This is a genomic window from Deinococcus sp. KSM4-11, assembly GCF_004801415.1.
Lineage (GTDB): Bacteria > Deinococcota > Deinococci > Deinococcales > Deinococcaceae > Deinococcus.
Genome location: NZ_SSNX01000001.1, coordinates 1,117,943 through 1,173,280 on the forward strand (window position 1 = coordinate 1,117,943; position 55,338 = coordinate 1,173,280).

General features: G+C 69.4%; 57 protein-coding genes and 1 riboswitch. Of the genes, 28 read left to right on the forward strand and 29 right to left on the reverse strand.

Annotation, left to right across the window (positions count from 1 at the left end; translation table 11 throughout):
* Window positions 1-12: 12 nt before the first annotated feature.
* From E7T09_RS21840 to E7T09_RS05610, 4 genes are all read left to right on the forward strand, one after another.
* Entirely contained in the window at window positions 13-447 is a 435-nt protein-coding gene (locus E7T09_RS21840; RefSeq protein WP_370293725.1) for a penicillin-binding protein, read from the forward strand.
* A 58-nt stretch (window positions 448-505) separates the two neighbouring features.
* Window positions 506-1,189 carry a cytochrome c biogenesis CcdA family protein gene (locus E7T09_RS05600; protein ID WP_136388102.1) on the forward strand — a complete coding sequence of 228 codons (684 nt, stop codon included), beginning with the start codon at window positions 506-508 and terminating at the stop codon, window positions 1,187-1,189.
* Window positions 1,190-1,254: 65 nt separating this feature from the next.
* Window positions 1,255-1,854, forward strand: coding sequence for a heme ABC exporter ATP-binding protein CcmA (gene ccmA, locus E7T09_RS05605; protein WP_136388498.1), 600 nt, complete (start codon window positions 1,255-1,257; stop codon window positions 1,852-1,854).
* On the forward strand, window positions 1,851-2,552 hold the full coding sequence (locus tag E7T09_RS05610) for a heme exporter protein CcmB (protein ID WP_136388103.1): 702 nt from the start codon (window positions 1,851-1,853) through the stop codon (window positions 2,550-2,552). Before ccmA ends, E7T09_RS05610 begins: the two co-directional genes overlap by 4 nt.
* 16 nt (window positions 2,553-2,568) lie before the next feature.
* Here E7T09_RS05610 and E7T09_RS05615 read toward each other — a convergent pair whose 3' ends face one another.
* Window positions 2,569-3,288: a hypothetical protein gene (locus E7T09_RS05615; RefSeq protein ID WP_136388104.1), complete on the reverse strand. Its 720-nt coding sequence runs from the start codon at window positions 3,286-3,288 to the stop codon at window positions 2,569-2,571.
* 186 nt (window positions 3,289-3,474) lie between these two features.
* On the opposite strand from E7T09_RS05615, the gene ccsA reads away from it, so the two are divergent.
* From ccsA to E7T09_RS05655, 9 genes are all read left to right on the forward strand, one after another.
* Window positions 3,475-4,185, forward strand: a complete 711-nt coding sequence (ccsA, locus tag E7T09_RS05620) for a cytochrome c biogenesis protein CcsA (protein ID WP_136388105.1) — start codon at window positions 3,475-3,477, stop codon at window positions 4,183-4,185.
* Window positions 4,178-4,300 carry a hypothetical protein gene (locus E7T09_RS22415; RefSeq protein WP_255578407.1) on the forward strand — a complete coding sequence of 41 codons (123 nt, stop codon included), beginning with the start codon at window positions 4,178-4,180 and terminating at the stop codon, window positions 4,298-4,300. Before ccsA ends, E7T09_RS22415 begins: the two co-directional genes overlap by 8 nt.
* A complete protein-coding gene (gene ccmE / locus E7T09_RS05625; protein ID WP_136388106.1) occupies window positions 4,297-4,767 on the forward strand; it encodes a cytochrome c maturation protein CcmE in 471 nt (156 codons plus the stop codon). Before E7T09_RS22415 ends, ccmE begins: the two co-directional genes overlap by 4 nt.
* A gap of 16 nt (window positions 4,768-4,783) precedes the next feature.
* On the forward strand, window positions 4,784-6,769 hold the full coding sequence (locus tag E7T09_RS05630) for a heme lyase CcmF/NrfE family subunit (protein WP_136388107.1): 1,986 nt from the start codon (window positions 4,784-4,786) through the stop codon (window positions 6,767-6,769).
* Between the two features lie 61 nt (window positions 6,770-6,830).
* Window positions 6,831-7,421 carry a TlpA family protein disulfide reductase gene (locus E7T09_RS05635; RefSeq protein ID WP_136388108.1) on the forward strand — a complete coding sequence of 197 codons (591 nt, stop codon included), beginning with the start codon at window positions 6,831-6,833 and terminating at the stop codon, window positions 7,419-7,421.
* Entirely contained in the window at window positions 7,421-7,900 is a 480-nt protein-coding gene (locus E7T09_RS05640; protein WP_136388109.1) for a cytochrome c-type biogenesis protein, read from the forward strand. Before E7T09_RS05635 ends, E7T09_RS05640 begins: the two co-directional genes overlap by 1 nt.
* Complete coding sequence (locus tag E7T09_RS05645) at window positions 7,900-8,934, forward strand: c-type cytochrome (RefSeq protein ID WP_240741625.1); 1,035 nt, start codon at window positions 7,900-7,902, stop codon at window positions 8,932-8,934. Before E7T09_RS05640 ends, E7T09_RS05645 begins: the two co-directional genes overlap by 1 nt.
* Complete coding sequence (locus E7T09_RS05650) at window positions 8,931-9,512, forward strand: ubiquinol-cytochrome c reductase iron-sulfur subunit (protein ID WP_240741626.1); 582 nt, start codon at window positions 8,931-8,933, stop codon at window positions 9,510-9,512. The genes E7T09_RS05645 and E7T09_RS05650 overlap by 4 nt, the downstream gene beginning before the upstream one ends.
* A 13-nt stretch (window positions 9,513-9,525) precedes the next feature.
* Window positions 9,526-10,020, forward strand: a complete 495-nt coding sequence (locus E7T09_RS05655) for an N-acetyltransferase (protein ID WP_240741627.1) — start codon at window positions 9,526-9,528, stop codon at window positions 10,018-10,020.
* 9 nt (window positions 10,021-10,029) lie between these two features.
* Here the strand turns inward: E7T09_RS05655 and E7T09_RS05660 are convergent, their stop codons facing one another.
* The gene (locus E7T09_RS05660; protein WP_136388110.1) at window positions 10,030-10,326 is read right to left on the reverse strand and encodes a hypothetical protein; all 297 of its coding nucleotides are present in this window, start codon (window positions 10,324-10,326) and stop codon (window positions 10,030-10,032) included.
* Window positions 10,327-10,472: 146 nt separating this feature from the next.
* On the opposite strand from E7T09_RS05660, the gene E7T09_RS05665 reads away from it, so the two are divergent.
* A complete protein-coding gene (locus E7T09_RS05665) occupies window positions 10,473-11,408 on the forward strand; it encodes a carbohydrate kinase (RefSeq protein ID WP_136388111.1) in 936 nt (311 codons plus the stop codon).
* A 134-nt stretch (window positions 11,409-11,542) separates the two neighbouring features.
* Here the strand turns inward: E7T09_RS05665 and E7T09_RS05670 are convergent, their stop codons facing one another.
* The 3 genes from E7T09_RS05670 to E7T09_RS05680 form a co-directional block, all read right to left on the reverse strand.
* Complete coding sequence (locus tag E7T09_RS05670) at window positions 11,543-12,898, reverse strand: HD-GYP domain-containing protein (RefSeq protein ID WP_240741628.1); 1,356 nt, start codon at window positions 12,896-12,898, stop codon at window positions 11,543-11,545.
* Between the two features lie 86 nt (window positions 12,899-12,984).
* Window positions 12,985-14,544, reverse strand: a complete 1,560-nt coding sequence (locus E7T09_RS05675) for an NFACT family protein (protein ID WP_136388113.1) — start codon at window positions 14,542-14,544, stop codon at window positions 12,985-12,987.
* A gap of 119 nt (window positions 14,545-14,663) precedes the next feature.
* On the reverse strand, window positions 14,664-17,321 hold the full coding sequence (locus tag E7T09_RS05680; RefSeq protein ID WP_136388114.1) for an outer membrane protein assembly factor: 2,658 nt from the start codon (window positions 17,319-17,321) through the stop codon (window positions 14,664-14,666).
* A 251-nt stretch (window positions 17,322-17,572) separates the two neighbouring features.
* Here E7T09_RS05680 and E7T09_RS05685 point away from each other — a divergent pair, with 251 nt between their 5' ends.
* From E7T09_RS05685 to E7T09_RS05695, 3 genes are read left to right on the forward strand one after another with little or no spacing between them, the layout of a single operon-like run.
* Entirely contained in the window at window positions 17,573-18,214 is a 642-nt protein-coding gene (locus E7T09_RS05685; protein WP_136388115.1) for a YggS family pyridoxal phosphate enzyme, read from the forward strand.
* Entirely contained in the window at window positions 18,211-19,074 is an 864-nt protein-coding gene (locus tag E7T09_RS05690; RefSeq protein WP_136388116.1) for a DivIVA domain-containing protein, read from the forward strand. The genes E7T09_RS05685 and E7T09_RS05690 overlap by 4 nt, the downstream gene beginning before the upstream one ends.
* Complete coding sequence (locus E7T09_RS05695; protein ID WP_240741629.1) at window positions 19,067-20,329, forward strand: cytochrome P450; 1,263 nt, start codon at window positions 19,067-19,069, stop codon at window positions 20,327-20,329. The genes E7T09_RS05690 and E7T09_RS05695 overlap by 8 nt, the downstream gene beginning before the upstream one ends.
* 91 nt (window positions 20,330-20,420) lie before the next feature.
* On the opposite strand, the gene E7T09_RS05700 is transcribed toward E7T09_RS05695, so the two are convergent.
* Window positions 20,421-21,140: a hypothetical protein gene (locus E7T09_RS05700; protein ID WP_136388117.1), complete on the reverse strand. Its 720-nt coding sequence runs from the start codon at window positions 21,138-21,140 to the stop codon at window positions 20,421-20,423.
* A gap of 105 nt (window positions 21,141-21,245) precedes the next feature.
* Window positions 21,246-21,449 (reverse strand): helix-turn-helix domain-containing protein, encoded by a 204-nt coding sequence (locus tag E7T09_RS05705; RefSeq protein ID WP_136388118.1) that lies wholly within the window; start codon window positions 21,447-21,449, stop codon window positions 21,246-21,248.
* A 314-nt stretch (window positions 21,450-21,763) separates the two neighbouring features.
* On the opposite strand from E7T09_RS05705, the gene E7T09_RS05710 reads away from it, so the two are divergent.
* Both E7T09_RS05710 and E7T09_RS05715 read left to right on the forward strand, forming a co-directional pair.
* A complete protein-coding gene (locus E7T09_RS05710; RefSeq protein ID WP_136388119.1) occupies window positions 21,764-22,540 on the forward strand; it encodes a DUF554 domain-containing protein in 777 nt (258 codons plus the stop codon).
* A 142-nt stretch (window positions 22,541-22,682) separates the two neighbouring features.
* On the forward strand, window positions 22,683-23,936 hold the full coding sequence (locus E7T09_RS05715; protein WP_240741630.1) for a DUF4384 domain-containing protein: 1,254 nt from the start codon (window positions 22,683-22,685) through the stop codon (window positions 23,934-23,936).
* Window positions 23,937-24,494: 558 nt separating this feature from the next.
* Here E7T09_RS05715 and nspC read toward each other — a convergent pair.
* The 6 genes from nspC to E7T09_RS05745 form a co-directional block, all read right to left on the reverse strand.
* Entirely contained in the window at window positions 24,495-25,718 is a 1,224-nt protein-coding gene (gene nspC, locus E7T09_RS05720) for a carboxynorspermidine decarboxylase (RefSeq protein WP_136388120.1), read from the reverse strand.
* Between the two features lie 66 nt (window positions 25,719-25,784).
* Window positions 25,785-27,575, reverse strand: coding sequence for a DUF4034 domain-containing protein (locus E7T09_RS05725; RefSeq protein WP_136388121.1), 1,791 nt, complete (start codon window positions 27,573-27,575; stop codon window positions 25,785-25,787).
* Window positions 27,576-27,630: 55 nt separating this feature from the next.
* Window positions 27,631-28,128, reverse strand: coding sequence for a PsbP-related protein (locus E7T09_RS05730; RefSeq protein ID WP_136388122.1), 498 nt, complete (start codon window positions 28,126-28,128; stop codon window positions 27,631-27,633).
* Between the two features lie 30 nt (window positions 28,129-28,158).
* On the reverse strand, window positions 28,159-28,887 hold the full coding sequence (locus E7T09_RS05735) for a 2-phosphosulfolactate phosphatase (protein ID WP_136388123.1): 729 nt from the start codon (window positions 28,885-28,887) through the stop codon (window positions 28,159-28,161).
* 7 nt (window positions 28,888-28,894) lie between these two features.
* Window positions 28,895-29,569, reverse strand: a complete 675-nt coding sequence (gene rpe, locus E7T09_RS05740; protein ID WP_240741631.1) for a ribulose-phosphate 3-epimerase — start codon at window positions 29,567-29,569, stop codon at window positions 28,895-28,897.
* Window positions 29,570-29,706: 137 nt separating this feature from the next.
* On the reverse strand, window positions 29,707-30,357 hold the full coding sequence (locus E7T09_RS05745) for a YbhB/YbcL family Raf kinase inhibitor-like protein (RefSeq protein WP_136388124.1): 651 nt from the start codon (window positions 30,355-30,357) through the stop codon (window positions 29,707-29,709).
* A gap of 216 nt (window positions 30,358-30,573) precedes the next feature.
* Between E7T09_RS05745 and scpA the strand changes: the two genes are divergently transcribed.
* The 4 genes from scpA to meaB are packed head-to-tail and all read left to right on the forward strand — an operon-like array spanning window position 30,574 to window position 34,604.
* Window positions 30,574-32,724 (forward strand): methylmalonyl-CoA mutase, encoded by a 2,151-nt coding sequence (scpA, locus tag E7T09_RS05750; RefSeq protein ID WP_136388125.1) that lies wholly within the window; start codon window positions 30,574-30,576, stop codon window positions 32,722-32,724.
* Entirely contained in the window at window positions 32,708-33,166 is a 459-nt protein-coding gene (locus E7T09_RS05755) for a hypothetical protein (RefSeq protein WP_136388126.1), read from the forward strand. Before scpA ends, E7T09_RS05755 begins: the two co-directional genes overlap by 17 nt.
* Before the next feature lie 33 nt (window positions 33,167-33,199).
* Window positions 33,200-33,625, forward strand: a complete 426-nt coding sequence (locus E7T09_RS05760; RefSeq protein WP_136388127.1) for a hypothetical protein — start codon at window positions 33,200-33,202, stop codon at window positions 33,623-33,625.
* 31 nt (window positions 33,626-33,656) lie between these two features.
* The gene (gene meaB, locus E7T09_RS05765; RefSeq protein WP_168734712.1) at window positions 33,657-34,604 is read left to right on the forward strand and encodes a methylmalonyl Co-A mutase-associated GTPase MeaB; all 948 of its coding nucleotides are present in this window, start codon (window positions 33,657-33,659) and stop codon (window positions 34,602-34,604) included.
* A gap of 23 nt (window positions 34,605-34,627) precedes the next feature.
* On the opposite strand, the gene E7T09_RS05770 is transcribed toward meaB, so the two are convergent.
* The gene (locus E7T09_RS05770) at window positions 34,628-35,041 is read right to left on the reverse strand and encodes a hotdog fold thioesterase (RefSeq protein ID WP_136388128.1); all 414 of its coding nucleotides are present in this window, start codon (window positions 35,039-35,041) and stop codon (window positions 34,628-34,630) included.
* The gene (locus E7T09_RS05775) at window positions 35,038-35,574 is read right to left on the reverse strand and encodes a PaaI family thioesterase (protein WP_240741632.1); all 537 of its coding nucleotides are present in this window, start codon (window positions 35,572-35,574) and stop codon (window positions 35,038-35,040) included. The genes E7T09_RS05770 and E7T09_RS05775 overlap by 4 nt, the downstream gene beginning before the upstream one ends.
* A 217-nt stretch (window positions 35,575-35,791) precedes the next feature.
* A riboswitch (cyclic di-GMP riboswitch) is annotated at window positions 35,792-35,875 on the forward strand.
* Between the two features lie 2 nt (window positions 35,876-35,877).
* Here E7T09_RS05775 and E7T09_RS05780 point away from each other — a divergent pair.
* Window positions 35,878-36,534, forward strand: coding sequence for a hypothetical protein (locus E7T09_RS05780; protein ID WP_136388129.1), 657 nt, complete (start codon window positions 35,878-35,880; stop codon window positions 36,532-36,534).
* 46 nt (window positions 36,535-36,580) lie between these two features.
* Here E7T09_RS05780 and E7T09_RS05785 read toward each other — a convergent pair whose 3' ends face one another.
* From E7T09_RS05785 to E7T09_RS05805, 5 genes are all read right to left on the reverse strand, one after another.
* Window positions 36,581-37,204 carry a DNA-3-methyladenine glycosylase gene (locus E7T09_RS05785; protein ID WP_136388130.1) on the reverse strand — a complete coding sequence of 208 codons (624 nt, stop codon included), beginning with the start codon at window positions 37,202-37,204 and terminating at the stop codon, window positions 36,581-36,583.
* Between the two features lie 94 nt (window positions 37,205-37,298).
* Complete coding sequence (locus E7T09_RS05790; RefSeq protein WP_136388131.1) at window positions 37,299-38,276, reverse strand: glycosyltransferase family A protein; 978 nt, start codon at window positions 38,274-38,276, stop codon at window positions 37,299-37,301.
* A gap of 94 nt (window positions 38,277-38,370) precedes the next feature.
* Window positions 38,371-39,318 carry an ATP-binding cassette domain-containing protein gene (locus E7T09_RS05795; RefSeq protein WP_136388132.1) on the reverse strand — a complete coding sequence of 316 codons (948 nt, stop codon included), beginning with the start codon at window positions 39,316-39,318 and terminating at the stop codon, window positions 38,371-38,373.
* A 20-nt stretch (window positions 39,319-39,338) separates the two neighbouring features.
* Window positions 39,339-40,169: an ABC transporter permease gene (locus E7T09_RS05800; protein WP_240741633.1), complete on the reverse strand. Its 831-nt coding sequence runs from the start codon at window positions 40,167-40,169 to the stop codon at window positions 39,339-39,341.
* Window positions 40,162-40,926, reverse strand: a complete 765-nt coding sequence (locus tag E7T09_RS05805; RefSeq protein WP_240741634.1) for an ABC-2 family transporter protein — start codon at window positions 40,924-40,926, stop codon at window positions 40,162-40,164. The genes E7T09_RS05800 and E7T09_RS05805 overlap by 8 nt, the downstream gene beginning before the upstream one ends.
* 254 nt (window positions 40,927-41,180) lie before the next feature.
* On the opposite strand from E7T09_RS05805, the gene E7T09_RS05810 reads away from it, so the two are divergent.
* Window positions 41,181-41,936, forward strand: a complete 756-nt coding sequence (locus E7T09_RS05810; RefSeq protein ID WP_136388133.1) for a DUF937 domain-containing protein — start codon at window positions 41,181-41,183, stop codon at window positions 41,934-41,936.
* A 126-nt stretch (window positions 41,937-42,062) separates the two neighbouring features.
* On the opposite strand, the gene hutH is transcribed toward E7T09_RS05810, so the two are convergent.
* From hutH to hutU, 4 genes are read right to left on the reverse strand one after another with little or no spacing between them, the layout of a single operon-like run.
* The gene (gene hutH, locus E7T09_RS05815; RefSeq protein WP_136388134.1) at window positions 42,063-43,565 is read right to left on the reverse strand and encodes a histidine ammonia-lyase; all 1,503 of its coding nucleotides are present in this window, start codon (window positions 43,563-43,565) and stop codon (window positions 42,063-42,065) included.
* On the reverse strand, window positions 43,562-44,782 hold the full coding sequence (gene hutI, locus E7T09_RS05820) for an imidazolonepropionase (protein ID WP_136388135.1): 1,221 nt from the start codon (window positions 44,780-44,782) through the stop codon (window positions 43,562-43,564). Before hutI ends, hutH begins: the two co-directional genes overlap by 4 nt.
* A complete protein-coding gene (locus tag E7T09_RS05825) occupies window positions 44,779-45,702 on the reverse strand; it encodes an arginase family protein (protein ID WP_136388136.1) in 924 nt (307 codons plus the stop codon). The genes hutI and E7T09_RS05825 overlap by 4 nt, the downstream gene beginning before the upstream one ends.
* Complete coding sequence (gene hutU, locus E7T09_RS05830; protein WP_136388137.1) at window positions 45,699-47,393, reverse strand: urocanate hydratase; 1,695 nt, start codon at window positions 47,391-47,393, stop codon at window positions 45,699-45,701. The genes E7T09_RS05825 and hutU overlap by 4 nt, the downstream gene beginning before the upstream one ends.
* Before the next feature lie 144 nt (window positions 47,394-47,537).
* Between hutU and E7T09_RS05835 the strand changes: the two genes are divergently transcribed.
* Entirely contained in the window at window positions 47,538-48,281 is a 744-nt protein-coding gene (locus tag E7T09_RS05835; protein WP_240741635.1) for an IclR family transcriptional regulator, read from the forward strand.
* Here the strand turns inward: E7T09_RS05835 and sdaAB are convergent.
* Both sdaAB and E7T09_RS05845 read right to left on the reverse strand, forming a co-directional pair.
* Window positions 48,278-48,943 carry an L-serine ammonia-lyase, iron-sulfur-dependent subunit beta gene (sdaAB, locus tag E7T09_RS05840; protein WP_136388138.1) on the reverse strand — a complete coding sequence of 222 codons (666 nt, stop codon included), beginning with the start codon at window positions 48,941-48,943 and terminating at the stop codon, window positions 48,278-48,280. The genes E7T09_RS05835 and sdaAB overlap by 4 nt on opposite strands.
* 38 nt (window positions 48,944-48,981) lie before the next feature.
* Window positions 48,982-50,223 (reverse strand): lycopene cyclase family protein, encoded by a 1,242-nt coding sequence (locus tag E7T09_RS05845; RefSeq protein ID WP_136388139.1) that lies wholly within the window; start codon window positions 50,221-50,223, stop codon window positions 48,982-48,984.
* Window positions 50,224-50,348: 125 nt separating this feature from the next.
* Here E7T09_RS05845 and E7T09_RS05850 point away from each other — a divergent pair, with 125 nt between their 5' ends.
* Both E7T09_RS05850 and E7T09_RS05855 read left to right on the forward strand, forming a co-directional pair.
* Window positions 50,349-51,233 (forward strand): alpha/beta hydrolase, encoded by an 885-nt coding sequence (locus E7T09_RS05850; RefSeq protein WP_136388140.1) that lies wholly within the window; start codon window positions 50,349-50,351, stop codon window positions 51,231-51,233.
* 67 nt (window positions 51,234-51,300) lie between these two features.
* Entirely contained in the window at window positions 51,301-51,681 is a 381-nt protein-coding gene (locus E7T09_RS05855; protein WP_136388141.1) for a hypothetical protein, read from the forward strand.
* A gap of 29 nt (window positions 51,682-51,710) precedes the next feature.
* Here the strand turns inward: E7T09_RS05855 and E7T09_RS05860 are convergent, their stop codons facing one another.
* The 3 genes from E7T09_RS05860 to E7T09_RS05870 all read right to left on the reverse strand — a co-directional run bounded on the left by E7T09_RS05860 (window position 51,711) and on the right by E7T09_RS05870 (window position 55,201).
* Window positions 51,711-52,652, reverse strand: coding sequence for a hypothetical protein (locus E7T09_RS05860; RefSeq protein WP_136388142.1), 942 nt, complete (start codon window positions 52,650-52,652; stop codon window positions 51,711-51,713).
* A gap of 246 nt (window positions 52,653-52,898) precedes the next feature.
* Entirely contained in the window at window positions 52,899-53,615 is a 717-nt protein-coding gene (locus E7T09_RS05865) for a response regulator (protein ID WP_136388143.1), read from the reverse strand.
* Entirely contained in the window at window positions 53,612-55,201 is a 1,590-nt protein-coding gene (locus E7T09_RS05870) for a sensor histidine kinase (protein WP_136388144.1), read from the reverse strand. Before E7T09_RS05870 ends, E7T09_RS05865 begins: the two co-directional genes overlap by 4 nt.
* Window positions 55,202-55,338: the final 137 nt, after the last annotated feature.

The window sequence follows — 55,338 nt, forward strand, 5'->3', positions numbered from 1 at the left end:
ATCATGGCGGACATGACCCTGAGGCGTGCTCCCCTGCTGACCCTGCTGCTGGCCCTGGCGAGCATGCCCGCGCAGGCGCGTGTGCGCCTGGGCGAACCCCTGCCCGCGCATCCCTGGGTCAGTCCGGGCCGCGAGGTGATCGTGGTGTACAGCCATGACTGCGGCGATCTGGGCGAGCTGTGGCAGGCCATCCTGGCGAGCGGGCTTCCGGTGAGGGCGGTCAACGCCGAGACCATCGCGGCTCCGGCGCCAGCGGGCGTGAACGTATGGCGCGGCGACGAGGCGACGGCCTTCGCCCGGACGCTGCGGGTCGGCGCTTACCCGGCCGTGCTGTTGGTACAGGGCGGCCACATCCTGAACGCCTGGGAAGGCACCTTTCAGGGGGATCTGGGGCTGAAGGAACTGGACGGCTCCGCCCACCTCGGCCCAGTGCCAACCCAGCCCTGACGGGCAGAACAGGACGCCTGCCCCGCCGGAACCCAGGTGGAGCCGCTACACTCCGCGCATGGGTGTATCCGTGGCCTCCCCGACGCTGACGATTGCGTTCGCGGCGGGCGTACTGTCGTTCCTGAGCCCATGCGTGCTGCCGTTGGTGCCCAGCTACCTGGGCGTGATCGGCGGGGCCAGAGCGCCGCTGTGGCGGGCACTGGGCTTCATCCTGGGCTTCGGGCTGGTGTTCATCGCGCTGGGCGCCACGGCCAGTTCTCTGGGCGCGGTGCTCGCGCCGCACAAGATCCTGCTGGGTCAGGTGGCCGCCGTGCTGATCGTCTTCTTCGGCCTGGTCATGCTGGGCGTGATCCGGTTTCCGTGGTTGATGCGGGATACCCGCGCGCTGGCCGATGCGGGCGGCTACGGTCCGGTGGCGCTGGGGGCCGCCTTCGCGTTCGGGTGGAGTCCGTGCCTGGGCCCGGCGCTGGGCAGCATCCTGGGGCTGGCGGCCAGCACGGCCAGTCTGGCCAGTGGCGTGGGTCTGCTCGCGGCGTACACGCTGGGGCTGGCCGTCCCGTTTCTGCTGGCGGCCGTGCTGTGGCACCGGCTGAACCTGCGGCGCCTGAACCGCTACGCGGGCGTGTTCGAGAAGGTGGGCGGCACGGTACTGGTCGTGGTGGGCGTGATGATGCTGACCGGGCAGTTCACGCGGCTGGCAGCCTTCTTCTACCAGGTGATGCCCGTGTGGCTGCGGGTGTGACGCCCACGACCACTGGTCTCTCCGGCATAGAGGGCGCGTTCGCCGTGCAGCTCCGGGACGTGTGGATGCGCCTGGGCCGCGAGGTGATCCTCCGGGGCGTCACCGTCGATGTGGCAGCCGGAGAGGGCATTGCCCTGCTGGGAGAGAATGGAGCCGGGAAGACCACGCTGTTGCGGGTGCTCGCCTCCTCACTTCGCCCCACGCGCGGCGAGGGACGGGTGCTGGGCTTCGACCTGCGTGACGGCCGCTCGGTGCGGGAGGTCATCCACCTGATGCCGGTGGACGCGGGCCTGTACCCGGACCTGAACTGCGCGGAGAACCTGGAATTCACCCTGCGCATGTACGCCCAGCGGGGCGACGTGCCGGGAGCGCTGACCCGCGTGGGGCTGGAGGCGGCTGCCGGCCGCCGGGTGCGGTACCTGTCGGCCGGGATGCGCAAGCGGCTGGCGCTGGCCCGCGCGTGGCTGCTGGCCCGGCCGATCACCCTGGTGGATGAACCCTTCGCGAATCTCGACGAGGCGGGCCGGGCGCTGGTGCTGGAACTGCTGGGTGACCTGCGGTCGCGTGGCGTGACCCTGGTGATCGCCGCGCATGAGCCGGAGCTGGCGCGGCAGGTCGCCCCACGGGCGCTGAGACTCGCGGGCGGCGTGCTGGTGGACGCTTGAACGGCGCGTTCAGGGTCGCGTGGGCCGTGGCCGCCAAAGATCTGCGCGTGGCGGGCCGGACGCGGGATTCCCTGCTGGCCACGGCCTTTTTCGCGGGGCTGGTGCTGCTGATCCTGGGACTCGCGCTGGTCGGCAACGAGACGCGCACGCCGGCTCAGACCGCGGCGATGGCCGCAGGGGCGCTGTGGACGGCGCTGGCCCTGTCGGCGGCGGTCGGGGCGCAGCGGGCCTTTGCCCAGGAGCAGGAGGCGGGCGCCCTGGAACAGCTGATGCTGATGCCGGGGCCGCACGGAGCGCTGTACCTGGGCAAACTGCTGGGTGTGTTGGGGCCGCTTCTGCTGGTGGCCGCCTTCGCCGTGCCGGTCGGCCTGATCCTGTTTGGGGCGGCCGGGGCCGGGCGAGCGGTGCCGTGGCCCGCCCTGGCCCTGACCACCCTCCTGGGCGTGGTGGGGTTCGCAGCCGGGACGACCTTCTACGGGAGCATCACGGTCAGCCTGCGGGCGCGCGAGGCGCTGCTGCCCGCGCTGGCCTTCCCGATCGTAGTGCCGGTCGTGATCGCCACGGTGAAGGCCACGGCCCTGCTGCTGGCCGAGGGCTGGTCGGTCGAGGTGGGAACCTGGCTGTCGTTCCTGGCGGCCTTCGACCTGGGCACGGTGATCCTGGCGACCCTGCTGTTCCCGTTCGCGGCCGAGGGCTGACCGGGCCGGCGCGTCCTCAGCGGACAGCAATGAGAAGCACGGCGCGGCCATCGTGGTCGCCGGTCGTGGTCATGGGCGTCTCGACGCGCGAACCCAGGTTCAGGTATGACGACCGCCTGTAGATGGAGCGCGCTGTGAGCCGGGCCGCCAGATCCTCGCGCGCCACCTGGAACGAGTTGTATGTGTGGTGGGGCGTGGGCAGCAGGCTGAGATCCTCCCGGCTGAACGCCCCGGTGAACACGTAGCCGTCAGCGATCTTCCACGGGCCGAACAGCCGGCCGTGATTGTTGGAGGTGTAGGCGGGGCCGTCGCTGAACGCCTCGCTCCGGCCCGTGCGGGGGAACTGTGGCCGGAACTCGCCGTTCAGCAGGCCCCAGTACCCGTCACTGTGCATGGAACGGGGCGGGTACCCGGCGGCCGACATGGCGCCGAGCAGGCGGGAGCTCGCCTCGTCCGGGGTGCGGGCCGCGCGGTCGATCAGCACAACGTTCACGGGCTCGCGCAACGTCCGGCTGTGGTAGGGCTGATCCAGCCAGGTAGAGGGACGCAGGTTGCCGGTCATCATCCAGACGCCCACGTCCCCAATCCTGGGGACGTGCTGCACGTCTCCCACAGCAGGCTGGTAGGTGGTCGCGCCGGGGGTGGGTTGGGCCTGCGGCACCGGCGCACACGCGATCAGCAGGAGCAGCAGGGCGAGGGGGGCGGCCACAGGCCGGGCAGTGGAGCGGGTGACCAAGGGAACCTCCGGGAGCGCGGTGGAGCGGCATCGGCGCAGGGTGTGCTGTCAGCATAGGGGACGGCTCCCTGGGGACACTCGCACTTGTGGCCGTGGCCAGGGCGCGCGATCTTGCCGCAAGTGAACAGTCCGACCCGCACCGGCTCACGGTGCCACCCTGTTCGGGGGTTCAGAATGAGGAACGACATGCGAAGAGATCTCACGACGACGCTGCTCGGTGCGGCGACCCTGCTCACGCTGCTGGTGGCGGCCGGGCTGGGCCTGAGCGCCCCCCTCGATATCAACCAGGGCTCCCTGGTCCGCCTGATGTTCGTTCACGTGCCCTCGGCGTGGCTCAGTTACCTCGCGTACGGCGGCACGGGCCTGTTCGGCCTGCTGTACCTGATCCGCCGTGAACGCCGCTGGGATCGGCTGGCTATGAGCAGCGCCGAGATCGGGGTGCTGTTCACGGTGGTGACCATTGTGGGCGGCATGCTGTGGGCCAAACCGACCTGGGGCACGTACTGGGTATGGGACGCGAGACTGACGACCACCGCCCTGAGTCTGGTGGTGTACGGCGCGTACCTGCTGATCCGCACGCTGATCGACGACCCGGATCGCCGCGCGCGCGTGTCGGCGGTGGTGGGGCTGGTGGGCACGCTGTACGTGCCGATCAATTACATGGCCGTGGAGTGGTGGCGGGGCGTGCACCAGACGCAGACCCTGAAGCTACTCGGAAAGGTGCGCTTCGATGCGGCGCCAGTGTACGGCTGGGTGCTGCTGATGGCCACCGTGGCCTTCACGCTGCTGTACTTCTACCTGCTGCGGGTGCGCGCGATCCTTGCCGCCCGTGAGGACGCCCGCGAGGAACTGGACGTGCAGGCGGGCCTGACCACCCTGGGAACCGCCCGTGGATAAGTACGCGGCCTACGTGATCGTGGTGTACGTAGTGACCTTCGGCCTCCTGCTGGCATATCTGGTGTGGATGTGGTGGCGGCTGCGGTCTATGCACGAAGGCGGTGACAAACGGTGACGACGTCTCCCCCGCCCGTGTCGGCCCTGCCGCAGGCGCGACGCCGTCGCCGGTCACCGCTGCCGGTCGTGCTGGGCGTGGTGGCGCTGGTCGGCCTGACGGGCTTCATCGCCTTCGGCAACCTCGGCAAGAGTCTGGAGTACTTCGTGACCCCAACCGAGTACGCGCAGCAGCGCGCGCAACTGGAAGGCCGGCCCCTGCGGATCGGGGGGCTGGTGCAGCACGTGAAGTACGACCCGCAGACCTTGCAGCTGGCCTTCACGGTCACGGACGGCGGGGCCAGCGTCCCGGTGACGTACAAGGGAGCCGTGAGCGACCTCTTCAAGGAGGATCAGGGCGTGGTCGTGCGCGGAATCTTCCAGGGAGACACCTTCCACGCTTCCGAGCTGATCGTGAAGCACTCCGAGGAGTACAACGTGCCCAAGACCCAGGCAGACATGAAGAACCTGCTGCGGCAGAGCCAGTGAGGAGACGCACCCGCCGATGCTGAACCTGATCTCGTGGTCGTCGAGCCCACTGGGCGCGCTGGGGCAGCTCTCCCTGCTGGCCGCGCTGGGCTTCACCCTGGCGGGCCTGGGCCTGTCGGTGGCGGGGGGCGTGCGCCCGGACGCCCGCGTGACGGAGGCCGCCCGGCGCAGCACCTGGGCGGTGTTCGCCCTGGTCACGCTGACTTGCGTGATTCTGATGGTCGCGCTGCTGCGCGACGACTTCACGGTGCGGTACGTGGCCGAGCATTCCATGCGGGCCTCGCCGCTGTGGGTGAAGATCACCAGCCTGTGGGGCGCGCTGGCGGGCAGCATCCTGCTGTGGACGTGGCTGCTCGCCGGGTACACCTTCATCCTTGGACTGACCCTACGCCGTGACGCGCTGCGACCCTGGGCGCTGGGCGCGATGTTCGCGAGCCTGCTGTTCTTCGTGGGGGTGTGTGCCAGCGTGGCGTCGCCGTTCACGCCGCTGGCCACGGTACCTGCAGATGGCCTCGGCCCGAACCCGGCGCTCCAGAACCACTGGATGATGGCCGTGCATCCGGTGCTGCTGTACATGGGCTTCGTGGGCCTGAGCGTGCCCTTCGCCTACGCGGTGGCCGCGCTGGTCACAGGACGCCTGAGCGACCACTGGGTCACCGTCACGCGCCGCTGGACGCTGGTCGCGTGGACGTTCCTGACCGCCGCCATCGTCGCGGGCGGCTGGTGGAGTTACGAGACGCTCGGCTGGGGCGGGTACTGGGCATGGGATCCGGTCGAGAATGCCAGTTTCATTCCGTGGCTGCTGACCACCGCTTTCCTGCACTCGGTGCAGATCCAGGAAAAGCGCGGCCTGATGCGCTCGTGGAACGTGTGGCTGATCGTCCTGGCGTACTCCAGCACCGTGCTGGGCACCTTCCTGAACCGCAGCGGCATCGTCCAGAGCGTGCATGCCTTCGCCGGTGGGCCGGTCGGGCCGGTATTCCTGGGGTTCCTGGCGCTGCTGCTGGTCTCCGGGATCGCGCTGGCCGCGTGGCGGTCGCCGCGCCTGCGCGACGAGGGTGAGCTGCCCGACCCGGTGAGCCGCGAGGGGGCGTTCCTGGCCGGGAACTGGATCTTCCTGGTGTTCGCGTTCATGGTGCTGCTCGGCACGCTGTTCCCGACCTTCGTGGAGGCGTGGCAGGGTCGCCGGGACGCCTCGGTCGGGCCGGCCTTCTACAACGCCTTCGCCATTCCGCTGGGGCTGGGCCTTCTGCTGCTGATGGGCGTGGGGCCGCTGCTGCCTTGGCGGCGGGCCGATGGACAGACCTTCTGGCGGGCGCTGCGGCCCCTGCTGATCGCCGGGCTGGGCGCGGCGCTGCTGGCGTTCGTATTCGGAGTTCGCAGCGTGGGCGTCCTCGCCACGGTGGCCCTGGCTGCGTACAACCTGCTGGGCCTGGGGCTGCTCACCGCCCGCGCCGTTCGGCAGGGCGGCGGAGCAGGGCGCACCCTGAAGCTCAACCCACGTCGGTATGGAGCGTACCTCGCACATGTGGGGCTGGTCGTGGTGGCGCTGGGCCTCGCGTTCAGCGGCACCTACCGCGCCGAGGCGCAGGCGACCCTGAACCTGGGCGCCAGCCCGACCCCGCTGCTGCGGGAGCAGGTGCAGGTGCAGTCCATCCGCCGGGAGACCCTTCCCTTCGGCGGCACCACCGTGGCAAGCGTCCTGATCGACGGTCGGCCCTTCCAGGCCCGGTTGAACACCTACACGCAGGCCGGAAACACCGCTTACCCCGCTCCCGCCGTCCGCTACTCCGTCCTGGGTGACACGTACCTCGTCCTCACGGCGCTGGACTCTGCCGCCACGCCGAGATGGGCGAGCGTGCACCTGATCGAGAGCCCGCTAGTGTCGTGGATCTGGTGGGGCACGCTGATCATCTGCGTGGGCGCCGGGCTGACCCTGGTACCGCCGGGCCGCGTGGCCGCCCGCAGCGTGCCTGCGGGCCTCGCCCCGGCCACGGATTGACCGTCCATCTACCCTCCACGCCCAAGTGTCCGGCCCGCCCTTCCGGAGATCGAGAACCCCGATGACCACACCATCCCCTGAATCCACCGTTCCACGTCCTTCCTCTCCGGCCGTGCCAACGTGGCGGCGTGTGCTGCCGCCCGTAATTGCCGCCACGCTGGTCGCGGTGCTGGGCTACACCCTGCTGCGGCCCGCCCACAACGCCACCACCGGCGGTCCCCTGATCGGCAAGGCCGCCCCGCCGTTTACCCTCAAGAGCCTGGACGGCGTGCCCATCAGCCTGAGCCAGCTTCAGGGCCGTCCGGTCGTCGTGAACTTCTGGGCCTCCTGGTGCGTGCCGTGCCGCGAGGAAGCGCCCATGTTCCGCGAGCTGGCCGACAAACAGGGCGGAGCGTCCGGCGTGGCGATCCTGGGCATCCTGTTTCAGGAAACCAGTGAGAAGAGCGCGCGCGACTTCATCCGAGAGTACGGGCTGGCGTACCCGAACCTGAACGACCCCGGCATCAACACGGGCGTGGATTACGGCGTATCCGGCATTCCCGAAACGGTGTTCATCGACAAGACCGGGGTGGTGCGCTACATGGACCGGGGCGGCTTGACCCGCGAGCGTCTCAACGCCGGGCTCGTGACCATCGGCGTCCCCGGCATCTGATGCAGCTCCACCGCCTTGCCCCCACCGTCACGGCCGCCCTGGTGATGTCCTTCGCGCTGGGGGCCTCCCCCACCCTGACGCCCGTCCAGGAAGCGCGGGCCATCGCCATCCAGAAGAACCTGCGCTGCCCGCTGTGCGACACAGGCGAGTCCATTGAGCAGTCACGCAGCGATATCAGCGTGAAGATGCGCTCCGATGTGCGCGAACAGGTCGCTGCCGGGAAGCCCGACGCCGAGATCTACGCCTTCTTCGCGCAGCGCTACGGGAATTTCGTGCTGCTGGACCCGCCCAAGAGCGGCCGGAACCTGCTGCTGTGGGGAGCGCCCCTGCTGGCCCTGCTGGCGGGCGGAGGCGTGTGGTGGACGTTTCTGCGGCGCCGACCCACGTCCGCGACGATCACGCCGGTCACCGAGCCGGAGCCCTTCGACTCCTATCTGGATCAGGTGCGGCGCGAGACCCGCCCCGGCGGGGAGGGCTGATGGCCAGCATGATCCTGCTGGTCGTGATCGTGCTGGTCGCGCTGTGGCTGATTGTCGAACCCCTGCGGCGCGGGCAACTGGCCGATCCGGATGCCGCGCGGCGAGATGACCTGCTGGCCGAACGAGACCGCCTGTACACCGAGCTGGCGGCCCCCGCCGAAGAGGCCCGGCGGCCCGACCTGGAGCGCCGCGCCGCGCGAACCCTGCGCGCCCTGGACGGCCTGCCCCCGGCCCCCGGCCCCGGCGGGGCGCGGCGGCTGGCCCTGGGCGGCCTGATCCTGGCCGCGCTGGTCACGGGCATCGCCGCCGTGACGGTCGTGCCGCGCTGGCAGCTCGCGTCCCTCGACGCGTCGGAGGCCTCGAACGTGCAGGCCGTGCTGAGCCTTCCGCAACTCCGGGCACGGGCTGAACAGTCGAAAGCGAACGCCGACTACATGGCGTGGGGGAAGGCTGCCTTCGACTCCGGGCAATACGACCAGGCACTGACCGCCTACGGTAACGCCCTGAAGCTCGATCCGCGCCAGCCGGTCGCCCTGCGGCGCCTGGGCATCCTGCTGCTCACGCGGGGCGAGCAGACCGGCCAGAAGATCAGCGAGCAGGAATCGACGCAGGCGGCGCTGCTGGTGCGCACAGCCGCGCAGCTCGCTCCGAACGACCCGGAATCGCAACTGCTGCTGGGGTACACGCTGGCCCGCTTCGGTCAGAGTCAGGACGCCCTGGGCGCCCTGGAACGCTACCGCACCCTGAATCCCAGCGGCCGGGACGCCGACGAGCTGATCACGGCCCTGCGCGCCCGCCTGCAACAGAGCGACCCGGCCCTGAGCGTGTACGCGGCGAGTTGCGCCAGCTGTCACGGCCCGGCGGGTGGGGGCGGCATCGGCCCAAGCCTGCGTGCCTCCACCCTCACGCGGAACGCCCTGGCGGACATCATCCGGCACGGCCAGGGGGCCATGCCCGCCTTCCCGAATCTGAAGGCCACCGATCTGACCCTCCTGCTGAACCTGCTGGAGGGCTGGCAGAAGGCCGGGAAGTGAGCCCCCCCCAGCCCAGACTGACGCGGCGGGCCGTCTTGGAGCGCTGGTGGATGCTGCCGGTCGCGGGCACGCTGGGCACCTTCGCCTACCTCGGCTGGTACGCCACTAGGGTCACCTTCCGCAAGGAGGGCGCGGGGCCGCCCGAGTTCGCGGCGCAGACGCCACAGGTCATCGGCACGCTGGCCGACCTGCCCTCCGAGTGGGCGGAGCGTCCTTTCACCTACGCGGGCCGTCCCTGTACCCTGCTGCGCGTGCCGGATGCCGTGGCGGGCGGCCTGGACGGAGCGGGCGGTGCCCACTTCATCGCGTACTCGCGCATCTGCACCCACCTGGGCTGCACCGTGAACCTCGTGCGGAATCCGGAGGTGCTGGCCTTCGCCTTCAACTACCGCCCGCCACAGGACGCGCTGTACCCGCGCCTGGGCTGCCGCTGCCACTTCAGCGTGTTCGATCCCCTGCACGCGGGCGTGGCCGAGTTCGGCAAGGCCCGGGCGCCCCTGCCCCGCGTGCGCCTGGAACAGCGTGGCCAACAGATCTGGGCGACCGGGATCGAACCGGCCCCCGCGCCGGAAAGCTGAGAGAATGGCGGACATGGCCGAGCTCGGAACCCTGCGGATGACCACCGGCGACGTCGCTGCCGCCTCGGCCATCCTGATCGCGGCGGCCACGGCGCTGGTCACGCGGGGCGAGGCCTTGTGGCCACCCGACACGCTGACGCCCGAGCGGCTGCTCCGGCACTACCCCGCCGCGTCCTGGCGGGTCGCGTGGCAGGGCGAGCGGGCGGTCGCGTGCATGTCACTGCTGGATTGCGACCTGCCCTTCTGGCCGGACGACCCTCCCGGTGTGGCCCTCTACCTGCACAAGCTCGCCGTGCATCCGGAGGCCCAGAGGCTCGGTCTGTCCAGCTGGATGGTGCAATACGCGGAAGCGGAAGCCCGTAGGGCAGGCGTCCAGGCTCTGAAACTCGATACAGGCACCGACCGGCCCAAGCTCCGCGCCCTGTATGAACGCAGCGGCTTTCGCCCGGTCGGTCAGAAGACCGTCTTCGGGTTCAATGTCACGCTGTACGTGCTCGACCTGCAGTAGGTCGGCGGCTTAAGTGCGCGCACCGACCAGATTCGCGCCCCTGAGCAGCATGCCCTGCGCCTGCTCCAGCGCCGACACCTGCAGGGCCATCTGCGCAACGATGCCACGCACCAGTTCGAATTCGGCCGGCGTCGTCCAGCCGGGGCGGGGAATGAGTTTCATGAGCTCCTCGAGGTGATCCGACGCGGCCACATCGCGTAGGCGGGCATTGAGCGCGCGGACGTCCTTGCTCAGGCCCTTCAGGTCGTGGGGTACCACTTTGAGAGCCGGCTGGGCATCGGTGGCCGCTGAGGCATGGGTGGTCATGGTTTCCCTCCTGTGGGTGGGCGTGTTCCGGCGAGTGTCTCCCCCCCGGAAGTGCGGCCGGAACGACGCCTGCCTGAATCATCGAACACGGGGCATGATCAGACCATGATCGGTGCGGTGCCCGGCGCAGGGTACGATCAAGGTGTATGTCACAGTCCACTGACCCGACCGCTGCCGTGACGCCTCCATTGCCGTTGATCGTGAGTGCCGGCGAGGCCCTGATCGACCTCGTGACGGGCGGCGGGAACGCGTGGCACGCACATCCGGGCGGCGCGGCGTGGAATGTGGCGCGGGCCTGCGCGGCGCTCGGCGTGCCCAGCGCCTTCGCGGGGGCCGTCGGGCAGGACAACTTCGGGGATGACCTGAAGCGTGAGAGCGACGCAGCAGGCCTCGATCTGAGGTTCCTGCAACAACTTCCGGCCCCCACACTGATCGCGGTGGTGTATTCGGCCACTCCACCCGCGTACCGCTTCCTGGGCGAGAACAGCGCGGACCTGCTGTTCGACCCGGCGCAGCTTCCGGACGGCTGGCTGTCCCAGGCCCGCTGGATGCACGTGGGCGGGATCAGCCTCAGCCGCTGGCCGCTGGCTGACACGCTGCTGGCCCTCATCGACCACGCGAAGGCGGCCGGCGTGAAGATCAGTTTTGACCCCAACGCCCGGATCACCCACCGCCACCCGGACTATCCGGCGGTGTTCGAGCGGGTGCTGCGCGCCGCCGACCTGATCAAGTTCAGCGATGAAGACCTGGACTTCTTCTACCCGAAAACCACCGAGGAAGAGGCGCTACGGCTCCTGCGCGGCCTGAACCACGACGTGCCGATCGTGATCACCCGCGGCGCGCAGGGGGCCACGCTGTACCACTCAGCAGGCACCGTGAACCTGCCGACCTTCCCCGTGCAGGTCGCGGATACCGTCGGGGCTGGCGACGCCCTGTGCGCGGGCCTGCTGGTCAGCGCCACGCGCCGCCCGGAAGCCATCTGGACGGAACACCTGCGCGTGGGACTGAAGGCCGCCGCCGTGGCCTGCGCCCATGCCGGCGCCTACGCCCCGACGCAGGCGGATCTGGACGCCATGAGCTGACGACCTCCCGTCCCACCATCTAAGCGGAGACCACTTATAGGCCTCCGCTTCGTTCTGGACGTGCATCCCAGTGTGCTCAGCCCACTGAGTTCTGCGCGAAATGGCTCAAGCCTCCCAGAGGCCGATCCGCCCTGTCAGAGGACGAGGTGGGCGTCGTCCTGCTCGGCCATCATGCGCAGGAAGGCATCGACGTACTGCGGATCGAACTGCCGGCCGGCCTGCATGCGGATCTCGTTCAGGGCGCGGTCACGCGTCCACGCGGGCTTGTACGGCCGGGCGTTCGTGAGGGCGTCGTACACGTCGATGATCGTGAACAGCCGCGCCGTGTCCGGGATGTTCTGGCCACGCAGTCCGGCGGGGTACCCGGTGCCGTCCCAGCGTTCATGGTGGTAGCGCACCAGGTCGAGGGTTTCGGCGGGCAGGAAGTGCAGATCCTGGAGCATGTCGTACCCGACGGTGGTGTGCGTCTGGATCACGCGGCGCTCCTGCGGATCGAGTGGCCCGCGCTTGTGCAGCACGGCATCCGGGATGGCCAGCTTGCCGAGGTCGTGCAGGTACGCGCCCCAGCGCAGGGCCTTGACCTGGTCCTCGGCCCAGCCGAGGCGACTCGCCAGCCGCTCGGAACTGCGGACGACGCGGCTGGTGTGGCCGCCGGTGTCGTCGTCGCGGCGTTCCAGTGCGGCGCCCAGCGACCGCAGGGTCAGGTCGTTGGCGTCGCGCAGTTCGCGGATGGCGTTCCACTGGCCCAGCTGCGCGCCGAGCAGGCGGGCGAAGGACGCGATCACGCTGGTTTCGTCCTCGTCGAACTCGACGTCCTCGCTCCGGGTCAGGATCAGCACGCCCAGATGCGTCGTGGCGCGCCCGTACACGGCGGCCACGTGATACCGGCGCCGCTGGGGTTTTTTCAGCAGGGCCAGGACTTCCTCGGCGACCCAGTGATCCGCCTGCACAGAACGGCTGTCGCTGTCGCTGGGGTGGATCGGTCGTTCCAGGAAAGCCTCGAAGGCCCCGCGCGCCGCGAGGATCATCGGCGTGCCCTGGCGGTACGCGACGAAGGCCATGTTCGGCGCGACCTGCAATTTATCGAGGATGTTGATGCCCGCGCGGATGATGGCGTCGGCATCCCTGGCTTCCGCGAGGCGTTCACTGCCCGCCCGCAGCGCAGCGACGGTATTGCGCTGCCACGTCAGTTCTCGGGTGGAGCCCTGCTCACGCAGGGTGATGAAACCCAGACCCCCGATCATCAGGAGGGCACCGACGAGGTCGAAGACGCCGGTGGTTCTGCCGGGAACCACCAGCGACACGACGAATCCGACCGCGTACACGCCGACGGCGAGCCAGCGCGCCGCGCCGCCCATGGGCCAGGTGACCACGCCGATCAGGAGGGCTCCTCCGGCGAGCAGGACGGGTTGGTGGGTGAGGGCCGCATAGCCAACCGCACCCAGGCACAGCAGGAGCAGCAGGAGCGACCACGCGGACGGTCGGGACACGCCAGAAGTGTAGCATTCCATGAAGCGCCCCTAAAGATCGACTTCCACACCTTCTGGGGGGCCATCCGGGGGCGCAGGGGTGGCTGTCAGGCCCCCGGTGTGGTGGGCGGTATGCTGTCGACCCAGACCGTTTTCTGATCCGTGTAATGCACCTGCCCGGCAGGCGCGCCGCGTGGTCGCCACACGAATTTCACGCGGGTGTAGTCCACGGGCACGTTGCCGCCGCCACGCGCCTTGCTGTGGGCCGCCGCCAGCTGCGCGGCGTACAGGATGTCCGTCGGCGCCAGTTCCTTGCCGCCGGTACGCACCAGCACATGGCTGCCCGGATAGCCCTGGGCATGAAACCAGTAGTCCTGGCTGCGGCCCAGGCGGTGGGTCAGCGTGGCGTTCTCCTTGTTGTTGCGGCCGATCAGCACCTCGAACCCGCCAGGCGTGACGGCGCGCATTCCGTAGGGACTCTTCTCGGGCCGCTCTGCCTGAAGGCAGTCGGACAGCGCCTCCAGTTCCTCCAGGGTGGCGTCGTCCAGGCGGGCGACCCTGGCCTCCGCCTCCGCGAGTTCTGTGCGCAGCGTGGGCTCACGCTCGGCCAGGCGTTCGTACACGTCCTCCCGCCGCCGGGCCCGGGTGTAGCGTTTCTCGGCGTTCTGCACGGCACTCAGCTGCGGCTCCAGCGCGATGGGTCGCTGGCCGCTGCCGTCGAAGGCAGGCAGCTCCGTGTGGCTGGCCCCACCCGGCACCTCGGCCGCGTAGGCCATCAGCAGATCGGCCTCCTGGCGGTCGTGGTGGGCGGCCTCCAGGCCCTGCTCGGCGCGGCCGACATCCGCGAGCTGGTTGCGCAGCAGCGTGAGGCGCTTGTCGAGCGGGTCGCGCAGGGCCTTGCGCAGGGCGACCGCCTTCTCGCTGCGAATCGCCTCACGCGCGCCGTCCTGCATGATGCCCTCGCTCACGCTGGGGTCGTCTGCCAGGGTGGCCAGCGCGTCCAGCACCTGCGGCCAGCGATCGCCGGGAATCTCGTCCGGGCGCAGACCGGAGCGGCGCACGAGTTCCGCACCGAGCAGCGGCCCCAGGCCGTCCAGGTGCTCCCGCCAGCGGCCCACGGGCACGGTCGAGAGCGCCTGAGCGTCCGTGCCCGTCAGCGTGCGCGGGTCGGGCTTGTCATAAGGGGGCGGCGGCGTGTACGGCCCTCCGCTGCGGATGGTGCGGAAGCGGTTGCGGCGACCGGTCACCTCGCGCGCGGCCATCAGGATGCGTCCGGCAAAGCCCTCGCCGGGTTCGAGGAGCAGCAGATTGGCGTTGCGACCGGTGACCTCGAAGATCACGCGGGTCGGGGCCTGATCCACGAAGCCCGCCTCGCCGCCGAAGTGCAGAACCACCACGCGGTCGAGTTTCAGCTGCTCCACCTGCAGCAAATCACCCCGGGCGCGGGCCACCAGGGTACGCTGGAAGGGACTGCGGGGATCACCTCGCAACCGTTCGCGGGACAGAAACAGCGCGGGCTGGGGCGGCCGGTACGCGAGCACCAGGTTGCCCTGCCGTTCGAGCAGGAGGGCGGCGGTCGTCTCGTCCGGGAACACCCAGCCGAGGGTACGGGCGGGCAGGTGGGGGGCGAGGTCGCGCAGCACCCGCGCGAGCATCAGGCCTTCCACGGAGTACCTCCGGCAGACACGGGAACGGGAACGGAGGTCATCCAGTCATGGTAGCGCCCACACGGGCACACGGACGGCCCCGCATGGAGGCCGTCCGTGTGTTCAGGGTCGTCGGTCGCTTACCAGAAGTTACCGAGACGGAAGGAGAACTTGCCGTTGCCGTTCTGCGGGGAATACCCGTAGTCGAAGCGCAGGCTGGGGAGCAGGGCCCCGCCGATCCCGAGGTTCAGCTGCATTCCCGCCCCGAACCCGTAATTCAGCTTGGCGGCGGTCGTGTCGCTCCAGGCCGTGCCGGCATCGGCGAACACGACGCCGTACAGGCCCTGGGCGATGCCGGACTTCAGGCCGAAGTCGTAACGGTACTCGGCGCTGCTGGTCACGTAGTGCGTGCCGAACAGGGCCGCGTTGTCCAGGCCGCGCAGCTGGAACGCGGGGTTCGGGCTGCTGCCGCCCCCGATGGAGAAGCCGGTGCCGGCCGGCGCGGTGTCCGGGCTCAGGATCGTGCCGGCGTTCAGGCGCACCGCGACCACCTGCTGCTTGGTCTGGACGTTCAGTTCCTTCTCCAGCGTGCGGCCGAACCCGTAGTACCCGATGATCCCAGCCTGCACGTCGGTCCACGACAGCGGCGTGCTGCCCTGACGGCCGACGTTGTACCCAGCGGCCAGACCGCTGCGCAGGCCCCGGCCGGGGAATTCGGCGTTGTCCGTGCTGTCGTAACTGAGCCCGCCGCTGACGCGCGTGGTGACGGACGAATCCGGAATGAGCGGTGTGGCGTAGGTGGCCGGGACGAGCACTTCTGTCTCGGTGGTGGTGCCGGCGCTGTCGGTGGACTTGACCTTCACCTTGGCATTGCCGTCCTGAATGCCGGTGGTGGAGTCCTCGGCGAGGGCCTCGAGGTAGTACGTCCGGTACGAGACGCCCACACCCACGTTCGCGCTGAGGTACTTGGTGAGGTTGCGGCCAGCGCTGACGCTGAAGCTGGTGGTGCGCGTGGTGTAGTCGAAGCCCGTGTCGCTGCCCGCGTCCGGCGTGACGACCGTGGTGCCGTCGGAGCCGGTCAGGGTGCCGCTGGTGGCCGTGGTCAGGATCGGCGTGTTCCCGGTGACGTTGCTGCCCGCCGTGACGCTCAGGCTGGTGGGCACCTTGCGGAAGTCCAGGAAGTCGAAATCCAGCCACGGAATGGTGTAGGACACGTTGCCCACGAGGTTCTGGCCCGCCTGGTTCTGCTGCGCGCCCACGCCCACCGTGAAGTTGTGGCCCAGCCCGAAGGCGTTGGTGTTGGTGTAAGCGGCGTCGCCGCCCCAGCCGCCCGCGAAGGAATCGTAGGTGAGGCCCAGGTTCACGGGAATCCCGGTCGTGGTCTCGCTCAGGCCGAGCACGTAGGTCACGTTTTCCGGGTTGGCCGGGTCACTCTTGACCGTCTCGGTCGTGACCTTCACGAAGCCCAGGCGCGAGATCGAGCCCAGCGAGGCACGCAGCTGGTTGAGGTTGAAGGCCGTCCCCGGTGCCGGCAGTTCGCGCAGGATCACGCGGTCGACCGTACGGTGTTTGCCCGCCCACTGGAGTTCGTAGCCGACGAGTTTCACCTCGCGCACGGTGTAGGTTAGGACGCCCTCTTTGAAGGTGATCGCGTCGCGGGTGCTGATCTCGTACCCGGCCTTGCGGTACACGTCGCGCAGCGCGAGGAAGTCGTCCTGCGCGAGCTGCGGGGTGTAGGTGTCGCCGACCTTGGTCTTCACGGCGGCCAACAGCTGAGCGGTGGGCACCAGGGTGTTCCCAGTCACGGCGATGGACTTCACCGGGCCGGTGGCGACATCGGCCGCGCCGAATAGCACCGTGACCTGCGCCGGGTTCTGCGCGTCGGGTTGCAGCGCGAAGCCCACGGGCTTGCCGGTCTGGTTGGCCAGGGTGCGCACGTCCGCCTGGATGGACGCGAGCGTCAGCGGCTTGCCCGCCTGCGTCTGGAGCGTGGCCTTGATGTCGCCCAGGTCGCTGGTGTCGATCGCGGCGACCTTCCCTTCCAAGGCCTTGACCTTCAAAACGCCGCCCTCGAGGGTGCTGCCCTTCGTGTCGACGCCACTCTGGAGGTAGCCGGCCTGGTCGTAGGCCTGCTGGAGCTGCGTCACGGCGGCGTAGTAGGCGTCCGGGGTGAACTTCTTGCTGTCGTACAGCGGCTTGAAGATCGCGGTCACGGTGCTGGCCGGCAGGAGCGTGACGCCGGAGACCTCGACCCGTTTGATGGGTGCGGTCTCGTCGACCACGAAGCTCACGGTGGCGGTGCCGTCCTTGTTGGTCTTCACGTCCGTGCTGATGCTGGGCGCGAAGGGGTAGCCTTCCGCGTTGTAGTTGTTGGCGAGGGCTTCCTTGGCCTGCTCGAGGCGCTGGGTGTTCAGGGTCGCGCCGGGCGCGATGTTCAGCAGTTCCCCGATGGACTTCTTGAAGCCGTCGGCCGGCAGGAAGGTCAGGCCGCTCGCCTCGACGGCGCTGATGGTGGGATTGGACGTGACCGTGATGTACAGGGTGTCCTTGCCGCTGACCGTGCGCAGTTCGGCCACGGCGGTCTTGAAGTACCCACTGGCGATGACCTCCTGCTCGACCTGACGCAGGTTGACGCTGGACAGCGGAACGCCCGCCTGGACGGTCAGGGTGGCGCGCAGGAAATTGGCCAGCAGTTCGCTGGTGCCGACCACGGTCACATCCTGCACGGTGCCGGTCGTCTGGGCGACGGCGGGCGCGGCGAGGAGGACGGTGACGGCGAGCGTGAGGGGGTGTCGCATGCTTCTCCTAGTGTCGCACATGGCCCTGAAATCGCCCCCGCAGCGACGATGTCGGTGGGGGCCAGGCGCGGCGAAAACCAAGTCCACAGTTGCCGCTCCGCGCCTGAGAAGGGTGAAGAAGTGCCGATCAGACCGGACTCGGGGCGGTATGGGGCTTGAGCTGACCCGAAGCTTACGGGACAATCACCGGTGATGACCGTCCGTCGAACCTTCCTTGATCTGCCGGGGCGTGGCTCCAGGCCGAGCACGCCGTGAGCCTGCCCGACGTCTTGGCGGGCCTGCGCCGCGCCGAACAGGCGGCTGGCCGGCCGGCGGGCAGTGCCCGACTGGTCGCCGTGACGAAAGGCCACCCGCTGGCGGAGATCGACACGCACGTGCTGGCCCACGGCACGTTCCCGCTGGGCGAGAGCCGTGGTCAGGAACTGCGGGACAAGTCAGCCGAGCGTCCGGAGCTGGAGTGGCATTTCATCGGGCCGCTGCAACGCAACAAGGTGAAGTACCTGTCGCGGGTCAGCCTGGTACACACCATCGAGGCCGCGTGGCAGGCCGAGGCGATTGCGCAAGCCGCGCAGGGCTGGGGCCACGCGCCGGACGTGCTGCTGCAACTTCACAACGGAGAGGCCCAGAAACACGGCGTGCTCGCGGCAGACCTGCCGGACACGCTGCGCGCCGTCCAGGCGACGGGTCTCCGGGTGCGCGGCCTGATGGTGATTGCGCCAGACGTGGAGACGGGCGCAGATCAGGCGGGTATCCTGCGGGTGTTCCAGGACACGGCCGACCGTGCCCACGACCTGGGCCTGGCTGAACTCAGCATGGGCATGAGCGCTGATTACCCCCTGGCCGTGCAGGCCGGCGCCACCCTGATCCGGGTGGGAAGGAGTCTGTTCACGTGAAATCCACTCCGCTCGACATCCGGCACCAGGAGTTCCCGCAGCGCTTCAATGGCTACGACCGGCACAGCGTCCGCGCCTTCCTGAGCGACGTGGCCGAGGAATTCGAGCTGCTCCTGCAGCGCCAGCAGGATCAGCAGGAGTACCTCCTGGAGCTGGAAAAGCAGCTTGAGGAACGCAAGCAGCACGAGGACGAGATCCGGCGCGCCGTGGTGTCGGCCGAGCGGATCGCGCACGAGCTGCGTGAGAATGCGGCCCGCGAGAGCGACCTGCTGATCGCGCAGGCCAATGTGCAGCGTGAGGCCGTATTGCGGGATTCGCAGAGCCGCACGGCCGAACTGGAGGCCCGGCACCAGGCGCGTACCGCCGCTCTGGAGGCCGCCTTCCGGACGCGCTTCGCGGAACTGGAACGGCGGCTGCATGACCTGACCCTGGATCGCGACCGGGTGCAGGCCAATCGGCTGATGGAACTGGAGCGTGAATTCACGGAACGGCACTCGGAACTCAGCACGCGGCTCACCACTGCCCGGACGGAGTATTCGCACTTTCTCAGTGCATACCGCTCGCTGATGTCGTCGTTCGCGGAGATGTCCTCACAGCATCTGCTGCCCGCAGAGGCGGCGCTGAGTGCTCCGCGCCTGCCCTCGCACGAGACGCTGCCGCTGGTCGAGGGGCCGACCGCCGAGCACCTGGAAGCCACCATCCCGCCACAGGCGCCCGAGAGCGCGTGGCAAGATCCGGCCCAGTCACGGGACACCGTGCTCCAGTCGAAGGTGCTGGAGGCTGGCCTCGACACCCGCTCTGAGGACGGCGCCATTCCGGACGAGCCGGAGGCCAGCCGCGAGGATCGTCCGGGTGCCTGAACGCGTGGGCGTTGCCCTTCCCGAATTCGCGCTCCCGGTGAGCGACCCGGACTTCATCCGCGATCCGTATCCGCTGCTCGCGGAACTGCGCGCTCAGGCCCCCGCGGTATTCGATCCTGGATTGAACCGCGTCGTCCTGACCCGGCACGCCGAGATCAGCGCTCTGCTGCGTGACCGCCGCTTTGGGCGCAGCGCCCTCCACCGATACTCGCGTGACGAACTGGGCTGGCCGCCCCCCGATCCAAGGCAGGCGACCTTCGACGCGTTCAACAGCAACCACCTGCTGGATTCCGAACCGCCCAAACACACCAGACTGCGTTCACTGGTGGGGCTGGCCTTCACGCCGCGCCGCGTGGAGGCCCTACAAGCCAGGATCGAGGCGCTGCTGGCGGCCCAGCTCGCAGGAGTGCAGGGCGCGGGTTCCTTCGATCTGGTCAGCACCTATGCCGAACCCCTGCCTGTCACAGTGATCGCGGAGCTGCTCGGCGTGCCGCAGAGCGAGCGCTGGCAGCTGCGTCCGTGGTCGGCGGCCATCGTGAAACTCTACGAGCCCTCGCCCTCCGGCCAGGATCAGTACGCGGCCGAGCGGGCGGTGCGCGACTTCAGTGCCCTGCTGCGAGACCTCAGCGCCCAGCGCCGCGCCAGCCCGCAGGATGACCTGATCACCGCCCTGGTGCAGGTCGAGGCTCAGGGCGACCGGCTGACCGAACAGGAACTTGTGGACACCTGCATCCTCCTGCTGAACGCCGGACACGAGGCGAGCGTGAATGGCCTGTCGGCCGGAGTCCTCGCGCTGCTCAGACGGCCGCACCTGTGGCGGGAACTGGTGGACGCCGCGCCCCATGAGGGGAGCCTGCCGATCTTCCGCACGGCCACCGAGGAGCTCCTGCGCTTCGACACGCCCCTGCCGATGTTCGAGCGGATCGCCCTGGAGCCTGTGACGCTGCACGGCGCGGCCCTCCAGCCCGGCGACCGGGTGGCGCTGCTGTACGCCAGCGGCAACCGTGACGCCGCCGCATTCGTGGAGCCGGATGCCCTCGTGCTGGACAGAACCCCGAACCCGCACCTGACCTTCGGCCTGGGCATCCACTACTGCCTGGGAGCCCCGCTGGCCCGCCTCGAACTGGCGCAGAGCCTCCGCGCGCTGTGCCGGGCGCTGCCCGACCTGCGTCTGAGCGATCCGCAGGAACCAGGTCAGTACACCGGAGGCTTCGTCATCCGGGGCCTCGCCCGCCTAGACGTGACGGCCGGGTAGGAGGAGCCGCGGCGAGCCCATTCTGGGTGGAACGCTCCTCACAGCGGTTCTGGCAATGCGGACTCGATCCGAGTGAGGAGGAGGTCGTCGTTCAGCCTTCGCGACTGGAGGCCGAACTGGCGGAATCGGGTTCCGGGCGTCCAGACTGCAAGGCCTCCCACCACACCGGATGGATTTCTCCGTCGCGCGCTTCCGCCAGGGCCTCGCTGTCGCGGCGCAGGGCCAGCAGGGCCAGCACGCGGGCCGGACTGCGGGCCACGCTCCGCTCCAGTGCCCGCGCGGCCGTCCGCCGTCCCTTGGAACCGCCGAGCTTGAGTTGTGCGTGGGCGAGCACGGAGAGCAGGTGGGCGTCGGCCGGCTGGCCGAGCTGTTCGGACACCCGGAGGCCCTCGGCCAGCGTGCGCAGCGCGGCATAGGGGGCACCGAGGGCCTGCTCGCCTGCCAGGGTCACGGCAGCCATCAGGGCTGGGGTGTCTCCCTCGCGGCGGGCGAGGATGCGGGCTACGTCGGCCTGGTCGGCCCGCTGCCCGAGCTGCCAGCGGGCGCGGGCCCGCAGGACGGCTGTCCGTGCCGCATCCGGCTGGGCCTCCAGGAGATCCAGGGCGTCCGTGGCCCGGCCCAGTCGGAGCAGGGCTGCGGCCAGGGTGAGCGGGTCGTGGTGCCCGGCGTCAATGGCCCAGCGCGCCGCCAGGCTCGGTCGACCGTACGACAGTGCCAGCGACGCCGCCCCCACCCGCTCAGAGGGGGCGAGGGCGGCGTAGACCGTCAGCACGTCCGGGTACCCGGCGTCGAGAGCCGCGGCCAGGCTCAACGTCGCCGACTCCGCTCGGGGCGGGCAGCCGGGAAGCGTTCGACCGATTTCGTCCGGTGACCGTGTGGGAGCATTCCGTTCAGGGTAGCGCGTGACCGGCAGTGTTCAGGCGCTGAGGGCCAGATCCAGGCCCAAGAAACGCCACAGGGCGCGGCGCGGCACCCGCAGGCCGCTGTCGTGTTCCACGGCGACCAGGCGGCCATCTCTAATCCAGCGGCGCACGGTGCGCTCGTGGGTGCCCGTGAAGTCGGCCACCTCGGCGACCTTGAGGAGTTTCGGCAGGGTGTGGAACTGTTCGGTCAGGGTCATAGCAGCCCTCCAGAAAAGCACGTGGGGCCGCCACACGGCAGCCCCAACTGGATTTCAGATCGCTTGAGTTCGGTCGCCCGCGCGCCGCCGCCCGGCCCGCTTCCCTGGGGGAACGGAACGCCCGGACAGTCAGTCACTCGCATCAACTTGCGCAGAACATAACACACGGGTTGTCACAGGGATGTCAAACTTCAGCACGCAAACCATGAAGGCGTGTAGCGCGGAGACAGCCGTCGCCCTGCCGTGTGTTCCAGCCACGCTCGGGGGTGCAGCAGAACCCTCACTGGTCCAGCCGTGCTCTACAGTCACGTGCGATGACCCTGCTCTCCCAGTTGTCCGGCACCTTCGTGAATGTTTCGGCCGTCCTGCTGGGCACGCTGATCGGCCTGACCATCGGGGGTCGCCTGCCGGAGCGCACGCAGCGCACCCTGCTCCAGACCCTGAGTCTGGCCGTGCTGTTCATCGGGCTGGACATGGCCGGGAACGTGAACAGGGTGACGGGCGGCGTGGTGCCCGGCGTGATCCTGACCCTGCTGAGCCTCGCCACGGGCGCGGTGACGGGTGAGGCGCTGGGCATCGAGGATCGCCTGGAACGCCTGGGCGAACGGCTGCGCGCGCGGTTCCAGGGCGGGGGCCGGTTCACGGAGGGCTTCGTGGCGGCCAGTCTGCTGTTCTGCGTGGGCCCCATGACCGTGATCGGCGGCCTGCAGAACGGCCTGACCGGGGACAGTTCCACGTACGTGCTGAAAAGTGTCCTGGACGGCATCGCGGCCCTGGCGCTGGCGGGCGTCTACGGAGTGGGTGTGGCCTTCAGCGCCGTCACGGTGCTGGTCGTGCAGGGCGGGATCAGCCTGGCGGCAGGGGCATTCGCGGCCGGTCTGCTGGGCGGTGCCGATCCGGCCATCCTGAAAACCAACCCGTACATCCTCCTGATCACCGGAGCGGGCGGCATGGTCATCATCGGGATCAGCTGGAACCTGATGCTGGCGGGCCTGGGCTTCGATGACCGTCGCGTCCGGGTCGGCAGTCTGCTGCCCGCCCTGGTGATCGCTCCCCTGGCCCTGTGGGTGGCGGTGCGGCTTCATGGATGAGTGGGCCCAATTGAGCTGAGCATCCCCAACAAAGCCTTGCGGAGACGTTCAGGCTTCCTTGAATCTCCGTGTGGGCGCACCTTTTCTTAAGTCGCCCGTCAGGCTGGGCGGGTAGGGTGCCTCCACCCAAGGAGGTTCCACCATGTTCATCCGGATCATGTTCCAGCCGCCCGCTGCCCTCGTCCTCTCTGCCCTGCTCGGCCTGGGCGCGGCACACGCCAGCCCGGCGAAGATCACCGCCCAGAGCATTATCGTGAACCCGGTCGAGACGAAACTGAACGTGGACGTCTGGGTGAACAAGGATCCAGGCGGCAAGGCCAATCCGGCCTACCGCAAGGGCGAAGGCATCGAGATCGGCGTGAGCACCAACCAGGACGCGTATGTGTACCTGTTCAACGTGAATGCCAATGGCAAGATCGACCTGTTCTTCCCGAACAGCTACGAGGAGAGCAACTTCGTGAAGGCCGGCGTGACCCGCGTGTTCCCCACCCAGGACGCGAAGTACAGCCTGTCGGTGGGCGGCCCGAACGGGCAGGACAAGCTCCTGGCGCTGGCCAGCCTGACGCAGCTGACCATCGATGACATTGCCCGGTTCGCCGGCAACCAGGGGTTCGCACAGGTGCGCGTCGAGGGTCAGGACAACCTGGCCCGCGCCCTGAGCATCGTCGTGAACCCACTGCCCGCCGACGGCTGGACGACCGATGTCGTGACGTTCCGGGTGGGCGGACAGCCGATGGGCACGACCACCGGCACCGTGACGAGCACGCCCGCACAGCCCGCACCTCAGCCCGCACCTCAACCGGCTCCGCAGCCTGCCCCGGCCGACGCGACGTACCAGCCCGGTGAGAAACAGGATTCCTCGCTGGATCAGGCGATGGTGGACGCCTACGCCCGCCTGAAGGGTGACGAGTCCCTGGGCAAGGCCACCACCTACGCCACCGCATGGGGAGACGGCCTGTGGCAGAAGTTCTCCGGGGTCGGCCCCTACGGTGACGCCGTGCTGCTGCATGCCAACGGCAGCAGCCGTTCGTACGCCGTGCATGGCATGCTGCTGGAGCGCTACCTGGCGCTGGCCAAGGCCGAGAACGGCGCGACCCGTCCGCCCGCACGCCTGGGCTGGGCCGCCGGTGACGAGAAGGTCATCCCGCAAAACCCCATGGGCACCAACGGCCTGTATGGGTTCTTCCAGAACGGCGCCCTGTACGGCACCGACAAGTACGGGGTGTTCTGGCTCCAGGGTGCCGTGCTCAAGACCTACCAGGGCCTGGGGGGCAGCGGCTCGTTCCTGGGCTTCCCCATCCGCGACCAGTTCACGGTGGGCGGGGCGTGGGCCGCAGACTTCGAAGGCGGCACCATCCGCACCGTGAACGGCACGCCGAAGGTGTACCGCAAGTAAGGCCGTCTACCTGACGCCTGGGGCCACCGACAGCGCTGCCGGTGGCCCACTTCATTTGATGCACGGCCTGGTTCACCGACGGCGCACCTGCCCTCCTGGCCATGCAACGGCGCTGAGCGTATGACCACCGGAGAGCCCGTCGGCCAGTTCTGGGGCTCGACAGTCAGCAGGCGGCCCAAGCTCCCACTCTCAGAGCAGGCACATGCAAGCGCGTTCAGAATCAGCCGTCTTAAGCGTTGGGGACAGCGCTTTTCCGTTCAGCCGTCCGTCAGGTTCAGCCGGTAGATTACGGGCACCTCGAAACAGGTTAAGACCAATCGAGGGAGTTTCCCGATCTGCGCCGGGCGCGACTGGCTTTCCCATCGGCCCCGCTCCTGGCTCCCAGACCTCCCGGAATCCCGCCGGCAATGTGCGCCGGCGGCCGGGTCAGAATCGGCGCGCGCCGTCTCCAGCGGCACGCAACACCCTCTCTTCCCAGTGGCAAGACACCGAACTCGTGAGCACCGCGCCCCCGACTCTCAGCGGAAGGGGGCGCGGCGCTGTACTGGCCACCCGGTCTCAGCTGAGTTTCGCCTTGAATTCCTCGTAGCCGAACGACTTCACGCGCTCGTACGATCCATCCACGTGCAGGATGCCAATATCGGGGTGCTTGACCCCGTTGAAAAAGGTCGTCTTGACCATGGTGTAGTGGATCATGTCGTCGAACACCACCCGGTCGCCCACGTCCAGCGCGCGATCGAACACATACTCGCCCACCACGTCCCCTGCCAGGCAGGTGGTGCCGCCGATGATGTAGGCATTTCCCGCCGAACCCTGATCCGTCTCGCGGTGGTGGTCGAGTTCCGGCGGGTCGCCTGCGCCCAGGATGCGCGGCCGGTATGGCATCTCCAGCACGTCGGGCATGTGTGCCGAGACGGACACGTCCAGCAGCGCGGCGTCCTTGAGGTTATGCACCACGTCGAGCACGCTGCTCACCAGCCAGCCGGTCTGCCACCCGAAGGCGCTGCCCGGCTCCAGGATCACGTGCACATTCCACTTCTCGCGGAACGCGCGCACCACCCGGATCAGGCGTGCAAGGTCGTAGCCTTCGCGGGTCATGAGGTGCCCGCCGCCGAAGTTCACCCAGGTCATGCGCGGCAGGAAGTCCCCGAAGTTGCGTTCCAGCACCTCCAGCGTGCGTTCCAGCGTGTCACTGTCCTTCTCGCACAGCGTGTGGAAGTGCAGGCCATCCACCCCGTCGAGCAGATCCTCGCGGAACTCGCGTCGGGTCACACCTAGGCGCGAGTACGGCCCGGCCGGGTTGTACAGGTCGGTCTCGACCTCCGCGTACTCCGGGTTGACGCGGATGCCCACATGCACGGTCTTCCCGGCCGCCCGCGCGGCCAGCACCTGCGGCTGGAAGCGGGCCCACTGCGAGAACGAGTTGAACACCAGATGGTCCGCCAGTTCCAGGATCCTCGGGAAGTCCTCAGCCGAGTAGGCGGGCGCGTATACGTGAACCTCGCCCTGCATCTCCTCTTTCGCCAGGATCGCCTCGTTCAGTGAACTCGCCGTCGCCCCCGTGATGCCGTGCTCGCGGAGCAGCGGGAACGCCGACCACATCGAGAAGCCCTTGAAAGCCACGATGATCTGCGCGCCGCTCTCGCGCTGTACGTATTCGATCAGGGCCAGGTTGCGGCGCAGGCGGGATTCGTCGAGCACGAAGGCCGGACTGGGAATGGACGCCCAGTCGATGGTCTCCACGGGGGTCACGTCAGGAAGGATCAGGGCGGCGACGGTCATGCTCGACAGGGTAACGGGTGCGCCGTCCTGGAACGGTCATATTCACCTCGCCTCGAGGGGTGCGGATCAGTGGGCGCTCAGCGTGACCCGACGCCCATCCAGGTCGATGGTGAGTTTCTGCCCGGCCTGGAGCTGTTTGAGGAGAACCGCCTGCTGCGCGTCCGGGGTCGCCGACACCGCGAGTACGCTGTTGTCCGGCGAGGGCAGGCCAACGTGAAGGCCCGGTGTCGATCCGGCAGCATGACTGCACGCCCGGACGATCGCCATGCCGACGACCAGCAGCAGAATCCACGGCACCCGCATCTTCTGTCCGACCGGAGCCGCCGGGGTGGCCGCGTTGGCCGCGAGGGGCTGCACCTTGAGGCGGGACGCCGTGGCCGCCTGCCAGTCCTTCTCGGACGTGCGCTTGAGCAGCTTCTCGGAGGGTGGATGCCCGCTGCCCGCCGCGCGTTCCAGCAGATGTTTCGCGTACTCCAGGCTGACCTGAAGCGGGGCGGTATCCACGGGCTGCAGGACGCCGTCGTCGCCCATCTCGACGTGACCGCCCCGCAGTTGCTGGGCCAGTTCGAACCGGGCATCGTTCTCGCCCGCATCTGCGGCGCGGTGTAGATACCGATACTTCTGCCGTGGATCGAGGTCGAACTGGGCCCGGTACGCGTCGAACTGCCGGTATACCTCCCAGCTCATCTGAGCGCTCAGGAGGTTCGCGGCCTTGAGCACGTCGTCACGCCGCTGCGCGGCATCGGACTCGGTCGGGTTTGTGATGAGGCGGCGCAGGTACACGATGGTCTCGGCCGCCTCGGTGTGGCCCTGGTCGCGGGCGGCCTTGAGCAGCGGCAGGGCGTCCGGCAGGCGCCAGTTCGGGTGCGTGAGCTGCAGTTTGCCCAGCATGACGGCCGCGTCCGGATCGCCGGCGCCCGCGGCGCGGGTGAGCAGCGCCCCGATGCGTGGCGCCTCAGGAATCGCCCAATCGCCGCTGTTGTGCAGGGCCCACGCAAAATTGCCCCCGGGCGCGACGGTTGCGTCCTGCTCCGCCGCTGTCAGGAAGCGGAGCAGGGCGTCCAGGCGGTCGGCGGTGGACGCCTTCGCGCCGGTCAGGGCGATGAACAGCTGTTCTGCCTGAGCGGGATGGAGTTCGGCGGCCAGCCGCGCCCGCTCCACCCCCTGTGCCGGATTCTTCGCGAAGTGCATGGCGTGGTGGGACACGTACGAGTGGAATTCCGCCCACAGGCGCTGGATGTCAGTATCGGAGAGCAGCCCGGCCTCCTGCTGCTGGCGCACGAAGGTCAGCATGTGTTCCTCGCTGCCGCCCCATTCGGTCCGCAGGTTCAACAGCATGGAACGCCGCAGCGCGTAACTGCGCGGGTTGTGGTGCACGCCGAGCGTGAACCAGTCCGGATACGCCTGGCGCTGCACGTCCTCCAGGGTGAGGTCGCAGCCCCGGGTGCTGCTGACGCGGCCCAGGACGGTGCAGGCGACCAGCGGGTTCGCGGTGAGGGTGGTGGCGTGCCGGGCGCACGTTTCAGCCTGTTCCAGAAAGTGGTGGAGCGCCCGCCAGCCCTGGTCGCTGACGAGATTGGAGGTCATCTGGCCGCGCGCTTCCCAGCCGCGGCCCAGGAACCACGCGGCCATGGCGACGGTCAGCGGGTAGGTGTCCGGGTGGGCCATCGTCCACGCCTGAAAGCCCTCACCAAGGGTCAGGTCGAACGAGTAAAACCCCTGGAAGGCGCGGAGCAGCTCCTGTTCCCCGATCTGACCACTCTCGAACTGGTTCTCAAGGGCGGTCAGGTAGGTGTGTAGGTGGTCGTACTGGCCAGTTTTGAGCAGCGAGAGGGGCGCGGGCGCGGCGTCGGTCATGTTCCATTCATGCTAGCGGCGCTCCGGGCCGCCCGCGGCGCAAGTAGGGCCTCCCCTAGCGGGTGATGCGCAGGCTCGCGGCGAACGCCCGCGTCTTCTGCGCCATGTCACCCTGCTGCCCAAGCACGGTCGTGCCGGTGACGATGTACGCCGAGGTTCCTTTCACGGCGTAGATGGCGATGAAGTACAGGCTGAAGTCCCCCTGACGGCCGGTGTACACGACCTCGTTGGCGGGGCGGCCACCCAGCGTGACGGCGCGCACCTGGATGATCTGGCCGCCGGTCACGTACTTCTTGATCTGCGCGAGGCTACCCTGGTGGAACTGCGCCTGGGTGGTGCCGGCTGGAACGGTCTGAACGATGACGTTGAGGTTAGGCCCGAAGCCCTTCACCCGCACCGGGTTCATGTACACGACCGCCGTGCCCGCGTAGTCGACCTTGTCCCAGCCGCTGGGCGGGGTGACGCTGAAGCCGTTCTTGCTGTCCGTGAACGTGGCGGCGGTGGCGCTGCCAAGAAGCAGCAGCGCCGCGAGGGTGGCCGTGGTGCGGGTCATGCCCCAGTGTAGTCAGCCACGCGCGGACGGTCAGCCGCCAATGAAGCGCAGCGTGCCCGGGGGTGGATCGCTGGCCGTATCCAGGGTGGGCACCAGGGTGCTGGTGCTCAGGCCCGCCGCGAAGCGGACGTCCTCGCCCAGACCGAGGCTGGCCAGGCGGGCGCCGTGGGCGGAACTGCCCAGCGCCTCGAGCGGGTTGCCACCGCTGCGCCGAACCGTCAGGGCGATACGCGCACCGTCGTCGATACTGAATTCTCCCATCGCCAGCAGGTACTCGGCGAGCACCCCGGCGGCGTACACGTCCTCCAGCCCCACCCGGTCGTCGGTTCCGGCACACACAATAGCGATCTCCTCGGTGGCGGTGGCGCGCGCCCGGCGGGCCGCCGCATGGGCGTTGGTGAGGGCCGCGAGGAACACGTGCTTGCCACTCTGCGCGGCCGTATGGGCGGCGCCGGTGCCGTTGGTGGTGTTCATCACGACCGTGCGCCCGGTGAAGTTCTGAGCGGCGGCCTCTACCGGACTGTTCCCGAAGTCGAAGCCGGGAATGGGCAGGCCGCCGCGTTCGCCGCCGAGCGCGTAGGTGCCGCTCTGGGAACCCAGTTTCAGGCCCAGGGCGACATCGGGCGTGGCGGTCAGCAGCAGCGCGTCCGCGCCGCGTTCCAGGTACGTCACGGCGGTGGTGGTGGCGCGCAGCACGTCGATGACCATCACGACGTCCGGGTACTGTCCGTGGGGAAGCAGGTCCACCCGGAGTTTCAACGGCGCCTCACTTCAGGGCCTCACGCAGGCGTTCCAGGCCAGCAGCGGCCCCGTCGGAGCCGAACACGGCGCTCCCGGCCACCAGGGTGGTCGCTCCGGCATTCACCAGGGCGCGGATGTTGGTGGGACTGACGCCGCCATCGACCTGAAGTTCGGCGGGGCTGCCGAGATCGTCCAGCCAGCGGCGCAGGGTCTTGATCCGGTCGAGGCTCTGCGGAATGAATTTCTGCCCGCCGAAGCCGGGATTCACGCTCATGACCAGCACCGTATCCACGTCGGCCAGCACCGGCCTGACGGCCTCCAGGGGCGTTCCCGGATTGAGCGTCACGCCAGCCTTCTTGCCGAGTTCACGGATCAGCTGCACGGCGCGGTGGATGTGCGGCGTGGCCTCCACATGCACGGTCAAACCGTCCGCGCCGGCATCCGCGAAGTCGCGCAGGTACCGTTCGGGCCGGTCGATCATCAGGTGCACGTCCATGAAGAGGTTCGAGGCGCGGCGTGCGGCGGCCAGGACTGGCAGGCCGAAGGAGATGTTCGGCACGAAGGCGCCGTCCATCACGTCCACGTGCGCCCAGTCGGCACTCTGGATGGCGCGGAGTTCCTCGCCCAGTCGGGTGAAGTCGCAGGACAGCAGGCTGGGGGCCAGCTGCACGCGGCGCGGCTCGGGGGAGTCGTGAGTCACGTTTCCGAGTCTAACATTCCTCACGTTGACTGCAAACAGAACGCAGTGTGGCAATTCTGTTCAAGACTGAGTTACGGATGAACCCAGCGCGACAGTGCCCCCGCGTGATGGCCACAGGAGCACCGTCCAGGCCAGGATCAGCGGCCGTAAAAGGCGGTCAGGCTCGTTTTCGCCAGGGTCGCGCCGTTCAGGTTGAACCCCAGGTAGGCGGCCGAAGCGCCTGCCGGGAGGCTGATGGTCTTGCTCAGCGCGTAGAGGGTGATCACGTAACGGTGGGCGCGGTCGCCGGGGGGCGGACACGCGCCGGTGTAGCCGAGGCTGCCGCCATCGTTGTTGAGCTGAACGGCTCCATCCGGCAGAGTGCCGCCCGCGCTGCCCGCCCCCTCGGCCAGGCCGGTGGCGCTTGCGGGGATGTTGTAGACGATCCAGTGCCAGAAGCCGCTGCCTGTGGGCGCATCCGGGTCGTACATGGTGACCACGTAGCTCACGGTGCCGTCGGGCGCGCCGCCCCAGTTCAGGGCCGGGCTGGCGTTGCCCCCGGTGCAGCCGTTGCCGCTGCCGACGTTCTGGAGGGGCAGCGCCGTGCCGTTCGAGAGGGTCGGGCTGGTCATCCGCAGGGTCATGGACGTGGCACTCGGGCTGGGCTGGGCCACGCTGAGGCGTTGGGCGGGAATCAGGCCACCGTTGCCCGCATTCGCACCTCCGATCATGGTTGAAGTGGTGGGCGCACACGCGGCCAGGCTGGCACCGACGGCAAGCAGACTCAGGGCTTTCATGGGGTGGGTCATCGGCTCTCCTCTACAACAGAATGGGGCACTTCGACCGGAGCGGCCTCCGCCGGGTGCGCGGCCTTCCCAGTCGACAGATCACCTGAACGGTAAACGGCCAGCAGGATGGGATGGATGGGATGGACTTTACCGAATCGAGACGTCCGGCCCCCGCCGTGGCAGGGCCAAACGCCCGTTAGGCCACGCGTGGCATCATGGGCGCACACGGAGGCCCGCATGACTGACCCCACTCCCGTCGACCTGAACGCGTGGAAGGCCCTGGCCCGCAAGGATCTCAAGGGCGCCGACCCCGCCACCCTCAACCGCGTGACGCCTGAAGGCCTGACCCTGAAGGCCCTGTACACCCGTGCGGACGTGGCCGGTCTGGACGACGACACGCTGCCCGGCCTGCTCCCGTTCACGCGCGGCCCACGCGCCACCATGTACGCCGCGCGCCCGTGGACGATCCGGCAGTACGCGGGCTTCAGCACCGCCGAGGCCAGCAACGCCTTCTACCGCCGCAACCTCGCGGGTGGACAGAAGGGCCTGTCGGTCGCCTTCGACCTCGCCACCCACCGGGGCTACGACTCGGATCATCCGCGCGTGGAGGGCGACGTGGGCAAGGCCGGGGTCGCCATCGATTCCGTCGAGGACATGAAGGCGCTGTTCGACGGCATTCCGCTCTCGGAGATGTCGGTGTCCATGACCATGAACGGCGCGGTGCTGCCCATCCTGGCGGGCTACATCGTGGCCGGGCTGGAGCAGGGCGCCCAGCTGGGTCAGCTGTCGGGCACCATCCAGAACGACATCCTGAAAGAGTTCATGGTGCGCAACACCTACATCTACCCACCCACGCCCAGCATGCGGATCATCGCGGACATCATCGAGTTCACGTCCCAGCAGATGCCGCGCTTCAATTCCATCAGCATTTCCGGGTATCACCTTCAGGAAGCCGGGGCGAACGCCGCGCTGGAACTCGCGTACACCCTCGCGGACGGCCTGGAGTACGTGCGGGCCGCGCTAGGCAAGGGGCTTTCCATCGACGGGTTCGCCCCCCGCCTGAGCTTCTTCTTCGGGATCGGCATGAACTTCTACACCGAGGTCGCCAAACTGCGGGCCGCGCGGCTGTTGTGGAGCGAGCTGATGGGCCAGTTCCATCCCCAGAATCCCGCCAGCCTCGCCCTGCGCACGCACTGTCAGACGAGCGGCTGGAGTCTGACCGAGCAGGACCCGTACAACAACGTCGTCCGCACGACCGTCGAGGCGCTGGCGGCCGTGTTCGGCGGCACGCAGAGCCTGCACACGAACGCCTTCGACGAGGCCATCGGCCTGCCCACCGACTTCAGCGCCCGCATTGCCCGCAACACGCAACTGGTCATTCAGGAGGAGACTGGCATCCCGGACGTGATCGACCCGTGGGGCGGCAGCTACCTGATGGAACGCCTGACGCACGATCTGGCCGGGAAGGCGCGGGAGCTGATGCGTGAGGTTGAGGAGCTGGGAGGCATGGCCAAGGCCATCGAGAGCGGCGTGCCGAAACTCCGGATCGAGGAATCGGCGGCCCGCAAGCAGGCCCGGATCGACCGGGGCGAGGACGTGATCGTCGGCGTGAACAAGTACCGCCCGGCGGAGGCGACCAGCGTGGACGTGCTGGACATCGACAACGCCGCCGTGCGGGACTCGCAGATCGCCCGGCTGAAGCAGCTCCGGGCCAGTCGTGACGGCGCGGCCGTGCAGGCGGCCCTCGACGCCCTGGAACACGCGGCCCGCTCGGGCGAGGGCAACCTGCTGGCCCTGAGCGTGGACGCCATGCGGGCCCGCTGCACGGTGGGCGAGGTCAGCGACGCCCTGGAACGCGTGTGGGGGCGCCACTCGGCCGAGATCCGCACGCTGAGCGGCGTGTACGCGGCCGGGTATCAGGGCGACGAGGACTTCGGAACCCTGCAGACCGAGATCGAACAGTTCGCCGCCGCCGAGGGCCGACGCCCGCGCATTCTGGTCGTGAAGATGGGCCAGGACGGGCACGACCGGGGAGCGAAAGTCATCGCCACCGGCTTCGCCGACCTGGGCTTCGACGTGGACGTCGGCCCGCTGTTCCAGACGCCCGAGGAGGCCGCGCGGCAGGCCATCGAGAACGACGTCCATGTCGTGGGGGTGAGTTCACAGGCCGCCGGCCACAAGACGCTGGTGCCCCAGCTGATCCAGGCGCTCCGAACCGAGGGCGCGGGCGACATCCTGGTCGTCGTGGGCGGCGTGATTCCGCAGCAGGATTACGCGGCGCTGCGTGAGGCGGGCGCGGCGGGCATCTTCGGGCCGGGCACGCCCATCCTCGAGAGTGCGCGCGAGGTGCTGCGGCTGCTGAGGGAACGGCATGGGCAGCCCGCCTGAGCACGGGCGCGGCGGGCACGGCAGGAACCGCCTAGTGCTGGCCGCGCTGCTGGCCCTGGTCTCGCTCGCCGGAGCACAGGGCCTCCCACCCGTGCCGTACAGGACGGCGCCAAGCACCTCTCCGGCCTCCGCCGGGGGCCTGAGAACCTGCACGGTCGGCGAGACCCGCTACCTGCTCGACCGCGCCGGGCAGGTGCGCGGCCTGGAGTACGCGCGCCTGATCCCGGACAACACGCTGCGCGTGCGGCAGAGTTACGACCGCGCCGGAACCCTCACGGGCGCGTCGGTGCAGTGGACGGGGTTCGCGGGCCGCCTGCTGGACGTGCGCGGCGCGTTCGACGGGCGGGGCCGCCTGGTGAGGGAAAGCGGATTCCGGGCCAGGGGCGTGACCGCTCCGCTGACGTCGTACCTGCGTCCGCTGCCACACATGGCCCCGTGTTGATGGACATGCGATCCTGGCCCCAGGAGGCCCTCCATGAGTGATCCGCAGAGCGGGCAGATCGATTCCGTCCAGTCCCTGCCGGACGGCGGCACCGTGTACACGCACGGGCACCGCTTTCCCGACAATGTGCAGGTCGTCGAGCAGCGCCACGGTCCCGGCGGAACGCTCCAGAGCGCACGGGTGACGTGGACGGGGTTCGCGGGACGGGTGCTGGACGTGACCGCGACCTTCGACGCGCAGGGCAGGCTGGTCAAGGAAGAAGGCTACCGTGCGCCGGACATGACCACGCCCGTGCTGGACCTGATCCGGCCGCTGCCCAGGCAGGCATCTCCGCAGACAGTGGCCCCGACACCGCCTCAGCCGAATACGGGCGAGCCGTCGGCCCATCCGATTGCCGAGGGGCTTCACCGGATCTACCCCACTGCCCAGAACGACCCGCCGGATGGGAGTGACTCCTGAGCGGCGCAGGGTCGACCGCTGGCCTTCCCGCATGCCACACCCGCTGACTCCGGAGCTGCTGGCGGGGAACCGGCGGGCGCTGGCGAAGGCGATCACCCTGGCGGAATCGACCCGCCCGGAGCACGAGCAGCAGGCCCAGACGCTGCTGGCCGAAGTGCTGCCGCACGCCGGGAACTCCGTGCGGGTGGGCCTGACGGGTGTGCCGGGCGTAGGCAAGAGCACCTTCATCGAGGCGCTGGGCGTGCGGCTGGCCGATCAGGGACGGCGGGTGGCGGTGCTGGCCGTGGATCCCAGTTCGGCACGTACGGGCGGCAGCATTATGGGGGACAAGACGCGCATGCCGCGCCTGACCGTGCATCCCCGTGCCTTTATCCGGCCCAGTCCGAGCAGCGGCACGCTCGGCGGCGTGGCCCGGCGCACCCGCGAGGCGATCACACTGTGCGAGGCCGCCGGATACGACGTGATCCTGGTCGAGACCGTGGGCGTGGGCCAGAGCGAGACGCAGGTGGCCGCCATGACGGACCTGTTCGTCCTGCTGACCCTCCCGAACGCCGGGGACGAGTTACAGGGCATCAAGCGCGGCATCATGGAACTCGCCGACATCTGCGTGGTGAACAAGGCCGACGTCAGTCCTCAGGCGGCGGTGCGCGCCCAGACGGAACTCCGCACCGCGCTGACCCTGCTCACGCCGCATGCCGCGCCGTGGCGGCCCGTGGCGCTGCGGGCCTCCGCCCTGACCGGCGAGGGGCTGGAGGCCGTATGGGAGACCGTGGAACGCTATACGCACGCCACCGACCTGACGGCAAAACGCCACACGCAGACTGCCCAGTGGTTCGACGACCTGCTGCGCGAGGCCGCGTGGCGGGCCTTCCGGGAGGGGCTGGACACGCAGCGCCTGCAGGCCGTCCGGCTTCAGGTGCAGGCGGGCACCCTGACGGCCGTGCAGGGAGTGGCCGCGCTCCTGGCACGGCCTGCATGACGAGCCTCCCCTCCTGAGAGGTATCAGCTCCGCGTGGCGGGAATGATCGCCAGCGTGCAGCGCGACGTACAGACAGCCCGGCCCTGCCCGTCCACGATGTCGATCTGCCAGACCTGGGTACTGCGGCCCTGGTGGATGGCCGTGGCCGTGGCCGTGACGAGGCCGCTGCGGACGCCGCGCAGGTGATTGGCGTTGATTTCCAGCCCCACGGCGGTCAAGCCCTGGTCGGCCACGCTGAGGTGGGCGCCGAGGCTGGCGACAGTCTCCGCCAGGGCGACGCTGGCCCCGCCGTGCAGCAGGCCCATGGGCTGATGGGTGCGGGCCTCGACGGGCATGGTGGCGACGACGCGGGTGCCGCTGACCTCCAGCATTTGAATACCGAGGTGGTCGATGAGCGTGTCGGTGGTGCTGAGCATCCGGGGATCGGTTTCGGTCATGGCGTGGCTCCTTCGCGGCGGGCGGCCTCGGGGCGCAGGATCAGGCAGGTGGTGGTGGCGGTGGCGCACAGGCGATCCCCGGCGTCCAGCAGGCGGGCCTCGGCGGTGGCGATCTGCCGGGAGACGCTGACGACCTCGGCGGTGGCGCGCACCTCGCCCATGCCGGCCAGCAGGGGCCGCAGGTACCGGACGCTGAGTTCCAGGGTGGTGTAGCCGACGCCGGCGGGCAGCCGCGTGTGGATGGCACAGCCCAGCGCGGAGTCAAGCAGCGTGGCGAACACGCCGCCGTGGACGCTGCCGATGGGGTTGTAGTGAAATTCCTGCGGGGTCATGCGGAAGGTGACCCTGCCCGGCTGGATGTCGTCCTCTTGGGCGAGCGTGAAGTCCAGGCTGTCGGCGATCGGTGGAGCGGGGTAGTCGCCGCGGGCCATGGCCCGCAGGTAGTCCAGGCCGCTCATTCGGCGGGCCGCGTCCGCGCCGCCGAGGGGGTCGCCCCAGGTATACGTGCGGGTGCGCTGCGGTGAGGTCATCATGGTCTCCAGCGTGGAGAGGGGTTCCGGGCTGTCATGGGTTCAGAGTATGACGCTTATCATATTTCCGTCCAGTGTCGGGACGTCTCCACACAGGGTGATGGGGTGCGTGAAAGGCCGTCTGGCAGGCGGCTGGCGCCTGGGTGAGAATCCTGTCAGAGCCCCGTCGACAGACTGGCAGCAACCAGAGGTTCACTTTGGCCGGTGACGTCCGTCACCCGATGCCCTCGGAGGCCATGACCTTCGCCCCCTACCCGGTCACCTGGGGCGAAGCGAGCCAATGGTGAGACCGAACGAGGAGAACCCATGAAGCTCAAGACCCTGGCCTGGCTCAGCGCCGGCCTCCCCCTGCTGGCGAGTTGCGGCAGCATCGTCGGCGCCGCCATCCCGCCCCAGACCATCAGCAACCCCGCCCACCTGAACGGCGCGACGCTCACGAGCTCCAGCCCGCTGACCGTCCAGCGGGTCGGCACGTCCATCCAGTACGACACCAGCTCCACCATCCCGGCCGGCTCCTTCGACGACCTCGATACCTCGTCCATTCCGCTAGGCATCAAGCCCTACGCCGCCGAGATCAAGGCCAGCCTGAAGTCCGTGGTCATGACGGGCGCGTGCGCGATGCCTGCCTCATTCACGCTGACCGTCGATGCCTTCGCCGTGTCGGTGTGGGACTCCTCGAACAAGGCGGGCGCCGTCACCCTCAGCGCCACGCCCAACCTCAACATCGCGGCGACCCGCACGGACTCCGGCGTGGGCACCAGCACCTACTCGCTGGAGGCCAAGAGCGTGTCAGTCGGCAAGGGTGACGCCAATGTCCCCAAGGCCCTGATGATCCTGACCACCGGCGGCAAGAACGACGTCAGCGTCAGCGCCAAGATCAGCGCCGACAACGACGCCATGGCCGGCTGCAGCCTGACCTTCACCCTGGGCGATTCCAGCGCGACCCTCAGCAGCTTCCACTGATCCCGTGCTGACTAGGCCGCCCGCGTCCCCACGCGGGCGGCCTGATCTAGTCGGCCGGCACCGAGGCCAGTTCCATGCTCGGTGTCGCGGGCGATACCCATGGGTTTCCCCTCAGCACGAAGCGCCACGGCAGGGTGCGGCCCTCCCGGATGCCGATCCGGGCCGTGACCTCGACCGCTCCGTCTGGGACGGCGACCGGTGGCCGGTGCAGGTGCAGCGCCGAACTATTCACCACGGTTCCGGCCACCCGCGCAGGCTCCAGTCCCAGGGCGTAGACCAGCTTGGCCGGGCCGTTCGTCAGGTCACGCTCGCGCGTCACGGGCCGGTTCGTGAGCATGTGCCCCAGCCCCTCCAGCGGCTCGATGGCCCGGATCAGCACGCTGGCGGCCACACCCAGGGGGCGGCACGACACCTGCAGGAGCGGGTGCCCGTGCGCCATCCAGAACAGCCAGTGGCCCGGCGCGATGGCCATGTCGGCGGAACGCGCGGCATGGAAGCGCCCGGCCGTACACGCGGGATCGCGTGGACAGTCGTACGCCTCGACCTCCACGATCCTGCCCGTCAGCCGGGCGCCCTGCGCCGTGACGCGGATCAGCGTCCCTCCAAGCAGGTCACGTGCCAGACGAACCGGATCGGCATCGAAGTGATCCGGGCGCAGCGGCTCCGTCATTGGATCGGGCACCCGTGGGGCCGCAGCATTCGCGTCTGGAGTCCTCTGCCCATATCGCCACGATAGCCCGCCGCCCCGGTTCTGCGCCGTGACCTCAGGGGGCCGGTGGAGCAGGACGGGAGCGGCGACGAACGCGGCCCCACAGGTTGAGCTGGGTGGCCACGCGCCGCAGGCGTCCGGCTGGATTCAGCGCGATGCTGCGGGCCAGCCACACGAGGCCGGAGGGCCGCCGGTCGGCCAGCAGGCCCCCAGCGATCCGGTAGGCATTCAGGCTGGCGGACTCCCGCTCGAAGGCCCGCCGGGCGGCGGCCGGTTCAGCATGCCACTCGGCCATGAACTGCTCGAAGGCCAGTCCCTGCTGACCGGTATGGCGCCGGAGGTTGCCGCGCCGGATGAATTCAAGTTCCAGGCGTTGAAGGTGCAGCTTGCGGCCACTCGTACTGCCGGAATGCACCCGGTAGTTCACGAGGCGCTCGGGCAGGGCCAGCACGGGCGCATGGTCGGCCATCCGGCTCCACAGGCCGACGTCCTCGGCGGCGGTCAGCAGTGGAAATCCGCCCACTGACAGCGCCAGCGTCCGGTCGAAGACCACGCTGGCCGCCAGCAGGTAGATGATGGCGTGCTGATCCATCAGCTGCCGGTACTGGACTTCATCCCTGGGGCCCACATCGAAGTACCCGAGGCGGCCACCCGTCGATCCGATCCGGTAGCCGTACGTGCCGAGGGCGGCCAGGTGCGGGTGGGCAGCCAGGTACGTCATCTGCCGCTCCAGCTTGGTGGGCAGGAAGACATCGTCGTGATCAAGCAGGGCCACCCAGCGCGTGTCTGCCAGCTCCATGGCGCGGTTTCTGGCCACCCGCACGCCTGAGTTGGCCTGCTGGATCACCCGGATGCGGGCATCCTCCAGGGCGTGGCGCTGCGCGATCTCGTGGCTCCGGTCGGCACTGCCGTCGTCAATGATCAGGAGCTGCCAGTGCGGGTAGGTCTGGTCGCGGACGCTGCGGATGGTTTCGTCCAGGTGGCGCTCGCCGTTGAAGACGCAGAGGATGACCGTCACGACTTCCGGAGGCATGCCGGCACTGTAGTGGCCCGCCGGTCACGCCGGGTGTCGACTTGCCCGAATTGTCTGACCTCCTGCCTTGTGGCAACGGGGGGCTGAAGCCCCCTCACCGGCTCAGCAGGCCGCCCTCGTAGATCCGGCGGATGGTCGTGTCGATGTCCGGTTCCTGCACCGTGAGGTCACGCACCGGGGCGTGGGCCGTCACGCGGGCGATGGGCGCGGCGGCCGCTCCCGTGAAGGCGTACCGGACGCGGGGGCCAGCGGCGTGCAGCACCTCTAGGCCCGGAACGTGCGGGGTCGCGGGTACCTCCTCGTAGTCCACGACGAGTTCCCGCGCCCCGCCGTAGCGCTGCTGGAGGGTGGCCAGTGCGCCGTCGTAGAGGAGCTGGCCTTGGTCGATGATCATGACCCGCCCGGCGAGGCGCTGCACGTCCATCAGGTCATGCGTGGTCAGGAGAACGGTGACGCCCTGCTCGCGGTTGATCACGCCCACGAACTCGCGGATGCGTTCGCGGGCCACCACGTCGAGTCCCACGGTGGGCTCGTCGAGAAACAGCAGGCTGGGATCGTGCAGCAGGGCGGCGGCCAGATCGGCACGCATGCGCTGGCCCAGGCTGAGGGAGCGGGCCGGCGTGCCCAGGAACGGCTCCAGATCAAGGAGGGCCGTGAAGCGGGCGAGGTTCTCCCGGAAGCGGCCCTGCGGCACGCGGTACACGTGCCGCAGCAGGTCGAGGCTGTCCCGCACCGGCAGGTCCCACCACAGCGTCGTGCGCTGCCCGAACACCGCCCCCAGCCGGGCCACGTGACGGCGCCGCTCGCGCCACGGCACCAGACCGCCCACGCTGACCACACCGCTGTCCGGCACCAGCAGGCCGGTCAGCACCTTGATGGTGGTGCTCTTCCCCGCTCCGTTCGGCCCCAGGTAGCCGACGATCTCGCCCGGCTGGATGGTGAAACTCACGTCCCGGACGGCCTCCAGCACGCGCGTTCGGCCGTGCAGCAGCCCGCCGCTGCGGACACGGTAGGTCTTGCACAGGTGCTGGACGTCGATCATGGGCCCACTCTTCTCGCCGGTCATGTGCCCGTGCCCTGGTAGCGGCGCACGCCCACCGTCCAGAAGGCAAAGGCGGCGGCGAGCATCAGCGGCCCGGTGACCGGGGAGACGAACGCGGCCCAGCCCGGCAGGCCATCTGGCAGGGAACGGCCCAGGATGTGCAGCACCGGGAAGTACGACAGGAACGCGGCGGGAAGCACGTACGTGAAGGTCTTGCGCAGGGCCGCGCCGTAGATGTCCATGGGGTACGAGATCAGGGCACGCCCGCCGTACGTGAGGACGTTCATGGCCTCCACGCTGTCCACGGTCCAGAAGGTCAGGGTTCCACCGATCACGAACAGGCCTCCGAAAAAACAGATCATGCCCAGGATGCTGCCCGCCAGCAGCGCCACGTCGCCGGGCGTCCACGCGACCGCGACCTGCGACACGCCGTACGCCAGGATGCCGGTGGCCAGGGCCACGCGGGTCAGGCGGCGCAGCGCGAAATCCGAGCCGAACACCTGGACGGGGAGCGGCGCGGGCCGCAGCAGGAAGGTCGTGAAGGTGCCGGTGCGGATGTGCGCCGAGAGGTTCGGGGCATCGAAACCGCCGAAGATCAGGTCCATGAGCACGAACGCCAGTTCGGCAAGCCCGTACAGCAGGCTGACCTCACCGAGCGTCCAGCCGGACAGCGTGCCGAAGCGGGGCAGCACCAGCGCAAAGGCGGCGTATTCCAGGCCGGTGATCAGTGCGGCGGCCACGGCGTCCAGGGCGAAGGACACGCGGTACACCCCCTGCGACCGCATCTGGGCACGCAGCAGCAGCACGTACAGCCTGAGGTGACCCAGCAGGACGGTTCCCGGCCTATCCACCGGCGACCTCCAGGCGGCGCAGTCCCCGAGCCAGGACGACCTGCGCGAGCCAGAACAGTGCGACCGTCCACGCGGCCTGTGTCCACACCGCCACGAGGGCCGCGTGGCCCGTCTTCACGCCCAGCCACACTTCGACCGGGGTGTTCAGCATGCCGGGAAAGGGCGTCCAGGCCAGGATCTGTTGCAGCCAGGACGGAAAGAACGCCAGGGGCATCAGGAAGCCGCAGCCCAGCCCCCACAAGGCCCACGCGAAGCGGCCGATCCCGACGGCGTCCGCCGACCAGAACGCAGCGCTGTTCACCAGGAAACGGAACGCGAAACTGAGCGCCCACGCCAGAAGCAGGCTCACTGCGGTCAGGACGGGCCCAACCGGCAGTTTCGCGCCGAAGGCCACGGTGAACAGAAGCAGCATGGGCAGGCCCCGCAACACGAACTGCCCGGCGGCCCGTCCGGCATCCTGCGCCGTCCAGAAGGCCAGCAGATCATGGGGACGCAGCAGATCCGTGACCACCTCGCCCCGGTGGACGGCGCGCATGAAGTCGTACCAGCCGAACAGGGCCAGCGTCGCGATCATCAGCTGCGTGATGCCGGTATACGTGATCGCGTCCTGCACGGTGTAGCCCGCCACCTGCGGCCGGCGGCCGAACAGGGCCACCAGAATGGCAATCCGCAGCACCCCGAAAAACGTGTTGGTGAGCAGGCCCCACAGGGCCGCCTGCGGGTACGCGAACTGCCGCCGGAAACCCAGCCGGGCCACCGAGGCATACAGCGCGACGCTGGACGAGGATCTGGCTCTGAGGGCAGCGGATGGATGCAGGGGAACCTCCGGGGCGGCACGGACTGCGCCTTATGAACGGCTTAACGTAGCGGCAGGCCGGCCTGTGGGGAATACGCCGGATGGCTCAGCCTCCCGGCCTCACAACACGCCTGGGCAGGCGGGCCGGCTCAACCCGCCCGTACGGGCGAACGGAGTACGCTGAGCCGCACGTCATTTCACTGGAGGTCACCACCATGATGGACATCTTCAACACGCTCGGCGGCATGGGGCAGGCGCAGCAGACGGTCGGGCAGCAGCTCGGCACCTCTCCACAGCAGACGGCGTCCGCGATCGAGGCGGCCGTGCCGTTGCTGCTCGGGGCGCTGACCCGCAACGCGACGCAGCCCGGCGGTCTGGACGCCCTGTCCGGCGCCCTCGACCAGCATGACGGTTCGGCCCTCGACCAGTTCGGCCAGGGCCAGGTGCCCGACGTGCAGGAGGGGCAGAAGATCCTGGGACACGTGTTCGGCGGGCAGCAGACAGCCGCCGCGAATGCCGTCAGCCAGCGGGCGGGCATCAGCCCGCAGCTCGCCATCCAGATCCTGAGCATGCTCGCGCCGCTGGTGCTGGGCTACCTGAGCCGTCAGCGGCAGGGACAGACCGGTGGTAACCAGGGCGGCGGCATGGGTGATCTGGGCAGTGTCCTGGGAAGTGTGCTGGGTGGTGGCGGCCTGGGCAGCATCCTGGGCGGCCTGCTCGGTGGAGGTCAGGCCCAGGCGCAGCCCCAGGTTCAGCAGCCCGAGCTTCAGCCGACACAGAACAGCGGCCTGGGCGGCGGTTCCGTCATTCCCGGTCTGCCCTCGCAGAGCACCCAGGGGGGCCTGGGTGACCTGGGCGGCCTGATGGGCACCCTGAACAGCGTGCTCGGGGGTGGCGGCGGCAGCTCGACCCAGACGCAGAGCAGCAACGCCCTGGAAGACCTGATCGGGATGTTCGGAGGCCAACGCTAAGCACACCACAGCGACTCAGGAGGGAGGCGGCCAGGCCTGGCCCGCCTCCCTTTCGCCTGGGCGGGCAGGATCGCCCTCACCCGGCCCATCTGTCGTGACCTCTCCATCCCTGAGGGAAGACCAGCGTCAGGCCTTCCTGGCCACCTCCAGCAGGTCGCCACGGCGCACCATCTGCACGATCTGCAGCAGATCCGGGCGGTAGTAGCGGTCACTGGTCATGTTGGGGATCTGCTCGCGGATGTGCTCCCACGCGGCCTGCGCGCCCCGCCCCGCGCGGAGCTGCTGGAAATCGAGGGCCTGCGCCGCACACAGCAGTTCGATGCCGATGACGCTCTGCACGTTCTCCAGGATCGCGCGGAGTTGCCGGGCGCCGTGGGCACCCATGCTGACGTGATCCTCCTGGTTCGCGCTGGTGGGAATGGTATCCACGCTGGCCGGGTGTGCCAGCACCTTGTTCTCGCTGACCAGCGCGGCGGCCGTGTACTGCGCGATCATGAACCCGCTGTTCAGCCCGCCCTGCGGCGCCAGGAAACCGGGCAGGCCTGAGAGCGCCGGGTTCAGGAGCTGTTCGCAGCGGCGCTCGCTGATGCTCCCGAGTTCCGCCACCGCGACCTTCAGCGCGTCGATGGTCACGGCCAGGGGTTGCCCGTGGAAGTTCCCACCGCTGACCACGTCGCCTGTGTCCGGGAAGATCAGGGGGTTGTCGGTCACGGACGCGAACTCCACGGCCAGCACCCGTTCGGCGTGCGCCAGGGCATCCAGACTTGCCCCGTGCACCTGCGGCGCGGCGCGCAGCGAGTACGCGTCCTGCACCTTGCCGTCTCCCACCGCATGCGACGGCGCGATCTGCGAGTCCCGCAGGAAGAACCGCAGCTCCTCCGCGACCGCCACCGCGCCGGGATGGGGTCGCAGGCGCATCACGTCCGCCTGGAAGGGCCGGTGCGAGCCGTACATCGCCTCGACCGTCATGGCCGCCGCGAGGTTCGCCGTGCCCAGCAGCGTGCGGGCGTCCGCCACCGCCAGGGCCAACAGGCTTCCCATCAGCTGCGTCCCGTTGATCAGGGCCAGCCCCTCCTTGGCCTGCAACTGCACGGGATTAAGGCCCAGCTCGGCCAGCACGTCTCCGCTGGGCCGGAGCTGCCCGGCGTAGTCCATCTCCCCCATGCCGATCAGGCCCAGCGCGAGGTGTGCCAGCGGCGCAAGATCCCCGGATGCCCCCACGCTGCCCTGCGCCGGAATGACCGGATGGGCGCCCGCGTTCAGCAGGGCCAGCAGCAGTTCCACCACCTCGGGCCGCACGCCCGAGTGCCCGAGCGCCAACGACTGTGCGCGCAGCAGCATCATGCCGCGCACCACCTCGGTCGGCAGGTTCTCCCCCACTCCGATGGCGTGCGACATGATCAGGTTGTGCTGAAGTTGCTCCAGCCCCTCACGCGGCACCTGCACGTTCGCGAACTTCCCGAAGCCGGTGTTCACGCCGTACACTGCCGCGTCTCCGTCCACGATCCGCTCGATTACCGCCCGGGCGCGGAGGATGCGCGTTCGGGCGGCATCCGAGAGGTGCACAGGCTCGCCGCCCCGCACGACGGACAGGAAGGCTTCGAGGGTCAGATGTTGATCGAGCATCATGGGTGAACTCCAGGCCATGTGACCAGCTGCCCGCCCACCCACACGTCCCGCACCGGATTCGTCCCGAGGGTGTACGGCAGGTCGCGCCAGTCGTGGCTGTGCAGGGTGAGGAAATCGGCGCGCTGGCCGGGCGCGAGGGCTCCCCGGTCACTCAGGCCGAGGGCGGCGGCGGCGTTCACGGTGCAGGCGGTCAGGGCCTCGGCGGGGGTGAGGCGGCACAGGCGCACGGCGAGGGCCAGCGCGAGCTGAGCGCTGAACACGGGTGAGGAACCAGGGTTCAGGTCGGTGCCGATCGCCACTGCTGCGCCCGCGTCGATCAGCGCCCGTCCCGGCGCGGCCGGGAGGCCCAGGTGCAGCGTCACGCCGGGCATAATAGTGGCCACGGTATTCGCGGCGGCCAGCGCGGCGATCTGTGCGGGGCCGCTCGCCTCCAGGTGATCCACGCTCAGCGCTCCGAGTTCACACGCGAGTTCCGTGCCGCCGATGGCATGGAACTGGTCGGCGTGCAGTTTCGTGCGGAGGCCAGCGGCCATCGCGGCCTCCAGGATCGCGCGGGACTCCTCCACGGTGAACGCTTCCTTCTCGCAGAACACATCCACGGCAGCGGCCAACCCTTCGCGCGCCACGCGGGGAATGAGGTCGTGACAGACGCCCTGCACGTACTCCGCACGGTGCTCCGTGGGTGGAACGTGGATCAGCAGGGTCGGCTGAAGCTGGAACTCAGTCTGCAACGTCCTCACCGCCTCGAGCATCCGGAGTTCCGCCGCGAAGTCCAGCCCGTACCCGCTCTTGACCTCGATGGTCGTCGCGCCGGAGGCGTGCAGCGCGGCAAGACGGGGCCGCGCCAGCGCCACGAGTTCGTCCACGCTGGCCGCGCCGGTCGCCTGCATGCTGCGGCGGATGCCACCTCCCCGCGCCAGGATCTCCTCGTAGGGCACGCCCTGCACGCGCGCCTCGAAATCCGCGAGGCGATCTCCGGCCCATACGGCGTGCGTGTGCGGATCGACCAGGCCGGGAACGACGGCCACGCCGCCCAGATCGTGCTCCTGCTCCGTGCCGGGAGCCTCGGCGCGCGGCCCCACCCACACAATCCGCCCTTCGGCGACAAGCAGCGCGGCGTCGGAAACGAGGGTCAGGTTTCGCATGGCCGCGCCGCGCTGCGCTCCAGGGCTGGCCGCGACGAGCTGGCTGATGTTGGTGAACAGCGTTTCGGTCATGCGCTGTCCCACTCGGTGCTGGCCTCGCACAGAGTTTCCATGATGAGGCGGGCCATCAGCAGTTCGCTTCTTCCACTGGGATCGAGGTTTGGGGCGAGTTCCACCACGTCCAGGCCGACGATTCTGTTCTGCCTTGCGGTAGCAGCGAGCATCTGCATGACCTGAGCGTACGTGAGGCCGTCGGGTTCAGGACTGCTGGTGCCGGGGATGACGCTGGGATCGAACCCGTCCACGTCCACGCTGAGGTAGACGTTTTTTCCGACAGGCAGGCGCTCCAGCACGGCGTTCAGGTCGGCGGTCACGTCCGCCATGGGCACCAGGGTGTGCCCACGCGCTCTGGCGGCGGCCACCGCTTCCGGATCGAACCGCAAACCGCGCAGGCCGATGGTCGTGATGTGCACGAGGTTCGTCAGTTCCTCGCAGGCCCGGCGAAACGGGCTGGAGTTGCTGAATCTCGTGTCGTTCCGCACGTCCGTGAAGTCCAGATGGGCGTCGAGTTGCACCACGTGCAGCTCCGGCACGTCGCCGAAGGCGCGCAGGAGCGGGTACGTGACGCTGTGATCTCCGCCCAGAAACACCGGCAGACGGGAACGGGATCTGACCAACCGTGCTCCAGCCGTGATCCGCTCCCGCGCAAGCTCGGGTTCCAGGCTGGGCAGCACCACGTCCCCGGCATCCGCGAAGGAGACGCCCGCCAGCCGGGTCACGCCGTCCAGGCCGGTGAAGGGCGGCACGCTCCGCAGGCTCGCCTCTCGCAGCGCCCGTGGCGCGAAACGGGCGCCGGGCCGGAACCCCAGGGCGATGTCGAAGGGAATGCCCAGCGCGGCCACATCTGCCCGCCAGTCGCCGCCCGGATCGACCATGGGCGCGCGGGCGAAGGTGGGAATGCCGCCGTACGGGAGGTGGCTGGGCTGGGTCACTCGCGGCCCTGGTGATCCGCGATGCCCAGGCTGGGCAGGTCGATCCCACGGGCTGCGGCGACGTCCAGCGCGAGGTCGTAGCCGGCGTCGGCGTGGCGGATGACGCCCATGCCGGGATCGTTGGTGAGGCAGCGGGACAGGCGCTTCGCGGCGTCCTCGGTGCCGTCGGCGAGCGCCACCAGACCGCTGTGCTGAGAGAAGCCCAGGCCGACGCCGCCGCCGTGGTGGAAGCTCATCCACGCCGCACCGCTGGCGATACCGACGCCGAAGTTCAGCAGGGGCCAGTCGCTGACCGCGTCGCTGCCGTCCTTCATGGCCTCGGTCTCGCGGTAGGGGCTGGCGACGCTGCCCGCGTCGAGGTGGTCGCGGCCGATCACGATGGGGGCCTTCAGGCGGCCGTCGGCGACCATCTCGTTGAACAGCAGCGCCGCCTTGTCGCGCTCCCGGTAGCCGAGCCAGCAGATGCGGGCGGGCAGGCCCTGGAACGCGATCTGGTCGGCAGCGTAGGTCAGCCAGGATTGCAGGCGGTCGTCGTCCGGGAAGAGGTCGAGCAGGGCACGGTCCGTGGCGCGGATGTCCTCGGGATCGCCGCTCAGCGCCACCCAGCGGAAGGGGCCACGGCCCTCGCAGAAGGAGTCGCGGATGAAGGCGGGCACGAAGCCGGGGTAGTCGAAGGCGTTCGTGACGCCGGCTTCCTGGGCGCGGTGGCGGAGGTTGTTGCCGTAATCGAAGGCGACCGCGCCGCGCTGCTGAAGGTCGAGGATGGCGCGGACGTGGGCGGCCATCGCGTCGTAGGCGCGGCGGCGGTACTCGTCCGGGCGCTGTGCCCGCAGCTCGGAGGCGTCCTCGTCGGCAGCAAGGACGGGCAGGTACCCCCACATGGGATCGTGGGCGCTCGTCTGGTCGGTGATGAGATCCGGCGTCCAGTTCATCTCGACGAGTCGCGGCACCAGGACGGCGGCGTTGCCCTGCACGCCGATCGAGCGCGCAACTCCTTCCGCCTTATATCTCTCGGCGCGCGTGATGGCGTCGTCGAGCGAGTCGGCCACTTCGTCGAGGTAACGGGTCTCGAGGCGTTTCTGGATGCGGGTCGGGTCGATCTCGATGCAGATTGCCACACCCCCGGCGAGCTTCACGGCCAGGGGCTGCGCGCCGCCCATGCCGCCCAGCCCGGCGGTGACGGTGATGGTGCCCTTCAGGGTGCCGCCGAAATGCTTGCGGCCAGCCGCAGCGAAGGTCTCATAGGTGCCCTGGAGGATGCCCTGCGTGCCGATGTAGATCCAGCTTCCGGCGGTCATCTGGCCGTACATCATCAGGCCCGCCCGATCCAGCTTGTCGAAGGTCTCCCAGTTGGCCCAGTGCGGTACGAGGTTGCTGTTGGCCAGCAGCACGCGCGGCGCCCACTCGTGCGTCCTGAGCACCGCCACGGGTTTACCGGACTGGATCAGCAGCGTCTCGTCGTTCTCCAGCCGGTCGAGGGTCTCGACGATTTTGTGGAACGCGGGCCAGTTGCGGGCGGCCTTGCCGCGCCCGCCGTACACCACCAGCGTGTCCGGGTGCTCGGCTACCTCGGGGTCGAGGTTGTTCATGAGCATGCGTTTGGCCGCCTCCTGAATCCAGCCCTTCGCAGTGCGGGTGCTGCCTCTGGGCGCGCGGATGACGGGGGCGGGCTCGGCGGTGGGCTGGTTCATGGAATACCTCTGGAGGGCCTGTTATGCGAAGGATGGGAGGGCCAGCAGTGCTTGGAACCAGGAGATGTTCCACATCTTCCCCAGCCGACCGACCATTCGTCTGGCCGTTTTCCGGTGTGGCCGGAAATGACGTACCCTAAGCGTATGTCCGTCATGTCGCCGCCCCTGCTCAAGTCGGTGGTGGATGTCCTGACCGCCTTCGATGCCGACCACACGGAGTGGCGGCTGTCCGACCTGGCCCGGCACCTGGACGTGCCGACCTCCACGCTGCACGAGCAGCTCGCGGCCCTGAGCGCCACGGGTCTGCTCCTGAAGGTGGGTCGGGGCCAGTACCGGTTGGGGTGGCGGCTGCTGAAACTGTCGAGCGCCCTGTACGGAAGCCTGCCGTGGTATGCCCCGGCCCATGACGCGATGGAGCGCGTGGCACGCGGCACGCACCGGCTGGCCTTCCTGTGTGTCCTGGATGCCGGACGGGTCCTGTGCATCGCGCGCAGCGTGCAGGGACGCGACGGGCCGCCCGTGGCGGGTGAACTGGATTTCGAGCTGCCTGCCCACGCCACGGCGAGCGGAAAGTTGCTGCTGGCGCTGGCCGGTCACCCGCTCTCGCCGCAGGTGACGGCCTTCACGCCCCTTACATTCACCGACCCGCAGGCGTGGCCCGCTCTGGCCGCCGGCATCCGCCAGGACGGGTACGCGGTCACGGCGGACGAATGGGCGACCGGCACGGGCAGCGTGGCCGTGCCCATCCGAGGTGCCGGCGGAACCGTCCTGGCGGCGCTGGGCGTGAGCGTTCCGACACCCCGGCTGCGCGAGCGGGATTCTCTGCTGCGGGCACTCCGGGACGCGGCGGATGGAGTCAGCGACGGGCTGGGCTACCGGCGGGCCTAACCGTCCATGAGCTTGGGCAGCATGCGCACCCAGTTCACGTCCGGCCAGCGGTTCAGGAAGGCCAGGGCCTCGGAGCTGAGCGCCTGATCGAGTTCGATGGCGAGCAGGGCCTGCCCGCCCCGCGTGTCGCGTGTGCAGGTCAGCGCGGCGATATTCACGGCGTCGGCAGCGATGGTGCTGGCAATGCGGGCGATCATGCCGACCGCGTCCGCGTAGCGCAGGAGCACCGTAGGGCTGGCCGCGCTGAAGTTCACGCCGAGGCCCTGGACGTGCGTGACCCGGATCACGCCGCCCCCCGTCGAACTGCCCTGCAGCGTGAGGTGCTGGTGGTCGCCCCGGACGTCGATGTGGGCAGTATTCGGGTGCACGTCGCCCAGGTCGGCATCGCGGAATTCGAAGGTCAGTCCGGCGGCCTGCGCTTCCTCGAAGGCCTGAGGAAGCCGGCTGTCATCGGGTCGGTAGCCCAGCAGTCCGGCGATCAGGGCCAGATGGGTGCCGTGCCCCCGGCCCGTCTTGGCAAAGCTGGCATGCAGGGAGATGGTCGCCTGCCGGGGCGCTTCTCCGAGCAGGTGGTGCGCGACCAGCCCCAGCCGGCACGCGCCCGCCGTGTGGCTGCTGCTGGGCCCGATCATGACGGGCCCGATCATGTCCAGAAGGCTCATGTGCCGAGTGTAGTCCCACGCGGGGACGGTGGCTGAGGCTACCGGTTCTGCACCTGGGGTGCACCACGCCATGCGGCCTGGAGGGCCTTCACGCTGGCGCCGGGCTGGGCCAGGGCGGCGCGGGCCAGCGGGCCACGCACACCGCCCGGTGCCTGCGCGAACAGCCGCAGCATGATCCGGGCCAGTGGGCCGGCCGGGGTGGCCGGATCGAGGAACGCCTGCCACTGCGCGGGCGGCAACTGGAAGAACGCCCGGAAGAACTCCGGCAGGGCGTCGGCAGGCAGGCCCAGCAGGGCGCGGACGCCGAGCAGATGCACCTCCCGCGCGGCGCGTCTGGAGTCTGGCCACAGCACGGCCCAGCCCGCCTTCACCGGATCAGTTCCCGCTAGGATGGCCCCGTGAATGGCGTCCGCCAGCGTTTCGGCGACGTTCAGCGACGTGGCCACCTGGAACCCGCTGATCGGATGAACCAGTCCGGCCGCCGCGCCAAAGGAGAGGTCGGCGGCGGGTGCCGGGGCCGCCCCGTTCATGGGGAAGGCGACCCACTCGGTGGACAGGATCTCGCGTGGGGGGGTGCCAGCCGCCTCCAAGCGGGCGTGGAGCCTCGCCTCGAGCAGGGCGCGGTTCACGCCGGGCTGGGCGATCAGGCTGGTCTCCTCCACGAAGTACCGGTCGCCGCCCAGGTGCATGGCATACAGGAAGGTGGGGGGCGTATCAGCCGTGCCATCCGTCCGGTAGTCCATCCAGGACATCGAACCCGGCGCAATGGGAGGCCGGTCGAACCGCGCGGTGAGTCCCCACGCGGTTTGGAAGGCCGGCCCGTCCGGGTACGCGGTGGGCGTCAGGGTACCGCCGTGGCCGCTGGCATCCACGACCAGCCCGGCCGTCCAGCGTTCCCCGTTCACGCCATGAATGATCCGTTCGGTGCCCGCGTCCTCGGTGCGGAGCACCGTTCCGACCGTCCACTCCAGTCCAGCGTCGGCTCGGCCGAGCAGGGTGTCGAGCAGGGCGGCATTGTCGAGCAGGGCGTAGGGGCGGTGCAGCGGGGTGGGCTGTGGGCCGGTGTACACGCGCACGTCCGTCCAGACCTGGGCGGCGCACCCGTGGGCCCAGCCGGGCAGGTCGTCAAGCCACGCGCCGTACGTCGCGGGGAACGGCGTGGGCGGGTGCGGGGCGACCACGCGGACGTGCAGTCCACGGCGGGCGAGCGCAGTGGCGAGCGCGGTGCCGGTCGGGCCACCGCCCATGACCAGAACGTCGCTGTGCTCGGAACCCTGCATGCGGGTCAGGCTAGCAAGGGGCTCCGCTGGAATGTGTAGGGATTGCCCTGACCCGCCCGATGGAAGTGAAGAAAGCCTGTGCGGCTTCCATTCCCGCAGGCCCGTTCCGGCCCTATTCTGCCGTGATGCTGCCGCTGTCTGCCCGTTTCCGCCATTCGCTGTTCGTGCTGACCGGTCTTCTCGCCGCCGTCGCCCTGGTCGGGTGCTCGCAACGCAGCGCCCAGGACACCCTGAACCGCGTGGTGTCCACGGGTGGGTTGGAGGTCGTGCATAACGTTCCCTACGGCCCAGACGTGCGCAACCGCATGGACGTGTACTCACCGCACGGGGCCACCAACGCCCCGATGGTGCTGTTCGTGCACGGTGGCTCGTGGGAGGGCGGCGACAAGGACGGGCACAAGTTCGTGGGCGAGTCGCTGGCCCGCGCCGGATACGTCACTGCCGTCATGAGCTACCGGCTGGCCCCGCAGAACCGCTACCCGGCCTTCGTGCAGGACACGGCCTCCGCGCTGAAGGTGCTGCGCGAGACGGCCAAGACCTTCGGCGGCAACCCGGACAATATGTTCGTGATGGGCCACTCGGCTGGGGCCTACAACGCGGTCGAGGCTGTGGATAACGCACGCTGGCTGCGCGAGGCGGGCGTCCCCATCAGCGCCGTTCGGGGCGTGATCGGCGTGGCCGGACCGTACTCCTACGACTTCCGGGGCATGTCCACCGCACGCGCCTTCCCCGAGAACGCCACGCCGGACGAGGTCATGCCGGATCGGCACGTGCGCCCGGACGCGCCGCCTCACCTGCTGCTGGTGGCGGGCAGTGACCACACTGTGTACCCCCAGAACGGCGACCACATGAAGGCCGCGCTGGAACGGGCGGGCATCCCCGTCACCTTCACGGTATTGCCCGGCATGGGGCACATCACCATCATTGCGGCCATGACGCGTTTCCTGACGTTCCTGGGGCCAACCCGGCAGGACGTGATCGCGTTCATCGAGGCCCACCGGCTGCCTTGAGTGATCCGGCCCGTGGCCCAGGTGCCCGAGGCCGGGGCCACTCACAGGGATGCACTACCATCACCGCATGCGCCGTTCTCCGTTGATCCTGACCGTGGCTGCCGTGCTGGCCGGGGGCCTGTCGGGGTGCCGGTACGCCTTCGTGCCCGCCGTGCCCACACCGGTCGAGGTGACCCTGACGCCCCGCGTGACCGGCGCGACCCTGGAACGCTCGGGCACGTCCCTGACCGTGAAGGCGCAGGTAACCGGCCGCTTCGAGCCCGCCTACCTGAAAGTGCAGTGGTTCGACGGAAGCCGCCCCCTGGGCGAGGACAGCGTGTATCTGGACGTCTCACAGCCCAACGCTTCCTTCACCATGGACGCCCCGGCCAAGGGCGCGTACCGGGCGGTGCTGTCGCTGGGTGGCGTGGTGTTGCGACAGGTCGAACTGTACGAAGTGCAGCCCTGACCGACGCCAGCTGGGCTGTGGCCCGTGACTCAGCGTACCTCGGAAGGATCGACAGGCACTGGATGAACAGTCGACTCCACGGTCGGTGCCGGCCAGGACTGGATCAGTTCCCGCAGGTGCGTCGTGACCCAGGCCATCGCGTCACTGTTGGGGTAGGTGATCGAGCTGTGGTCCTCGCGGACGGACACGAAGCGCTCGATGCCAGACGTCGTGCCGTCCAGCCGCGTGTTGCGGGACAGCTCGAACAGGTAATTGACAGGCAAACCGCCACTGGCGCTGGTGCGGGCGGGCAGCCGTTTGCTCTGCACCTCGTAGTTCACGGCCACGTTCGGCCACACGACATCCTTGAGGGGCACCTTCCGCCCGCCGATCTGGATGGGATCACAGGCATCGAGCATCTGCGTCCGCTGCGGTGCCGTCGGGGGCAGGGCACGCACGGCCGCGCTGTAGTCCGGGCGCCACGCCACGCACATCCCGTCCAGATCCACCTGGGCCGTAATTGGTACGTCCGGGAAGGTGCGCGTGAGCAGGTGCGCCCAGGTCACCCCGTGCGAGTGGGCGACCACGATGATGCGGGGGGGCTGGGGCTGTTTGAGCCAGGTGTCGTGCAGGCGCGTGAAATCGGCCAGCAGCGCCTCGAACCCCGGCTGGGGTCGCGGCAGGTACGGCGAGGTATGCGAGGCGGCCGGGTGGCTGGCATACCCGGCGACCTCCACGGCGAATCCAGCTGAGCTGAACACGTCCGCGACGCTGTCGAGGGTGCCGCGGGAACTCAGGTAATCCCGGTTGTCCCGTGGAGCCAGGCAGGGTTGCGAGCACCGGCCGGAAATCCCGATGACCACCACGTCCGGCATCGGCCCATCCAGATCCAGGGCCGGCGTGCGCGTGCCTTGCACCAGCCAGTGAGGCACGCAGGCGGTCAGCCAGACCAGCAGGCCAGCCAGGAGGAGGGAGCGGGGCAAGGCACGCACGGCCGCCCAGTGTAGGGCGGGGATATGGGCCGCATCATGACGCCGCTCACGCCCTCGGCAGGGGCCAGCCACCACGGTTCAGGGAAGTGTCCCGAGATGGCCTCACCGCACGCGCGACCAGCCAGCGCTCAGGGCCTGGTTCCGCCCAAAGTGAACTCGACGTCCGGAACGCATCCTCGACTGTCAAAGCTTGGCGATGCCCTTCAAGTCTCCCGGTGCGACAGTCCTGATCAACCGGCTTCCCCGTCAGTCCACCGGCAGGGCCGCATCTGAACGGGAGGTGTACAGCTTCGCAGGCCGACCGGAATGCCCGTACTGGTGTTCCAGGCTGGCCCGTCCACTGCGGACGAGGTGTTCCAGGTACCGCCACGCGGTCACGCGGCTCAGGCCGAGGCGCTCGCCGATCTCCTCGGCACTCACTCCCCGGCGGACTTCATCGAGGGCCAGGGCCACCCGTTCCAGGGTGTACGGATCCACGCCGCGCGGCAGGGGTTCCGCGCCGCGTCCCTGCACGCCCAGCAGCCGGTCGAGGCTGCCCTGATCCAGGCGGGGATGGTCAGGCCCTGGCGTGGTGGGCAGGCGCCGGGCGCGGTGGCGGGCAAGCAGGTCGGCCAGCCGCGCTCCGGTGAAGGGCTTGATGAGGTAGTCGAAGGCCCCGTGGGCCAGTGCCAGCCGGACGCTGGCCTCGTCGTCGGCGGCGGTGATGAGGGCCACGTCGGTGGTGCGGCCCACGGAACGCCAGTGGCGCAGCAGGCCCAGGCCACTGCCGTCGGGCAGGTGGACGTCCAGCAGGATCAGGTCGGGGTTCAGGGCCTGCGCGAGCGCGTCACCCTGCGCGCAGGTGGCGGCGCTGCCGACCACGTGCACGTCCGCATCGCGTTCCAGCAGATCGCGGTTGATCCGCGCGACCCGCTGGTCGTCCTCGACGAGCAGGACGCGCACGCTCGGGCTGCGGGGGGTCATGGGGTCACCTCCAGCGGCGGGGCTGGGCTGGCGGGCGGGGGCAGACTGACCTGGAAGACGGTGCGCCCCCCGCGCCGCACGTAGCGGAGCTGGCCGCCCAGCGCCTGCACGCGGCCCTGCACCCCCGCCAGCCCGTAGCCCCGGCCCTCGCCCTTGCTGCTCGCGCCACGGGTGAACAGGCGCTCGCGCACCCCGTCGGCCACGCCGGGGCCGGAATCCTCGACCTCGACCTGCACGCCGTCCGGATCCTCGCCGATCAGCACCGTGACCACGCCGGGCTGACCGGCCAGCACCTCGAAGGCGTTCTCGGTGAGGTTCCCGACGGCCGTGACGAGCGTGTCGGCATGCCGTTCCCACAGTGGCGAGAGGACGCTGCCCTCGACGACCTGAAAGTCGATGCCGAGTTCCTGGGCGCGCTCGCGTTTGCCCGCCAGCAGCGCGACCAGGCGGGGCACCTGCACATCGCGCAGCAGTTGCCGGAATTCGGCGTCGGCGCGGATCTCGGCGTTCAGGACCCGCAGGGCCTCGTCGTGGCGGCCCAGTTGCAGCAGGCCCGACAGGACGTGCAGGCGGTTCTGGTACTCGTGCGTCTGGGCGCGCAGCACATCCACGAAGCCGCGCGCATGGGTGAGTTCGTCGGCCAGGGCCAGCACCTCCGCACGGTTGCGGAACCCGGCCACGAAACCGCCGCCGTCGAGCGGCTCCACGTTCACCAGGAAGGGCTGGCCGCGCAGCTGGAGTTCCAGGTTCTGCTGGCGGTGCGTGCCGAGCCGCAGATCCGCGAGTTCCGGCCACACGCGGGCCAGCGCCACAGGTGTGCTGGGCACCAGCAGGGCGTCAGCGGCGCGGGCGCTGGCCAGGGTGATGCAGCCTGCGCTGTCCACGGCGATGACCCCCTCGCGCAGCGCGGCCAGCACGGCGCGCTGTTGCCGGGCCAGGGCGGCGATCTCGTCGGGCTCCAGGTTCAGGATCTCGGCCCGTAACCGACGCGCCGCCCACACGGCCCCCAGGAGGCCGAGGGCCAGGGCGAGCAGGATCCACGGCAGCAGGCTCACCAGGGCCGCCCCCACTAGATGCCACGCCTGCGGCATGAGGTAGCCGGTGCTGACCACCCCGACCACCCGCGTGCCGGGCAGGCCGCCCTCCCAGATGGGCACCTTGCCGCGCACGCTGACGCCCAGACTGCCGCGCGCCACGGAGATCACCTCGCGGCCCGCCAGGGGATCGTCGTTGTCGCCGCCCTCCATGGGCTTGCCCAGGCGGTCGGTCAGCGGGTGGGCCAGCCGGATGCCGTTGCGGTCACCGACCACGATGAAATCCGCCTCCGCCTGGGCACGCATGGCGTTCACCTGGGCGTTCAGCGCGGCGTTCTGGGTGCCCAGGTCGGCGGCCCGGATCACCTCCGGCAGGGTCGCCACGATGCGGCTGGCGGTCATGGCGCGCTCCCCCAGGCGATCCCGGGCCTCGCCGTACAGGTGCAGGGTCTGCACGGCCAGCAGCAGCACGGTCATGCCGCACAGCACCAGCAGGTGCCAGCGCACCAGGCGGCCCTGGAGACCGGAGCGGGGAAGGCGGAAGGTGGCCATAGGACGTGCTTCCGATTGTAAAACCCCCCTGCTGGCGCGCCGTGCCCTAACGTGCATTGCGTTCACGACTGTGCATTGTGGTCACGAAAAAAGCCGTGCCAGACGTGTTCAAGCCTTGAACCGGGCCGGATGTGGGG

Excerpts from the sequence above, each read along its gene's own strand:
- E7T09_RS05780 (WP_136388129.1), top strand. The coding sequence starts at position 35,878 with ATGAAGCTCAAGACCCTGGCCTGGCTCAGCGCCGGCCTCCCCCTGCTG.
- E7T09_RS05730 (WP_136388122.1), bottom strand. The coding sequence starts at position 28,128 with ATGACCCGCACCACGGCCACCCTCGCGGCGCTGCTGCTTCTTGGCAGC.
- E7T09_RS05655 (WP_240741627.1), top strand. The coding sequence starts at position 9,526 with ATGGCCGAGCTCGGAACCCTGCGGATGACCACCGGCGACGTCGCTGCC.
- E7T09_RS05745 (WP_136388124.1), bottom strand. The coding sequence starts at position 30,357 with ATGACCCACCCCATGAAAGCCCTGAGTCTGCTTGCCGTCGGTGCCAGC.
- sdaAB (WP_136388138.1), bottom strand. The coding sequence starts at position 48,943 with ATGAGCCTTCTGGACATGATCGGGCCCGTCATGATCGGGCCCAGCAGC.
- hutI (WP_136388135.1), bottom strand. The coding sequence starts at position 44,782 with ATGACCGAAACGCTGTTCACCAACATCAGCCAGCTCGTCGCGGCCAGC.
- hutH (WP_136388134.1), bottom strand. The coding sequence starts at position 43,565 with ATGATGCTCGATCAACATCTGACCCTCGAAGCCTTCCTGTCCGTCGTG.
- E7T09_RS05705 (WP_136388118.1), bottom strand. The coding sequence starts at position 21,449 with ATGACCCTGACCGAACAGTTCCACACCCTGCCGAAACTCCTCAAGGTC.
- E7T09_RS05755 (WP_136388126.1), top strand. The coding sequence starts at position 32,708 with ATGGGCAGCCCGCCTGAGCACGGGCGCGGCGGGCACGGCAGGAACCGC.
- ccsA (WP_136388105.1), top strand. The coding sequence starts at position 3,475 with ATGCGAAGAGATCTCACGACGACGCTGCTCGGTGCGGCGACCCTGCTC.
- E7T09_RS05775 (WP_240741632.1), bottom strand. The coding sequence starts at position 35,574 with ATGATGACCTCACCGCAGCGCACCCGCACGTATACCTGGGGCGACCCC.
- E7T09_RS05710 (WP_136388119.1), top strand. The coding sequence starts at position 21,764 with ATGACCCTGCTCTCCCAGTTGTCCGGCACCTTCGTGAATGTTTCGGCC.
- ccmA (WP_136388498.1), top strand. The coding sequence starts at position 1,255 with ATGCGCCTGGGCCGCGAGGTGATCCTCCGGGGCGTCACCGTCGATGTG.
- nspC (WP_136388120.1), bottom strand. The coding sequence starts at position 25,718 with ATGACCGTCGCCGCCCTGATCCTTCCTGACGTGACCCCCGTGGAGACC.
- E7T09_RS05870 (WP_136388144.1), bottom strand. The coding sequence starts at position 55,201 with ATGGCCACCTTCCGCCTTCCCCGCTCCGGTCTCCAGGGCCGCCTGGTG.
- E7T09_RS05835 (WP_240741635.1), top strand. The coding sequence starts at position 47,538 with ATGTCCGTCATGTCGCCGCCCCTGCTCAAGTCGGTGGTGGATGTCCTG.
- E7T09_RS05760 (WP_136388127.1), top strand. The coding sequence starts at position 33,200 with ATGAGTGATCCGCAGAGCGGGCAGATCGATTCCGTCCAGTCCCTGCCG.
- E7T09_RS05855 (WP_136388141.1), top strand. The coding sequence starts at position 51,301 with ATGCGCCGTTCTCCGTTGATCCTGACCGTGGCTGCCGTGCTGGCCGGG.
- E7T09_RS05770 (WP_136388128.1), bottom strand. The coding sequence starts at position 35,041 with ATGACCGAAACCGATCCCCGGATGCTCAGCACCACCGACACGCTCATC.
- E7T09_RS05680 (WP_136388114.1), bottom strand. The coding sequence starts at position 17,321 with ATGCGACACCCCCTCACGCTCGCCGTCACCGTCCTCCTCGCCGCGCCC.
- hutU (WP_136388137.1), bottom strand. The coding sequence starts at position 47,393 with ATGAACCAGCCCACCGCCGAGCCCGCCCCCGTCATCCGCGCGCCCAGA.
- E7T09_RS05640 (WP_136388109.1), top strand. The coding sequence starts at position 7,421 with ATGCAGCTCCACCGCCTTGCCCCCACCGTCACGGCCGCCCTGGTGATG.
- E7T09_RS05795 (WP_136388132.1), bottom strand. The coding sequence starts at position 39,318 with ATGATCGACGTCCAGCACCTGTGCAAGACCTACCGTGTCCGCAGCGGC.
- E7T09_RS05715 (WP_240741630.1), top strand. The coding sequence starts at position 22,683 with ATGTTCATCCGGATCATGTTCCAGCCGCCCGCTGCCCTCGTCCTCTCT.
- E7T09_RS05845 (WP_136388139.1), bottom strand. The coding sequence starts at position 50,223 with ATGCAGGGTTCCGAGCACAGCGACGTTCTGGTCATGGGCGGTGGCCCG.
- E7T09_RS05785 (WP_136388130.1), bottom strand. The coding sequence starts at position 37,204 with ATGACGGAGCCGCTGCGCCCGGATCACTTCGATGCCGATCCGGTTCGT.
- E7T09_RS05665 (WP_136388111.1), top strand. The coding sequence starts at position 10,473 with ATGTCACAGTCCACTGACCCGACCGCTGCCGTGACGCCTCCATTGCCG.
- E7T09_RS05645 (WP_240741625.1), top strand. The coding sequence starts at position 7,900 with ATGGCCAGCATGATCCTGCTGGTCGTGATCGTGCTGGTCGCGCTGTGG.
- E7T09_RS05635 (WP_136388108.1), top strand. The coding sequence starts at position 6,831 with ATGACCACACCATCCCCTGAATCCACCGTTCCACGTCCTTCCTCTCCG.
- E7T09_RS05660 (WP_136388110.1), bottom strand. The coding sequence starts at position 10,326 with ATGACCACCCATGCCTCAGCGGCCACCGATGCCCAGCCGGCTCTCAAA.
- scpA (WP_136388125.1), top strand. The coding sequence starts at position 30,574 with ATGACTGACCCCACTCCCGTCGACCTGAACGCGTGGAAGGCCCTGGCC.
- E7T09_RS05630 (WP_136388107.1), top strand. The coding sequence starts at position 4,784 with ATGCTGAACCTGATCTCGTGGTCGTCGAGCCCACTGGGCGCGCTGGGG.
- E7T09_RS05810 (WP_136388133.1), top strand. The coding sequence starts at position 41,181 with ATGATGGACATCTTCAACACGCTCGGCGGCATGGGGCAGGCGCAGCAG.
- E7T09_RS05600 (WP_136388102.1), top strand. The coding sequence starts at position 506 with ATGGGTGTATCCGTGGCCTCCCCGACGCTGACGATTGCGTTCGCGGCG.
- E7T09_RS05865 (WP_136388143.1), bottom strand. The coding sequence starts at position 53,615 with ATGACCCCCCGCAGCCCGAGCGTGCGCGTCCTGCTCGTCGAGGACGAC.
- meaB (WP_168734712.1), top strand. The coding sequence starts at position 33,657 with ATGCCACACCCGCTGACTCCGGAGCTGCTGGCGGGGAACCGGCGGGCG.
- E7T09_RS21840 (WP_370293725.1), top strand. The coding sequence starts at position 13 with ATGACCCTGAGGCGTGCTCCCCTGCTGACCCTGCTGCTGGCCCTGGCG.
- E7T09_RS05850 (WP_136388140.1), top strand. The coding sequence starts at position 50,349 with ATGCTGCCGCTGTCTGCCCGTTTCCGCCATTCGCTGTTCGTGCTGACC.
- E7T09_RS05790 (WP_136388131.1), bottom strand. The coding sequence starts at position 38,276 with ATGCCTCCGGAAGTCGTGACGGTCATCCTCTGCGTCTTCAACGGCGAG.
- E7T09_RS05725 (WP_136388121.1), bottom strand. The coding sequence starts at position 27,575 with ATGACCGACGCCGCGCCCGCGCCCCTCTCGCTGCTCAAAACTGGCCAG.